The sequence below is a fragment of the Rhodococcus spelaei genome (assembly GCF_006704125.1).
Lineage (GTDB): Bacteria > Actinomycetota > Actinomycetes > Mycobacteriales > Mycobacteriaceae > Rhodococcus_G > Rhodococcus_G spelaei.
In genome coordinates this window covers 515,670-559,822 of record NZ_VIGH01000001.1, presented here as the reverse complement: position 1 = coordinate 559,822, position 44,153 = coordinate 515,670, and the positions used below count along the sequence as shown (strand labels likewise).

At 69.2% G+C, this 44,153-nt stretch carries 39 protein-coding genes (1 of these 39 only partly in view); 10 read left to right on the top strand and 29 right to left on the bottom strand.

Annotation, left to right across the window (positions count from 1 at the left end; genetic code table 11):
* The 3 genes from FK531_RS22195 to FK531_RS02510 all read left to right on the top strand — a co-directional run.
* Window positions 1-1,039: Ig-like domain-containing protein (locus FK531_RS22195; RefSeq protein WP_181762785.1), on the top strand; the 1,039-nt coding region annotated here is incomplete at its 5' end.
* A 135-nt stretch (window positions 1,040-1,174) separates the two neighbouring features.
* Complete coding sequence (locus tag FK531_RS02515; RefSeq protein WP_142095038.1) at window positions 1,175-2,521, top strand: MFS transporter; 1,347 nt, start codon at window positions 1,175-1,177, stop codon at window positions 2,519-2,521.
* A gap of 1 nt (window position 2,522) precedes the next feature.
* Window positions 2,523-3,989 (top strand): pyridoxal phosphate-dependent decarboxylase family protein, encoded by a 1,467-nt coding sequence (locus FK531_RS02510; protein WP_142095037.1) that lies wholly within the window; start codon window positions 2,523-2,525, stop codon window positions 3,987-3,989.
* A gap of 181 nt (window positions 3,990-4,170) precedes the next feature.
* Here FK531_RS02510 and FK531_RS02505 read toward each other — a convergent pair whose 3' ends face one another.
* From FK531_RS02505 to FK531_RS02495, 3 genes are all read right to left on the bottom strand, one after another.
* On the bottom strand, window positions 4,171-4,635 hold the full coding sequence (locus FK531_RS02505; RefSeq protein ID WP_142095036.1) for a Fur family transcriptional regulator: 465 nt from the start codon (window positions 4,633-4,635) through the stop codon (window positions 4,171-4,173).
* Window positions 4,636-4,753: 118 nt separating this feature from the next.
* Window positions 4,754-6,217, bottom strand: a complete 1,464-nt coding sequence (locus tag FK531_RS02500; protein WP_142095035.1) for a catalase — start codon at window positions 6,215-6,217, stop codon at window positions 4,754-4,756.
* 241 nt (window positions 6,218-6,458) lie between these two features.
* A complete protein-coding gene (locus FK531_RS02495; protein WP_142095034.1) occupies window positions 6,459-7,406 on the bottom strand; it encodes a GlxA family transcriptional regulator in 948 nt (315 codons plus the stop codon).
* A gap of 70 nt (window positions 7,407-7,476) precedes the next feature.
* Here FK531_RS02495 and FK531_RS02490 point away from each other — a divergent pair, with 70 nt between their 5' ends.
* Window positions 7,477-8,283 (top strand): MBL fold metallo-hydrolase, encoded by an 807-nt coding sequence (locus FK531_RS02490; RefSeq protein ID WP_142095033.1) that lies wholly within the window; start codon window positions 7,477-7,479, stop codon window positions 8,281-8,283.
* 47 nt (window positions 8,284-8,330) lie between these two features.
* Here the strand turns inward: FK531_RS02490 and FK531_RS02485 are convergent, their stop codons facing one another.
* The 17 genes from FK531_RS02485 to FK531_RS02405 form a co-directional block, all read right to left on the bottom strand.
* Complete coding sequence (locus FK531_RS02485) at window positions 8,331-9,863, bottom strand: flavin-containing monooxygenase (RefSeq protein WP_142095032.1); 1,533 nt, start codon at window positions 9,861-9,863, stop codon at window positions 8,331-8,333.
* A 32-nt stretch (window positions 9,864-9,895) separates the two neighbouring features.
* Entirely contained in the window at window positions 9,896-11,080 is a 1,185-nt protein-coding gene (locus tag FK531_RS02480) for an MCE family protein (RefSeq protein ID WP_142095031.1), read from the bottom strand.
* Window positions 11,077-12,210: an MCE family protein gene (locus FK531_RS02475; protein ID WP_142095030.1), complete on the bottom strand. Its 1,134-nt coding sequence runs from the start codon at window positions 12,208-12,210 to the stop codon at window positions 11,077-11,079. Before FK531_RS02475 ends, FK531_RS02480 begins: the two co-directional genes overlap by 4 nt.
* Window positions 12,210-13,469, bottom strand: a complete 1,260-nt coding sequence (locus FK531_RS02470) for an MCE family protein (RefSeq protein WP_142095029.1) — start codon at window positions 13,467-13,469, stop codon at window positions 12,210-12,212. The genes FK531_RS02475 and FK531_RS02470 overlap by 1 nt, the downstream gene beginning before the upstream one ends.
* The gene (locus FK531_RS02465) at window positions 13,466-14,467 is read right to left on the bottom strand and encodes an MCE family protein (RefSeq protein WP_246097777.1); all 1,002 of its coding nucleotides are present in this window, start codon (window positions 14,465-14,467) and stop codon (window positions 13,466-13,468) included. The genes FK531_RS02470 and FK531_RS02465 overlap by 4 nt, the downstream gene beginning before the upstream one ends.
* The gene (locus tag FK531_RS02460; protein ID WP_246097775.1) at window positions 14,464-15,504 is read right to left on the bottom strand and encodes an MCE family protein; all 1,041 of its coding nucleotides are present in this window, start codon (window positions 15,502-15,504) and stop codon (window positions 14,464-14,466) included. Before FK531_RS02460 ends, FK531_RS02465 begins: the two co-directional genes overlap by 4 nt.
* On the bottom strand, window positions 15,501-16,682 hold the full coding sequence (locus tag FK531_RS02455; RefSeq protein WP_142095027.1) for an MCE family protein: 1,182 nt from the start codon (window positions 16,680-16,682) through the stop codon (window positions 15,501-15,503). Before FK531_RS02455 ends, FK531_RS02460 begins: the two co-directional genes overlap by 4 nt.
* Before the next feature lie 10 nt (window positions 16,683-16,692).
* Window positions 16,693-17,532, bottom strand: coding sequence for an MlaE family ABC transporter permease (locus FK531_RS02450; protein WP_142095026.1), 840 nt, complete (start codon window positions 17,530-17,532; stop codon window positions 16,693-16,695).
* A 10-nt stretch (window positions 17,533-17,542) separates the two neighbouring features.
* Window positions 17,543-18,256, bottom strand: a complete 714-nt coding sequence (locus tag FK531_RS02445) for an MlaE family ABC transporter permease (protein ID WP_435531010.1) — start codon at window positions 18,254-18,256, stop codon at window positions 17,543-17,545.
* A gap of 57 nt (window positions 18,257-18,313) precedes the next feature.
* Complete coding sequence (locus FK531_RS02440; protein WP_142095024.1) at window positions 18,314-19,234, bottom strand: hydroxymethylglutaryl-CoA lyase; 921 nt, start codon at window positions 19,232-19,234, stop codon at window positions 18,314-18,316.
* Between the two features lies 1 nt (window position 19,235).
* Window positions 19,236-20,450, bottom strand: a complete 1,215-nt coding sequence (locus FK531_RS02435) for a CaiB/BaiF CoA transferase family protein (RefSeq protein WP_142095023.1) — start codon at window positions 20,448-20,450, stop codon at window positions 19,236-19,238.
* A gap of 132 nt (window positions 20,451-20,582) precedes the next feature.
* Window positions 20,583-22,064 carry an aldehyde dehydrogenase family protein gene (locus FK531_RS02430; RefSeq protein ID WP_142095022.1) on the bottom strand — a complete coding sequence of 494 codons (1,482 nt, stop codon included), beginning with the start codon at window positions 22,062-22,064 and terminating at the stop codon, window positions 20,583-20,585.
* 10 nt (window positions 22,065-22,074) lie between these two features.
* Entirely contained in the window at window positions 22,075-23,397 is a 1,323-nt protein-coding gene (hmgA, locus tag FK531_RS02425; protein WP_142095021.1) for a homogentisate 1,2-dioxygenase, read from the bottom strand.
* A complete protein-coding gene (locus FK531_RS02420; RefSeq protein WP_142095020.1) occupies window positions 23,394-24,449 on the bottom strand; it encodes a lipocalin-like domain-containing protein in 1,056 nt (351 codons plus the stop codon). The genes hmgA and FK531_RS02420 overlap by 4 nt, the downstream gene beginning before the upstream one ends.
* Before the next feature lie 85 nt (window positions 24,450-24,534).
* Complete coding sequence (locus FK531_RS02415) at window positions 24,535-25,713, bottom strand: oxygenase MpaB family protein (protein ID WP_354003499.1); 1,179 nt, start codon at window positions 25,711-25,713, stop codon at window positions 24,535-24,537.
* Window positions 25,714-25,830: 117 nt separating this feature from the next.
* Entirely contained in the window at window positions 25,831-26,988 is a 1,158-nt protein-coding gene (locus FK531_RS02410; RefSeq protein WP_142095018.1) for an alpha/beta hydrolase, read from the bottom strand.
* The gene (locus tag FK531_RS02405) at window positions 26,985-28,823 is read right to left on the bottom strand and encodes a multicopper oxidase family protein (protein WP_142095338.1); all 1,839 of its coding nucleotides are present in this window, start codon (window positions 28,821-28,823) and stop codon (window positions 26,985-26,987) included. Before FK531_RS02405 ends, FK531_RS02410 begins: the two co-directional genes overlap by 4 nt.
* Window positions 28,824-28,938: 115 nt before the next feature.
* Between FK531_RS02405 and FK531_RS22190 the strand changes: the two genes are divergently transcribed.
* The 4 genes from FK531_RS22190 to FK531_RS02385 all read left to right on the top strand — a co-directional run bounded on the left by FK531_RS22190 (window position 28,939) and on the right by FK531_RS02385 (window position 31,843).
* Window positions 28,939-29,796 (top strand): lipase family protein, encoded by an 858-nt coding sequence (locus tag FK531_RS22190; RefSeq protein ID WP_181762784.1) that lies wholly within the window; start codon window positions 28,939-28,941, stop codon window positions 29,794-29,796.
* A gap of 10 nt (window positions 29,797-29,806) precedes the next feature.
* Window positions 29,807-30,373, top strand: coding sequence for a TetR/AcrR family transcriptional regulator (locus tag FK531_RS02395; protein WP_181762783.1), 567 nt, complete (start codon window positions 29,807-29,809; stop codon window positions 30,371-30,373).
* A gap of 151 nt (window positions 30,374-30,524) precedes the next feature.
* Window positions 30,525-31,436: a hypothetical protein gene (locus tag FK531_RS02390; protein WP_142095017.1), complete on the top strand. Its 912-nt coding sequence runs from the start codon at window positions 30,525-30,527 to the stop codon at window positions 31,434-31,436.
* A gap of 29 nt (window positions 31,437-31,465) precedes the next feature.
* Window positions 31,466-31,843 carry a DUF309 domain-containing protein gene (locus FK531_RS02385; protein WP_142095016.1) on the top strand — a complete coding sequence of 126 codons (378 nt, stop codon included), beginning with the start codon at window positions 31,466-31,468 and terminating at the stop codon, window positions 31,841-31,843.
* A gap of 86 nt (window positions 31,844-31,929) precedes the next feature.
* Here the strand turns inward: FK531_RS02385 and FK531_RS02380 are convergent, their stop codons facing one another.
* Window positions 31,930-32,967, bottom strand: a complete 1,038-nt coding sequence (locus tag FK531_RS02380) for an aspartate-semialdehyde dehydrogenase (RefSeq protein WP_142095015.1) — start codon at window positions 32,965-32,967, stop codon at window positions 31,930-31,932.
* A 2-nt stretch (window positions 32,968-32,969) separates the two neighbouring features.
* A complete protein-coding gene (locus tag FK531_RS02375; RefSeq protein ID WP_142095014.1) occupies window positions 32,970-34,238 on the bottom strand; it encodes an aspartate kinase in 1,269 nt (422 codons plus the stop codon).
* Between the two features lie 162 nt (window positions 34,239-34,400).
* Here FK531_RS02375 and FK531_RS02370 point away from each other — a divergent pair, with 162 nt between their 5' ends.
* Both FK531_RS02370 and FK531_RS02365 read left to right on the top strand, forming a co-directional pair.
* The gene (locus FK531_RS02370; protein ID WP_142095013.1) at window positions 34,401-35,618 is read left to right on the top strand and encodes a low temperature requirement protein A; all 1,218 of its coding nucleotides are present in this window, start codon (window positions 34,401-34,403) and stop codon (window positions 35,616-35,618) included.
* A 33-nt stretch (window positions 35,619-35,651) separates the two neighbouring features.
* Window positions 35,652-37,199, top strand: a complete 1,548-nt coding sequence (locus FK531_RS02365) for a bifunctional 3'-5' exonuclease/DNA polymerase (protein WP_142095012.1) — start codon at window positions 35,652-35,654, stop codon at window positions 37,197-37,199.
* Here FK531_RS02365 and FK531_RS02360 read toward each other — a convergent pair.
* From FK531_RS02360 to FK531_RS02330, 7 genes are all read right to left on the bottom strand, one after another.
* Entirely contained in the window at window positions 37,184-38,167 is a 984-nt protein-coding gene (locus FK531_RS02360; protein WP_142095011.1) for a helix-turn-helix domain-containing protein, read from the bottom strand. The two genes, FK531_RS02365 and FK531_RS02360, sit on opposite strands and share 16 nt — an antisense overlap.
* Before the next feature lie 90 nt (window positions 38,168-38,257).
* Window positions 38,258-38,929 carry a protein kinase family protein gene (locus FK531_RS02355; RefSeq protein WP_142095010.1) on the bottom strand — a complete coding sequence of 224 codons (672 nt, stop codon included), beginning with the start codon at window positions 38,927-38,929 and terminating at the stop codon, window positions 38,258-38,260.
* 298 nt (window positions 38,930-39,227) lie between these two features.
* Window positions 39,228-39,887: a GAP family protein gene (locus tag FK531_RS02350; RefSeq protein ID WP_142095009.1), complete on the bottom strand. Its 660-nt coding sequence runs from the start codon at window positions 39,885-39,887 to the stop codon at window positions 39,228-39,230.
* A 110-nt stretch (window positions 39,888-39,997) separates the two neighbouring features.
* Window positions 39,998-41,335: a DUF1254 domain-containing protein gene (locus FK531_RS02345; RefSeq protein ID WP_142095008.1), complete on the bottom strand. Its 1,338-nt coding sequence runs from the start codon at window positions 41,333-41,335 to the stop codon at window positions 39,998-40,000.
* A gap of 120 nt (window positions 41,336-41,455) precedes the next feature.
* Window positions 41,456-43,123 (bottom strand): SulP family inorganic anion transporter, encoded by a 1,668-nt coding sequence (locus tag FK531_RS02340; protein WP_142095007.1) that lies wholly within the window; start codon window positions 43,121-43,123, stop codon window positions 41,456-41,458.
* Complete coding sequence (locus FK531_RS02335; protein ID WP_142095006.1) at window positions 43,123-44,028, bottom strand: HAD family hydrolase; 906 nt, start codon at window positions 44,026-44,028, stop codon at window positions 43,123-43,125. The genes FK531_RS02340 and FK531_RS02335 overlap by 1 nt, the downstream gene beginning before the upstream one ends.
* Before the next feature lie 2 nt (window positions 44,029-44,030).
* On the bottom strand, window positions 44,031-44,153 hold the end of the coding sequence (locus FK531_RS02330; RefSeq protein ID WP_142095005.1) for an arylsulfatase. 2,241 nt of this gene lie beyond the right edge of the window; 123 of the gene's 2,364 nt are visible here — the last part of the coding sequence; the start codon falls outside the window, past its right edge; it ends in the stop codon at window positions 44,031-44,033.

Here is a 44,153-nt window from a genome sequence, read left to right as displayed (position 1 = left end):
CCGCAACGGCGCCCACGCCATCACCGCCGTCTACAGCGGCGACGCCGGCAACAAGCCGTCCACCTCGGCCGCGGCCAACGTCCAGGTCACCACCGACCCGGTCATCGTGGACACCACCACCACCCTCAACGTCCCGGCCACCGCCAAGACCGGCACCGCCGTCGACCTCACCGCCACCGTCGCCCCCGCCGGCGCCACCGGCACCGTCCAGTTCAAGGACGGCACCAACAACATCGGCGCCGCGGCACCGGTCAACAACGGCACCGCCACCCTGAACTACACCTTCAGCACCAACGGCGCCCACGCCATCACCGCCGTCTACAGCGGCGACGCCGGCAACAAGCCGTCCACCTCGGCCGCGGCCAACGTCCAGGTCACCACCGACCCGGTCATCGTGGACACCACCACCACCCTGAACGTGCCGGGCGAGGCGACCACCGGTGAGGCCGTTGATCTCTGGGCGCTCGTGACCGGCCCGGACAACGCTCCCGCTGTCGGCGGCACCGTCCAGTTCAAGGACGGCACGACCAACATCGGCGGCGCGATCGCGCTCGACAACAACGGTGGCGCCAAGCTGGTTCAGAACTTCACCAGTGCGGGCACCCACTCGATCTCCGCGGTCTACACCGGCGCGGACGGTTTCAACGCCTCGACCGGCGCGGCGAAGACCGTCACGGTCAAGGATCCGACTCCGGTCGAGGTCAACACGGTGACCACCCTGAACGCGCCGGCAACGGCCACCAAGGGTGACCCGGTGAACCTGACCGCGACCGTCAAGACCCAGAGCGGCGACCCGGTCACCACCGGCACCGTCCGCTTCATGGACGGCACCACCCCCATCGGTGAGGCCGTGAACGTGGTCAACGGCCAGGCCGCCCTGCCGCACGCGTTCGGTCAGACCGGCGCCCGCCAGATCACCGCGGTCTACACCGGCTCCACCGGCTTCAAGGAGTCGACGTCCGCGGCCTCGACCGTGACGGTTTCCGCGGCCACCACCGGCCCCGGTGGCGGATCGCTCTCCAACCTTTTCGGCTCGTAATTCCCGCCTGACGAACGCCCCTCACCGATCCTGGTGGGGGGCGTTCGTCGTCCTACGGTTTCACGTGAATCGGCCCGCGAATTTCCTTCGCACACAACCCTGCCGGAGATGCTCTCGATGTCCTATGTTGGCCGGATGACAATGGCTCCCCCGCGACTGAGCAGATCGACCGTGGCCGGATACTCGCTCGGCTCGGTCGGCACCGGCGGGTTCGCCACCCTCCCCGGACTGGTACTCGCGTACTACCTCACCGACACCCTGGCCGTACCGGCTGCGGTGGCTAGCATCGTGGTCTTCGCACCGAAGGCCCTCGACGTCCTCGTCAACCCGATGATCGGGTCCCGCAGTGACGCCGACGCTGCCCGCACGGGTACCCGCAGGCGGTTCCTGCTGCTGGGCGCGCTGACCCTGCCGGTGTTCTTCGCGTTGACGTTCGCGGTGCCGGCGGGCCTGTCAGCGACGGCCGGATGTCTGTGGGTCGGTGCGGCTTTCATCCTGTCCGCGATCGCGTTCAGCCTGTTCCAGGTCCCCTACATCGCCTTGCCCGCCGAGCTCACCCAGGACTACCACGAGCGATCCCGCCTGATGTCGTGGCGGGTCGCCCTGCTCGGAATCGCGATCCTGCTGTTCGGTGCGGGCGGACCGGCCCTGCGCGACCTCGGCGGGGGTGGCAGACCCGGCTACCTGACGATGGGGGTGGTCGCCGGCCTGTTGCTCGGCCTCGGCATGCTGGCCGCTTGGTCGATCGCGCCCCGCGGACGGGCCATCGCCACCGCGGATTCGTCTGCCACGCACGGTTTCTCCGACGCGCTTGCGGCCGCGCGCTCGAGCGAACCGTTCCGGATCCTGCTGACCACGTTCGCGTTGCAGGCACTCGGGGTCGGGGCCATGCTCGGCGCTGCGCAGTACGTCGCCACCTACGTCCTCGACTCCGAGGGTACGGTGTCGATCCTGTTCGCGGCTCTTGTCGGCCCCGCGGTCGCGGTGATGCCGCTGTGGATCCGGCTGGTGCGGGCGTGGGGCAAGCAGCGGGCGTTCCTATTGGCGTCCGGGCTGTTCCTCGCCGCCGACATCGCACTGCTCGGCCTGCTCGCCAACCACGGGCCCTGGGTGTACGGCGCCGTCGCGGTGGCCGGAATCGGTTACGCCGGAATGCAGATGCTCCCGATGTCGATGCTTCCCGACGTGATCACCGACCACGAGGAACGCGGCGACGGGGCGGTCCGCGCGGGTGCGTTCAGCGGCGTATGGACCGCCGCCGAGACGATCGGCATGGCCCTCGGGCCGGCCCTGGTCCTGCTGATCCTGGCCGTCACCGGCTTCGTCTCGTCGAGCGGCGACGAGGTCGCCGAGCAGTCGAGCGCCGCCCTGACCGGGATCGTGCTGGCGTTCACCGCCGCCCCGGCGGTGCTGGTCGCCGTGAGCATCCTGACGCTTCGCCGGTACCGACTGGCAGCCGAAGAACGAAACAGAGGACGCTAGAATGGATTTCGAACGCACTCCCGCCGACATCCTCGCCCAGTTGGACGAGTTGCGGGCGGCCGACGCGCCGACCGCCGGTGGACACCTTCTCTCCTACGTGTACGACCCCGGCGTCGCCGAACTGGACGATCTGGCCAGCGCCGCCGCCCGAAAGGCACAGCCGCTCAACGGTCTCGACCCGACCACCTTTCCCTCGGTGGCCGCGCTCGAGCGGGACCTGGTCGGCCTGGCCCGTTCCGTCCTCGCCGACGGAGTGGACGGCGTCGTCGGCTCCGTGACCAGCGGCGGCACCGAGAGTTGCCTGTTGGCCGTCAAGTCCGCGCGCGACAGTTGGCGGGCCGCGACGGGACGTGAGGACCGACCCACGCTGGTGATCGGGTCCACCGCGCACGCCGCATTCATCAAGGCCGCGCACTACCTGGACCTGCATCTGCGGGTGCTGCCGGTCGACCCCGACACCTGCCGGCTCCGGCCGGAGGACGTCGCCGCCGCACTCGACGAGACTGTCGCTCTGGTCGTCGCGTCCACGCCCTCGTACCCGCACGGCGCACTCGACCCGGTTTCCGAGATCGCGGAAGTGTGTGCGGCGCAGGGTGTTCCGGTACACGTGGACGGTTGCATCGGCGCCTGGGTGCTGCCGTGGTGGCCGGGTGCCGCCGAGCGACCCGACTGGGACCTCCGGGTGCCGGGTGTGGCGAGCCTGTCGGTGGACCTGCACAAGTACGGCTACGCCCCGAAGGGGGTGTCGGTGCTGTTGTACCGCGGCCGCGATCGGCACCGGCGGCAGTGGTTCGCGACCAGCGCCTGGCCCGGCTACGCGGTGGTCAACCCGACCATCCTCGGCTCACGGACCGTGATGCCGATCGCCGCGGGCTGGGCCGTCTCGCAGGCGTTGGGCCGCAGCGGGTTCGAGGAGCTGACCGGGCAGATCGCCCGCGCGGCGCAGCAGCTCCGCAAGGTGGTCGACGCGACGGAGGGTCTGCGGGTGGTCGGCGACCCGGTCGGTCCGTTGCTCGCGGTGGCCACCGATCCGGACGTCCCCGAGCAGTGCCGGGTGGACCCGCACCGCTGGGCGGACGCGGCGAAGGACCTGGGCTGGGTGCTGCAGCCGCAGCCGGGCCGGCGACAGTCCGACGGCACCGAGCTGCCGCGGACCACCCACCTGACCGTCACCCCGGTCACCGAGTCGGTGGTCGGTGAACTCGGCGACGCGCTGGTCACCGCCGCCGACACCGTGCGCGGCGTACCAGGCGCGCAGGCGCCCGCGGACTTCGTCGCAGCCGCGCGGCAGATCCGACCCGAGGACCTCACCAGCGAGAACTGCGCCGCTGTGCTCGGGATGGTCGGGCTCGAACCCGGCGGTGGGCTCGACGGTCCGATGGCCGAACTGCTCGCCCTGATCGAGGCGCTGCCCGAGCCGGTCGCCGAGCGGCTGCTGATCGAGTTCCTCGCCCGGTTCATGGAATAGGCACCTTCGGCGCCTGTGCGCGCTGCGTACCCCAGTTGGGGTACACGGCGCGCACGGGCGCCGGAGGCGCGGCAGGAGGATGATGGCGTTAGACACAACTACGGGGAGGCAGTCATGGACACCGTCGTTCTGTTCCTGCTGGCGTGCGCGGTCTACTGGTGGTCCAACTGGTGACGCGGACTCACCGGTGGTCGGCGAGCGGCGGGCGCGTGCCCTGGGTTGCCCGGCACTGCGGGCAGAGTCCCCAGAACAGGACCTCGGCCTCGTCGACGGTGAAGCCGTGCGCGTCGGAGGGCTGGAGGCAGGGGGCCTCGCCGACGACGCAGTCGACGTCGACGACGGTGCCGCATTCACGACACACCAGGTGGTGGTGGTTGTCCCCGGTCCTGGTCTCGTACCGGGCCGGAGAGCCCGCAGGTTCGATCCGCCGCAGAAGGCCGGCGCTCACGCAGGCCTTGAGCACGTCGTAGACGGCCTGCGTGGACACCGAACCGAGTTCGGTGCGTACTTCGGCGGCGACCCGGTCTGCATCCGAATGCGGGTGAGCGGCAACGGCATCCAGTACGGCGACACGCGGAGCAGTGACCCGAAGCCCGGCCGCACGCAACTGCGCGCGGGCCTCCGGGGACTCACCGACGTCTCGCATGATCCAAGTATGCGCCCATTCTGGAACAAGTCAAGAAAACGCCCCCGATTCCGGGCAGCGTCACACCGAGCCGAAGAGCCGCCCACGCATCGCGCGGGCGACTCTTCCCGCTGCTACCTCAGCCGTCGAGGGCGGCGAGTGCCTTCGCGACGCCCTCACCGTAGGCCTGGTCGCACTTGGTGCAGTTCTCGATGTGCCGTTTGATGATCTGCTCGTCGACACCGTGGATGTTGCGCGCGGTGTTCTCGAACAGTGCCTGCTTCTGGTCCGCGCTCATGTTGTTGAAGAGCACGCGCGGCTGCGAGTAGTAGTCGTCGTCGTCCGCGCGGTAGTCGAAGTGATCGGCCACCGCCCCGACCGCCTGCGCCGGGTTGCGGTACTGCGGCTGCTCCTGCCACTTGCCGTACGAGTTCGGCTCGTAGTGCAGCGAGCTGCCGTGGTTACCGTCCACGCGCATCGCGCCGTCCCGGTGGAAGTTGCTCACCGGGCACCTCGGCGCGTTGACCGGGATCTGGAAATTGTTGACGCCCAACCGGTACCGCTGTGCGTCACCGTAGGAGAACAATCGGCCCTGGAGCATCCGGTCCGGCGAGAAGCTGATGCCGGGCACCACGTGCGCGGGGTTGAAAGCGGCCTGCTCGACCTCGGCGAAGTAGTTGTCGGGGTTGCGGTTGAGCTCCCATTCGCCGACCTCGATCAGCGGGTAGTCGCCCTTCGGCCACACCTTGGTCAGGTCGAACGGGTGGTACGGCACCTTCTGGGCATCGGCCTCCGGCATGATCTGCACGCACAGCTTCCACTTCGGGAACTCGCCGCGCTCGATCGCGTCGTAGAGATCGCGCTGGTGGCTCTCGCGGTCGCTGCCGACCAACTCGGCGGCCTCGGCGTCGGTCAGGTTCTCGATGCCCTGCTGCACACGGTGGTGGAACTTGACCCAGAACCGCTCGCCAGCGGCGTTGATGAAACTGAAGGTGTGCGAACCGAACCCGTGCATGTGCCGGTACGAGGCGGGGAGGCCGCGGTCGCTCATCACGATCGTCACCTGGTGCAGGGCCTCGGGCAGCGAGGACCAGAAGTCCCAGTTGTTGTTGGCGCTGCGCATGTTGGTGCGCGGGTCCCGCTTGACGGCGTGGTTGAGGTCGGGGAACTTGAGCGGATCCCGGAAGAAGAAGACCGGCGTGTTGTTGCCGACCAGGTCCCAGTTGCCTTCCTCGGTGTAGAACTTCACCGCGAAGCCGCGGATGTCCCGCTCGGCGTCGGCGGCGCCACGCTCGCCGGCGACGGTGGAGAAGCGGGCGAACAGCTCGGTCTTCTTGCCGACCTCGGAGAAGATCTTCGCGGACGTGTACTCGGTGATGTCGTTCGTGACGGTGAAGGTGCCGTAGGCGCCGGATCCCTTGGCGTGCATGCGTCGCTCGGGGATCACCTCGCGGTCGAAGTGTGCGAGCTTCTCGAGGAACCAGACGTCCTGCAGCAGCTGCGGCCCGCGGGGGCCTGCGGTGGCGACATTCTGGTTGTCGGGCACCGGCGCACCGACCGCGGTGGTCAGCTTGGCATCGGTGTTCTGCGGGTCAGAGCTCATGCGTGTGGATCCCTTCCCTACTCGCCGCGCCTGCCGGCGTCGGCACTCGTTTGGCATCGGACCTCGGTCGGACCTGCGTCCGACGGCGGCGTGACCGGACGGGCGCCGCGGCACCCGTCGGGGGCTGGAACTCGGTCACGCTTACCACTGCAACACCTTTTCTGGAATTAGTCAAGAAAAGCTGGGTGAGGTCCTCACGAACAGCTTCCACCCTTGCCGCGCCGTTCGCCCGGCGAACGCGTCAGCGAGTCGCAAACAGTTCACGATGTGCCGACGGGCTGGTGCCCAGCACCCGACCGAAGTGCAGTCGCAGCGAGGCCGGCGATCCGAAACCGGATTCGCCGGCCACCGAATCCACACTGAGATCGGTGGTTTCGAGCAGTACCCGGGCGCGGTCCAGCCGCTGACCGATCAGCCACTGCTGCGGGCTGACCCCCGTCCGCTCTCGGAACTGTCGGGTGAAGGTGCGCCGAGTCGTCAGCACCTCCCGCGACCAGTGGTCGAGGTCGACCGGCTCGGACAGGTTCAACCGCGCCCACGCCATCGCCCGCTCGATGACATCCTCGCCGTCACGCTCGCGAACCGGCAGGGGGATGAACTGCGCCTGCGACCCACTCCGGTGCGGGGCCAGCACCAGCCGGCGGGCCAACTCGGTGGCCGCGGCAGCGCCGAGATCCGAGCGGACCAGGTGCAGGCAGCAGTCGAGCGCCGCCGCGGTGCCGGCCGACGTCACGACGTCGCCGAGATCGGACCACAACACGTCGGAGCGGACCCGCACCCGCGGGTACCGCCGCGCCAACTCCCCCGCCGCGTGCCAGTGCGTCGCGGCCTCGCGGCCGTCGAGGATGCCGGACTCGACGATCGGGAAGGCACCCAGGCACAGCCCGACGATGCGGGCCCCGCGCTCGTGTGCGGCCCGGATCGCGTCGAGCAGCGGTCGGGACGGCGCGCGGTCGGGTACCCAGCTCGGCATCACCACGGTGCCGGCCTCGGCGGCGGCGTCGAGAGAATGCGCCACCGCGATGTCGTATCCGCCGCTGCTGGGCAGCGTGCCCGGTTCCTCGGCGCAGATCGTCACCCGGTAGCGCGCACGCCCGCCCGGCTCACCTTGTCCGAAGACCAACGACGGCACCGACAGGTGGAACGGGCTGATGCCGGGGAACGCGATCACCGCAACGGATCTGTCCATGGCCCGATCCTAACGGAAAGTGTCCTTCGGGCCACTGGTCGTTTCCTTCGCCGCGCCCGATGCTGGGTACATGACATCGACGACGCAGCATCCGGAGAACGCCAATTCCCCTGCCGGCCATGGGGTTCGGGCCGTCCTGGTCGGCGGGCCCACACTCCACCTCGAGATCGGCGGACTGAGCATCCTCACCGACCCGACCTTCGACGAACCCGGCAGCTACCCGGGTCCGGTCACCCTCACCAAGCTGGCGCCCGCCGCCCTGACCCCGGACGCACTCGGTCACATCGACCTGGTGCTGCTCTCGCACGACCAGCACGCCGACAACCTCGACGACGCTGGACGGCGCCTGCTCGCCCGCGTCGAGACCGTCCTGTCCACGCCCGAGGCCGCGGGCCGACTCCCCGGCGTCGTCGGGCTCGACCCGTGGCAGCGCACCACGGTCACCGGATCGGACGGAAGGACCGTGGACGTGACCGCCGTGCCCGCCCTGCACGGACCGGCCGGCTGCGAGCCGTTCAGCGGGACCGTCACCGGATTTGTGGTGAGCGGCAACGGGATTCTCACCGTCTACGTCTCCGGCGACAACGCGTCGGTCGAGCTGACCCGGGAGATCGGCGACCGGCTCGGCCCGATCGACGTGGCGGTGCTGTTCGCGGGCGCCGCCGACGTCGGGCGTTTCGACACTCCGGTGACACTGTCGTCGGCCGACGCCGTCGAGGTCGCTCGGATCCTCGACGGTGCGGTGGTGATTCCCGTCCACACCGACGGGTGGGCCCACTTCACCGAGGGCGCCGACCGCCTCGCCGAGGCCTTCGACGCGGCAGGCCTGCGTGACCGGGTCCGGATTCCGGTTCCGGGCAGGGGCTTCGACCTCTGACGTTGCGCCGTCCACACCGTCGCCACTCGCAAGCCCGCGTCGACGGGCTACGACCACGCGGCCTCTGCCGCGTCGTCGGCAGCCCCGATGCCGACCGACTGGTAGTTCTCCGCGTCGAATCGCTTGGTGCGGGCTCGGAACCGGAACGTGAACGTTGGCCACATGACCGAGTTGCGGCCGTTGCTGTCGAGATACCAACTGGCGCAACCTCCGGTGTTCCACACGGTGCGCCGAAGCAGTCCGGAGATCGATGTGTTGTACCGCGCCTGGACCTCCGGGCGCACCTCCAGTCCCACGGCGTCCCCCGACGCGAGGTGGGCGAGCGCCCCGTCGATGTAGGCGGCCTGCGACTCGAGCATGTACACGATCGAGCTGTGGCCGAGGTTGGTGTTCGGCCCGTACATCATGAACAGGTTGGGAAATCCGGCGATGGTGGTGCCCAGGTACGCGGCGGGGCTGCCGGACCAGTGGGCGGCGAGTGTCCGGCCGTCGCGTCCCCGAAGTTGGCTCGCCACAGGCGGCTCAGTGGGACTGAACCCGGTCGCGAAGATGATCACGTCGACCACCCGCTCGGCCCCGGACCCGTCGACCACTCCCCGTTCGGTCACGCGTGTCAGACCGGAGTCCACCACCTCGACATCCGGGCGCGCGAGGGTGCGCAGCCAGTCGTTGGACAGCAGTACTCGCTTGCAGGTGATGCGGTACCCGGGCGTCAGCTTCCGGCGCAGGTCGCGGCCGGGCACCTGGCGGCGCAGATGCGCCCGCGCCATCAGTTCGGACGCCTTGAGCACCTGCGGTGCCTTGGTCATCCCGACCACGTACGTTTCGCGGTACGCGTACACGGATGCGCGAACCGCCTTCTGGGTCAGTGGAATCCGACGATACAGCCACTTCTCCACCCGGGTGAGGGTGCGGTCCGGACGCGGAATCACCCAGGCGGGGGTGCGTTGGAACACGGTCACTCGCTCGGCGGCGTCGACGATCTCGGGTACGAACTGCACCGCGGAGGCCCCGGTTCCGACCACCGCGACCCGCTTGCCGCGCAGGTCGCAGTCGTGGTCCCAGGTCGCCGAGTGGAACATCGTGCCGCCGAAGTCCCCGATACCGGGCACGTCCGGTAGCCGGGGCGTGGACAACGCGCCGGTCGCGGCGACCAGTACCTGCGCGGTCAACTCCCCCAACGAGGTCCGTACCCGCCATCGGGCGGTCGCCTCGTCCCAGTCCGCCGACACCAGTTCGCATCCGGTGACGAGACGGTCCCGAATGCCGTTCTCGGCCGCCGTCTTCCGCAGGTAGGCGTGGATCTCCGGCTGCCGGGCGAAGGTGTGACTCCAGTCCGGGCTCGGCGCGAACGAGAAGGAGTAGAGCGAGGTGGGAACATCGCATGCACATCCGGGATACGTGTTGTCCCGCCAGGTCCCCCCGACGTCAGCCGCCCGCTCGATGACGAGGACGTCGGCTGACCTGTCCGCGCGCAACAGTCGCGCGGCGATCGCCAGTCCGGCGAACCCCGCACCGACCACGAGCGTGCGGACGTGGGTGGGAAGGATCGACGGCGTCGCCGCGCGCTCCGTGTTCATTCGGGTGTCCTCCAGATGTGGTGTCGGTGGCGTCAGTTTCCCTCGGGTCGGTACCCCTCTGGGTCTCGACACAGCTGCACGGTGGGCGCACGACGCCCCGGGTTCTCGATGCACGGCAGGTTGCGAGCCCCCCGCACGGCAGACGGATTGTTCTGTGCCAGCTTGCAATACAAGTTGGCCGGAGTCACCGGGACGTCGAGCGCGGTGGGTGAACGCCGCTGGTCCGCCGGCAGGAATCCGGTGGTGCAGGGTGGCGGATCGTTGAGCTCGAGATTGAAATAGGTGTTCTGGGCGGGGCGGTCGGCGTTCGGCAGTCCCGCGGACTGGGTGATGACCATGATCTGCGGGTACAACACCAGGATCTGTTCGAGCGACATGTGGTAGACCGCGGCGACGTCGGCCACGGTGGTGGCGCTCGGCAGCAGTGCCGCCAGCGCCGGATCCAGGTCGGTGAGCAGTGTCGATCCGGTCGCGCTCGCCGACGGCCCGTCCCGCAACAGGTTCCGTATCCGCTCGTCGCTGCGCCGCACCTGATCGGTGAAGCCGGCCAGGTCGCGGGTCCACGACCCGATCGACCCCGCCGCGACCCGCTGGGTGTCGAGCAGCGGTGCGGCCTGGTCGATCAGTGTGGTCAGCGGCCCGAGGTTCGTCCGCGCGGCGCCGAGGACCGCCGCAGACGAGTCGACCAGCCGTCGGAGATCCGGCGCCGCGCCGTCGAGCGCGGTGTACGACTCGTCGATCACCGTGCGCAGATCGTCGCCGGCGACACCGGCCAGGGTGGCGTCGAGACGGTCGACGATCGGGCCGATCGGCGCGGGAATCCGGGTCCGGCCCACCGGGATCACCTCCCCCTCGCGCAGGTACGGCGCCGCATTCGCCCGCGGCTCGAACTCGACGAACTGCTCGCCGATCGCGGACTGGCTCTGCACCGAGACCGTCGAGTCCTCGGGCACGTCGACCGAACTGTCGAGCGACAACGTCGCTCGGGCCCCACTCGCCGTCATCCGCAGCGCCGTGACGGTACCGATGGTGGCGCCGCGGTAGGCGACGTTCGCGTTGACGTACAGCCCCGCACCGTCGGCCAGCTCCACGTCCACCTGATAGCGGCCGACGCCGAACATCGCGGGGATCCGCGCGTATCCGAATCCCGTGACCACCAGCCCGACGACCGTCAGCACCGCGAAGATCGCCAGTTGCCTGCGCACCTGCCGGGTCATCGCGCACCGCCGCCGAGCAGTCCGGTCAGCGACTGCGGGACCGCGACCGGCGTGGTCGGTGCGCCGCCGCGGGGCGTCAGCCCGAGCATCGATTCCAGGCGCGTCAGGGTGCCCGCGGCCGGCGTGCCGATCAGCAGCCCCTTGTCGAGGGTGGAGAGCGTCATGTCGATCGTGATCTCGCCGTTCGCGTAGTCACCGCGCACGGCGCCCTGGTAGGTGTCGATCGGAAACGGGAAGGTGAGGAGGTACCGCATCGACTCGGTCAGCGCCGAACCCGAGTCGGCCAGCGACTTCAGGACGGGCTCGAGGTCGTGCAGGTTCGCGGTGAAGTCGGCGCCGGCGTCCCGCACCAGCCGCGTGGCGACGTCCCCGAAGTTCCCGAGCGCGATCAGGGCCCGGCTCAGATCCTCGCGTTGCCCGTTCAACTGTCGGAGCGCCGGCTCGATTCGATCGATGCTGGTGCGCAGCTCGTCCCGGTGCGCCGCCACCTCGCCCGAGAGCCGGCTGAGCCCGTCCATGGCCGCGACGATCTGATCCTTCTGCCCGTCGAGGCCGGCGAGTGCGGTGTCGAGCTGGCCGAGCAGGTCGCGAACCGACGACTCGCGTCCGGACAGTGCGGCGCCGAGTTCGCGGGTGATGTCGTTGACCTGTGCCAGCCCGCCACCGTTGAGGACGAGCGAGAGCGATGCCAGCGTCTGCTCCGTCGTCGGGAAGGCACCGGCGCGGGCGAGCGGTATGACGTCCCCGTCCGACAGCGCGCCGGTCGGCGACTCGGTCACCGGCGCGGACAGTTCGACGTGCGGGGAACCGAGCAGGCTGGTCTGCCCGATCTTGGCGACCGCATTCGCAGGCAGGTGCACGTCCCCGTCGAGTGACACCAGCACGAGTGCGTGCCCTCCCGACCGCTCCACACTGACGACCCGACCGACGGTCACGTCGTCGACCCGGACCCGCGAATTGCCCTCCAGCGTCGCGGCATCGGGCATCTCGATCTCGACGGTGTAGGCGCCCGGGCCACGCCCTGCCGTGCCCGGCAGCGCGACCGAGTTGAGCCCCTCCCACTGGCAGCCGCTGACCGCGGTGCCGACCACCACCACGGTCAGCACCGACAGTCCGAGTCGCGGCCGCATCAGTGCCCGCCCGGCAGTAGCAGTCCCGGCAACCCGAGTCCGGGCGGCGTCAGCGCCGGTGGAGCCGGCGGCGCGGGCGGAGCGGGCGGAGCGGGCGGCACGGCAGGCGGAACCAGGCCGGGTTCGCTGTACACCAGTTGGTTCGGCAGCGCACCGACGCCGTGTACCGGGTTCACCGCGACCGGCGGGTAGTCGACGGTCAGCAGCTTCAGCAACGGCCCCAGATCGTCGACACACATGCGCGCTCCCTCCTCGGCACCCACCTGGGCACTGCCCGCGATCGCCGCACAGATGAAGTTGACCGGATTTCCGAAGTTGCTCAACGCGATCGCCGAGGTAGCCGCGTTCTGTGCCGGTTGATAGATGTTCTGCAGGTTCGCCAGCGCGGTCGGCGAGACGTGCAGGATCTGCTCGAGGCCATCGCGGTGGGCCGCCAGCACCGCCGCCGTGTCGGACAACGCGGTGAGCGAGTCCCGCAACCCGTCGTGGTTCTCCCGGACGAATCGTTCGACCTCCCCGACCGCGGAGTCGAGGTCCGACAGTGCGCCGTCGAGGCGGGTCGTGTTGTCCGCCAGCACCGACCCGATCGACGCCATCCGGCCGTTGAACGCGACGATCTGCTCCCCGCTCGCCGACAGGGCGGTCACGAACTGCTGCAGGCCGCGGACGGTGGCGAACAGGTCGGTCCGCCCGTCGGAGAGTGTCGACATCACGGTGGACAGGTCCCGCAACGTGTCGTGCAGGGTCTTCCCGTTGCCGCGCAACGCCGATGCTGCCGAGTTCAGTACTCCTGCCAGCGGTCCCTGCTCGCCGCCGTCCGGGCCGAGCGACTGTGCCACCCTGGACAACTGGTCCTTGATCTCGTCCCATTCCACCGGCACCGCCGTGCGGTCGAGCGGAATGTGGTCGCCGTCCGCCAGCGCGGCCCCGTCCGTGTACGCGGGGGCCAACTGCACGAACCGCGCCGACACCAGGGACTGCGACACGATCACCGCCTTCGCGTCCGCGGGCACGGACAGGCCGCCGTCCACGGTGAACCGCACGACGCTGTGGTCGCCGGACGGCTCGATGGACCGGATCTTCCCGACCTTGACGCCCATGACCCGGACCTCGTCGCCCTCGTACAGCCCCCGCGTTGACCGGAAATCCGCTGTGACGGTGATCTTTCCCAATGTCGGCACCAGCGTGTAGGACACAACGGCCAGCACCCCGACGACCGCGAGCACTGCCGCCAGTTTCAGTGCGAGCTTTCTGGTCATCGGAGCCCCCTCGAGGCCAGGGCCGCATTGACGAACGGCTGCATGATCTCGGCCGGGATCAGGTTCTGGATGTAGGAGTTGAAGAACGGACCGCTGGCCACCGCCTCACCGAGTTGCGTGACGTACGGCCCGAGCTGGTCGATCGCTTTCCCGATGGCATCCGAATTCTGTTGTAGCACCGACAGAACCGAGGTGACCTTGCCCAGGGTGGGGGTCAGCGTGGCCTCGTTGTCGTGGACCAGCGCGATGAGCGCCTTCGAGACCGCCGAGACGTGCCCGGACAGTTCGGCGATGGCCTGTCGCCGGGCCACCAGATCGCCGAGCAACTCGTTGCCGTCGAGGATCAACGTGTTGATCTGTCCGCTGCGTTCGGCCAACAGCCCGGTGACCTGCTCCGCGTTGGACAGCAACGCCCGCAGGTCGTCGTCCCTGCTGCTCACCGACCGCGAGAGCCGGGACACCCCGTCCAGCGCCGCCCGCAGATCGTCCGGTGTGTTCCGCAGTACCCCGGCCACGGAGCGCAGCGAGTCGCCGAGTTGGTCGGTGTCGATGTCGCGGACCTTCGTCGTCAGGTCGCCCAACGCGTCGGTCAGCTGGTACGGCGAACTGGTGTGCTCTACCCCGATGGTGCGATCGGGCAGCGGCGCGTCGCCGGCAGGCCTGATCCGCAGTCCCTTCGTCCCCAGCACCGTTTCGGTGGCGATGTCCGCGGTGCTGCGGTCGCCGAGCCGGACGGCGTCGTCGAGGCCGAAGGTCACCACCACGGTCGGTCCCTCGATGTCGAGTGATCGCACCGTGCCCACCTTGACGCCCGCGACCTCGACGCGGCTGCCTTCGGTCAGTCCGGCGGTCTCGGTGAACACCGCCCGATAGCTCTCGCGCGCCCCGACGAACGGCAGCGACTGGAACTGGAGGGTGGCCGCGACGACGGCCGCCACCAGCACCGTGCCGACCACCCCGATCGGCATCGGATTCATGTCCCGGAATCGTCTGGTCATCGTGCCGCGCACCTTCCGGTGGTCTGGTTGGTCAGCGGCACGATGACGGGCTTCCCGTCGGCGCCGTTGAGCTCCAGGTTCATTGCGCAGAGGTAGTAGTTGAAGAAGTTCCCGTAGGCGCCGAGGCGGGAGAGCGCGGCGTACGTCTGCGGCAGCCGCTTCGTGACACTGTCGATGGTGCCGCGCCCGGCGTCGAGTTGGCTTGCGGTGCGGCCCAACTCCGAAATCGTCCCCTGCAGCGGAACGCGGCTCTCCGTCAACAGGTCGGCGACCGCACCACTGGCGGAATCGATTCGGGCGACCGCCTCCGCCAGGGGTGCGCCGTGGTCGGCCAGCCCCGACACCAGCTGCTGCAACTGGTCGACACTCGACGAGAACTGCGCACGCTGGCCTGCGACCGTTCCCACCGCCGCATTCAGATTCGTGATCACCTCGCCGACCAACTGGTCGCGGTCGGCGATCGACGCGGTCAGCGACGCCGCCCTGGCGAGGATCGACTCCACGGTGCCGCCCTGCCCCTGCAGCACCGCGATCAGTTCCGCGGTCACGTTGTCGATCGCACCGGGTTGCATCGTCCGCAACAGCGGTTTGAAACTGCCGATCAGCAGGTCGAGGTCCAACGCCGGTTCGGTGCGCTCGACCGGGATGGTCGACCCGGGTTCGAGGCGGTCGAGCGGGCCTGCGCCGTCGACCAATTCGAGGTAGCGGCCCCCAGTGAGATTCGCGTAGCGGACGACGGCCCGTGTTCCGGCGGTGAGCGGGTACGCGGTGTCCACGTCCATGCTCACCAGCGCCTGGTCGTTGTCCACCACGTCGACGGCGGTCACCCGTCCACTCTTGACACCTGCCACCCGCACGAAATCACCTGTCGCCAAACCGGACACGTCGGCGAAGCGTGCGCGGTAGCTGGTGGTCTCGCCGAACCGCAGTTGGCCGAAGACGACGAAGAGGCAGCCGAGCACCGTCAGCATCACGACGACGAAGGCCCCGAACTTCCACAGCGTCGGACCGATGCCGCGGCTGGGTCCGCGGCTCACCGGGCTGCCCCCGACGGCGCACCGGTGAGGAGCCGGAGCAGCGTGGTCGGGTTGAGTACCGGGCCGGTGTTCCCGGCGCGGTACGGGTTCGATCCCGTGTCCGCCACCAGGTACGGCGCCGGGACCTGGTCCATGGAGAGCTTCGGCAGACCGCCGCACCGTGGCCCGCCGCTCGCCTGCACGCGGGGCAGGTCCTGCTGGTAGGTGTAGGCCGGGTCGCCGAGTATCAACGCCGACTTCAGCAACATCGTGCGGCCGTTGCCACCCGAGACCGGCTCGGCGAGTTTGCGGGTCTCGTCGGCCCCTTGCAGGAAGCAGGTCAGGCCCGGCGCGTACTCCGACAGCAGCGCGGTGGTCGGGCGCATCAGGTTCAGCACGGTCGTGATCTCGGGAGCGCGGGCGCCGAGGACCCTGCTGCCGACGGTTCCGAGCCCGGTGACCTCGAGCAGCAGCCGGTCGAGATCGGCGCGCCGATCGACGACGGTGTCACCGGTGACGGCGAGGTTGTCGATCACCGCCAGCAGGTCCGGGGCCACGTCGGCGTAGAGTCCGGCGGCCGACGCCGCGCCTCGGATGTCCGATTCCAGCTGTGGCCGTATCGCATTGACCGAGGAGAGCACACGGTCGGCGTCCTCGAGCGACTGCCCGAGCGCGGCGCCGCGACCGTCGAGTGCAGTCGCGACTGCACCGAGCACCGCGTTGAGCTTCTCCGGCTCCACCGCCTTCAGTACGGACGACAGGTTCTCGAACACCGAGTTCAACTCCACCGACACGTGATCGGCAGGAATCACCGTGCCCGCGGCGAGGCCCGACGCTTCCTGCGCCGCCCCCTTCCCTGCATCCAGCAACGTGACGTACTTGGTGCCGAAGACGGTGCTGGAACTGATCTGCGCACCGACATCGGCGGGAATGTCCTGCGCGGCAACACGGTCCAGATTCAGTTCGAGGACCGCGCCGCCGCCCTCCTGCCGGACCGCGCGGACCCGGCCGACCTGGACACCGTGCATCTTCACCGCCGCACCGGACTGCATGGACAGCCCGGATCGTCCGGAATCGACGAACACCGGCACGGTCCCGGCGAGCCCGCCGCGGTAGGACACCAGCGCCACCGTCACCGCGGCGATCAACGCGGCGACCAGGCCGAGTGCCGCGACACGGGGTGGGAGCCAGGCGAGCACGGCAGCCGCCTCAGCCCGCGAGGTGCAGTTGCCGGGCGCTGCCGTAGAGCGCGAGCGAGATCAGCAGTGTCACGGTGACCACCCCGACCAGAGAGGACCGCACCGCCCGCCCGGTTGCACTACCGACCCCGGCCGGACCGCCCGCCGCGTTGTAGCCGTAGTAGGTGTGAATCAGCATGACCACCAACGCCATCGCCATTGCCTGCACGAACGACCACAGCACGTCCGACGGGATCAGGAAGGTGCGGAAGTAGTGGTCGTACACACCGGCCGACTGTCCGAAGATGTACACCGTGGCCACCCGGCTGGCGAAGAACGCGGCCGCCACCGCCAGCGCGTACAGCGGGACGATCGCGATCATGCCCGCGACGACCCGCGTGGTCACCAGGTACGGCATCGACGGCACCGACATCACCTCCAGCGCATCGATCTCCTCGCTGATTCGCATGGCGCCCAGCTGGGCGGTGGTCCCGGCACCGATCGTCGCGGCCAGGCCCACTCCGGCCGTCACCGGCGCGACGACCCGGACGTTGACGTACGCCGAGAGGAACCCGGTGAGGGACTCGATGCCGATGTCGCCGAGCGAGCTGAAGCCCTGCACCGCAACGGTTGCCCCGGCGAACAGGGTCAGGAAGCCCATGATCACCACCGTGCCTCCGATGACCGCGAGCGCGCCGGTGCCCATCGAGATCTCGGCGACCAGTCGCAGGGTCTCCTTGCGGTAGCGCCCGACCGCGCGACCGACGTGCGCGACGGCCTCGAGGTAGAACTTGGTGCGCCGTCCGAGGCCGTCCCACCAGTTCAGCGTCCGCCGTAGGTTGCGCCGGGTCTCGACGAATCTGGTTGTCACACGCACTCCCTCACTTTCCCGACCAGGCGATACCGACCACGGTGACCAATACGTTGACGACGAACAGGGCCATGAAGGAGAACACCACCGTCTCGTTGACGGCCGTGCCGACACTCTTCGGGCCACCCGTGACCGACAGTCCCCGGTAGCAGGCGACCAGCGCGGCGATGACGCCGAACAGCCCGGCCTTGATTTCGGAGATCACCAGTTCCGTCGGTCCGACCAGGAGGGTCAGCCCGGAGACGAACGCGCCGGGGGTGACGTCCTGGAAGAACACCGAGAAGAAGAACCCCCCGACCAGGCCGATCGCGCAGACCAGACCGTTGAGGAGGACGGCCACGACGGTCAGCGCCAGCACCCGGGGCGCGACCAGGCGGTGGACCGGGTCGATGCCGAGCACCTCGAGGGCGCCGATCTCCTCCCTGATGGTGCGCGCCCCCAGGTCCGCGGTGATCGCGGTCGCGCCCGCGCCTGCCACCACGAGCACGGTGACCAACGGGCCGATCTGGGTCACCGCACCGAGGCCGGCGCCCGCGCCGGACAGGTCTGCGGCGCCCACCTCGCCGAGCAGCGAGTTCAGGGTGAACACCACCAGCACGGTGAACGGCAACGCCATCAACACCGTCGGCATCATCGACACTCGCGCCACGAACCAGGCCTGTGTCACGAACTCCCGCCACTGGAAGGGCCAGCGGAAGAATGACAGCGCCGTGTCCAGGGTCAGTGCGTAGAACTCGCCGAGTGACCGGGTCGCGTCCCGCGCGACGGTCGCCGGTGTCACCTACCCGCTCCGCTTCCGGTCGCCCGCACGAAGCAGGTTGCTGGGGACCCGGTGCCCGACCACGTCCTGCGCGACGGCCGCCGCGTCGATCGCGAGCCCGAGGTCGATACCGGTCTCGACACCCATGTCGTGCAACAGGTACACCAGTTCCTCGGTGGCGATGTTGCCACTGGCCCCTGGTGCGAACGGGCAACCGCCGAGTCCGCCGGTCGACGCGTCGAGCCGGACCACACCCGCCCCGACCGCGGCGACAGCGCACGCCAGCCCCGCGCCGCGGGTGTTGTGAAAGTGCGCGCCCAATTCCACTGGCCCGACGCGTTCGCGAACCGCACCGATCAGCCGCTGCACCCGCACTGGGGTGGCGGTACCGATGGTGTCCGCGATCGCGAGCTCGTCAGCACCGAGTTCGACTGCGCGCTCGACGATTCGGAGCACCCGTTCGGTCGGCGTCGGCCCGTCGAAGGGACAATCCCAGGCGGTGGCGACGATGACCTCGACGCGCCCGCCGACGTCGTGCACCGTCGCGGCGACCTCCGCGATCTTCTCCGTCGCCTCGTCGGTGCCGATCTTCACGTTCGCGCGACTGTGCCCGTCGCTCGCGGACACCACGTACTCGAGATCGGTGATCCCCGCGGCGACGGCACGTCGGGCACCACCCGGGCTGGCGACCAGCGCGGAGAATCGCACGCCCGGCCATCGGGGCAGCAACGCCGCGACCTCCTCGGCGTCGGCCATGCTCGGCACCGCGCGCGGCGAGACGAAGGCGGTCGCCTCGACGCGTCGAACACCGGTCGCGACCACGGCGTCGAGCAGCCGCTCCTTGGCCGCGGTGGTGATCGGCTTCTCGATCTGCAACCCGTCCCGCAGTCCGACCTCCCGAACATGCACCCAGGCCGGAAAATTCACCGTCAGGTCGGCCATCTCAGATCACCCCGTCGGCGTGCAGCCGGTCCAACTCGGCGACATCGCGACCGAGCAGATCGCCGTACACCTGCGCGTTGTGAGCGCCGGGGGTCGGCGCACCGGCGGACCGCACCGACCCCGGGGTGGCACTGAGCTTGGGCACCACCCCCGGCCCCCGCACGGGTGCGCCGAACCGCTCGTCGTAGTGCTCGACGATCATCTCCCGCGCCAGCAACTGCGGATCCGTGACGACCTCGGCGACGGTGTTCACCGGTCCGGCCACCACTCCCACCTCGGTGAGCCGATCCACCAGCGTCGAACTGTCCTGACCGGACACCCATTTCGCGATCAGCTCGTCAAGTTCATCCTGGTTCCGGCCGCGGGCACGATGGTCGGCGAAACGCGGGTCGTCCGCGAGTTCCGGCTGCCCCATCACCGCGCACAGCCGGGCAAAGACGGTGTCCTGGTTGGCGGCGATCACCACCCAACTGCCGTCGGAGGCGGCGTACAGGTTCGACGGGGCAATGCCCTCGAGCCGAGTTCCGGACGGCCCGCGCACGATGCCGCCGCGGTCGTAGTCGGGAATGGTGGACTCCTGCACCGCGAGACAGGCCTCGTTGAGCGCGACGTCCACCACCTGGCCGCGTCCGCTGGCGGTGCGGGCGAGCAGTGCCGCCAGCACCCCCTGCACCGCGAACATTCCGGCGAGGGAGTCGCCGAGCGACAGCGCGATCCGCGGCGGCGGCTGGTCGGGGTATCCGTTGAGGTGCCGCAGCCCGCTGACCGCCTCGGCCACCGAGGCGTACCCGGCGCGGCCGGCGAGCGGACCGGTCTGGCCGTACCCGGAGACCCGGGCCAACACGATCCCCGGATTGCGCTGCGAGAGAACGTCGTAACCCAGTCCCCACCGCTCCAGGGTGCCCGGCCGGAAGTTCTCGACCACCACGTCGGACCTCTCGACCAGATCGAGGAACACCTCCCGGCCCCGCGGCACCCGCAGGTCGAGGGTGATGCACCGCTTGTTCCGGGCGTGCACCGTCCAGAAGAAGCGGTGGCCGTCCTGCTCGGCCTGACCCCAGGTGCGCAGCGGGTCGGGCCGGTCCGGGGCCTCGATCTTGATGACGTCCGCGCCCATGTCGCCCAGCAGCCGACCGGCATACGGGCCCGCGATCAAGGACCCCAGCTCCAGCACCCGAAATCCCGACAGCGCGCCCGTCGGCGATGCTTCGTCCATTACCCGGCTCCCTCGTCCGTGCCTGTGGTGTTCTCACTCCTACCGTGACGAGCCTGCCCCCGAAAGCAATCCGACGGCCGGACCTCGGCCCGGCGCGCCTTCCCCGAGCCGTGTCGGCAGGCAGGCCCGCGTTCACAGACCCAGATGAACGGTCTTCTCCTCCGTGAACGCCTCGACCCCCGCCTGCCCGAGCTCACGGCCGATGCCGCTGGCCCCGCGCCCACCCCACGGCAGGCTCGGATCCGGTACGCCCCAACCGTTCACCCACACCGTGCCAACCCGCAGCCGCGCGATCACCCGGTGTGCCCGTGAAAGGTCCGAGGTGTAGAGCATCGCGTTGAGCCCGTACTTGGTGTCGTTGGCGATCGCGACGGCCTCCTCCTCGGTGCGGAAGCTGATCACCGTGGCCACCGGACCGAAGATCTCCTCCCGCGCGATCGTGAGGTCGTTGTGGCCGCGGAAGACCGTCGGCTCGACGAAGTAGCCCGGCCGGTCCACCCGATTTCCACCGACGATCAGGTCCGCGCCCTCGCTCCGGCCCGCCTCGATGTACCCGAGAATCCGGTCGAGCTGCTTGCGGTTCACGATGGTGCCCATGGTGCTCGACGCCTCGAACGGGTCACCGACGACGGCGCTGCGGGCGGCCGCCACCAGCCCGTCGACCACCGAGTCGACCACGGACTCGTGCGCGATGACCCGAGTACCCGCCGCGCACACCTGGCCCTGGTGGTAGAAGTTCCCCATCGCGATCCACGGCATCGCCGCCTCGAGGTCCGCGTCGTCGAAGATGATCTGCGGGGCCTTGCCGCCCAGTTCGAGGGTGACCTTGCGGAAGTTGTCGCCCGCCAGGGACTGGATCTGCCGGCCCACCGCCAGGCTGCCGGTGAACGACACCTTGTCGATCCCCGGATGCTCGGCCAGCGCCGCCCCCGCCACCGGACCCAGACCCGGCACCACGTTCACCACGCCCTCCGGCAGACCCGCCTCGACCAGGAGTTCGGCCAGCCGCAGCGTCGACAGCGAGGCGTCCTCAGCCGGCTTGACGACGGCGGTGCAACCGGCGGCCAACGCGGGGGCCAACTTCCAGGCCGCGATCATCGCCGGGTTGTTCCACGGCGTGATCGCGCCGAGCACCCCGAGCGGCTGACGGAGGGTGAAACCGAAACGAGGCTGCGGGCCGAAGTCCGGCATCAGCGCGGTCCGGCCGGTGAGCTTGTCAGCCCAGCCGGCGAAGTGCCGGAACGCGGCCGCCGCAGCCGGAATGTCGCCCACCACAGAGTCCTGGTAGAGCTTGCCCATCTCGACGGCCTCGAGCGCGGCGAGTGTCGGCGCATCGGCCTCGATCAGGTCGGCGACCCTGGTCAGGATTCGCCCGCGGTCGACGCCGCTGAGCCGCGACCACTCCCCCGACTCGAACTGCTCGCGGGCGGCGAGCACCGCGGCGTCGACGTCCGCGCGCTGCGCGGCGGCGATGTCGAGCACGTGGGTCTCGGTGGCCGGGTTCGCCGAGGCGTAGGTGGCCCCGCCCTCCGCGCCGACCCGGGCGCCACCGATCCGTAGCAGCGGTTCGGGCAGGTCGAAATCGACTCCGGTGACCGAGGTAACGGTTGTCATGGCGAGGCTCCTAGCTCTGCGGTTCGTCGGTAACGGGCGAGGCGAAGTTGCGGGTCAATCCGGCCCACGAGCTGTCGTAATCGGGCTGGCGGTGGGTCGCGGCGTGCGCGAAGGCCGTGGTGGTCAACGGAAGACGGGTCTCGAACATGAACGGCAGCGAACCGTCGAAGCGCTGAGGTTCGAGCTCCGCCGCGCTGGCCCGCTCGAACGTCTCGCGGTCGGGTCCGTGCGCACCCCACATGTTGTGCAGGCTGGCCCCGCCCGGCACGAAGCCCTCGGCCTTCGAGTCGTGTACGCCCTCGACCAGGCCCATGAACTCGGTCATCACGTTCCGGTGGAAATGTGGTGGGCGGAAGGTGTGTTCGGCCACCACCCACCGCGGCGGGAAGGCCACGAAATCGACGTTCGCCTGCCCCGGCGTGTTCGAGAGCGAGGTCAGCACCGTGAAGATCGACGGGTCCGGATGATCCCAGCCGAGGGTGCCCATCACGTTGAACTCGGCCAGGTCGTACTTGTAGGCGCCGTGGGTGCCGTGCCAGGCCACCACGTCCAGCGGCGAGTGGTCGTAGTCGGCGGCCCACAGCTGGCCGCCGAACTTCTGCACCACCTGCACCGTCGCCTCGCGATCCTCGTAGGCCGCCACCGGGTAGCGGAAGTCTCGGGCATGCGCGAGCCCGTTGGCGCCGATCGGCCCCAGTTCCGGGAGGGTGAAAGCGGCGCCGTAGTTCTCGCACACATAGCCACGCGCGCTCGCCTCCTCGATCTCCACCCGGAAACGCACCGCACGGCCGATCACCGCGATCTCCCCTGGCGCCACGCGCAGCCGGCCGTACTCGGTGTGCAGCACCAGCGCGCCCTGTTGCGGAACCAACAGCAGCTCGCCGTCGGCATCCACGAAGTAGCGGTCCACCATCGACCCGGTCGCCAGGTACAGGTGGATACCGATACCCGTGCGCGCCAACACATCCCCGTTGGCCGCGATCGTGTACAGGCTGTCCAGGAAGTCCTGTCTGCCCGCCGGGTGCGGCAACGGGTCCCAGCGCAGACGGTTCGGGTCGACGATGCCTCCGGTCACCGGTGCCGACCGCAGGGTGCCGTTGTCGATCCGGGCGAACGCCGGATGCTGGGCGGACGGCCGGATCCGGTACGTCCAACTGCGCCGGTTACTGCCCCGCGGCTCGGTGAACGCGGTCGCCGAGTGCTGCTCCGCGTACAGACCGTGCGGCGCCCGCTGTGGCGAGTTCTGGCCCCACGGCAACGCGCCGGGCACCGCCTCCGAGTGATGCTCGTTGCCGAAGCCGCGCAGGTACTCGAACGGGTCCGGCCCCCTCACTTGAGCGCCACCATCTCGTGCAATGTGGTCCCGGTGCGTTCGACGGTGTTGCCGCCCAGGTCGACCGACAGCTCGAAGGTGGAGTGGAATCGGAAGTACCCGGGCCGCCCGAGCAGCCGGTTCACCAGCGGCTTGACCAGCCGACTGCGCACCACCGGCACGTCGGCGAGGAAGTCGTGACCGTGCACGATCCGGTCGACGGTCAGCCGCAGGTCCAGCTGATCGGGCACCTGCAGCCGAATCCAGCTGGGGTACTCACGATTGGCCGACCCGTCGAAGACACGCGGTCCCTCGGTCAGCTCCACCTCACCGGTGCTGAGCACCACCTGATCGCCACGGGCCAACATCAGCGGACGCGACTCGTGGGCGCCGAACTTCTGTTGGGTGAGCACGGTGGCGTAGATCAGCGTGAGGTCGTCCACGTACAGCCGACCCCAGTACCAGCGGTCGATGATCCGCTTCATGTCGCCGACGCCCCAGTTGTGGTCGGCGTACCCGCGCCCGTTCGCCTGCAGGGTGATGCCGCCGATGCGCACCGTCCCGGTCACCGTCGCCCGCGGCGCCCCCACCGCCCACGCGAAGAAGGCGTCGTCCCCGTACGACGTCTGGCCGCGGCCAGGCATCCAGCTCGGCACCTCGTTGCGGAACACCAGGTCGAAGGCGATGTCGTCCTCGGCGATGTGCACGTGGTGGATCGGCAGCCCCCCGTCCGGGAACTCCGCGTACGCGTAGTTCTCACCGACCTTCACATCGCATTGCTCCGTGGAGGCGGACGCCTCCGACGGCTGGTAGACCTTGACGATTTCGCGGCGCGTCCCGTCCGGCGAGTAGACGTGCAGTTCGACACCGGGCTTGCGGGTCACCAGTTCCCGCGTCTGCAGGAACCCGACCACGATGTAGCCGTTGTCCAGGTGCGCGTCGAAGTACCAATGCTCGAACGCGAACTTGCTCGGCGACGGGTGCGCGGCATTGTCGCTCGGCGTCACCGTGGTGATCGAGCCGTCCTTGCGGCCCGGGCCGTTCCAGGCCTCGACGATGTCGAGAGTGGTCATAGCTGCCTCCGATTCGTGGTGGGAAGTCCCGTATGCGTCACCGCCGCAGTGCACCCGTGCGTCACCGCCGCAGTGCACCCGAGCGTCACCGCCGCAGTGCACCCTTGGCCTGGAAGTCCGCCTCCCGGCCGTCCATCTGCGCCCGATACCAGTTCTCCCGGTGCCACACCGCAATTCGCTCCAGGCGACCCGACACTCCCGGAACGAATCGCCGGGCCAGCTCCATCACGGTCACCAGCGGGAAGCGTAGGACCGGGATGAGCACCCAGGGAAAGGCCCGCGGCAGGTCGTACTTCCGACGGGTCTTGGGGCCCATGAAGATCGCCGCGTATGCAGAGTAGATCCGGAAGTTGTACTCCTCCCGGAGCCGCTGCAGGCCGCGGTGGCCGTCACGGGGCGCGAAGCTCGCCGGGAACGACTCGATCAGCTCCGCGCCGTGCTTGCCGGAGTCGTAGGAGCGCGAGGCGATCACCATCGCCAGCGCGCGCAGGGTGTCGCGGACGGTCTCCGGGTACCAGCCGACCCGCACCCCCAGCAGGTGCCCCATGTACCGCTGGAAGTGCAGCAACGCCCGCATCTCCTTGGGCGTTGTCTGATAGCCCAGCGTCCACAAGGCCAGCGCTGGCGCCACGCTGCCGCCGATCAGCGTGAGCATCATGTACCCCTGGCTGATCGGCAGACCCCAGCGCTCGCTGTCCCATTCCGGATGCTCGGCGACGCGACGGCGCACCGACACGTGCATCACCCGGACCCGCATCGCGGTGGCACGCCCCTTCGATCCGGGGGTCAGCAACGCGTGCGGCTCGGACAGGTCGATCCAGAAGCGACTGGTCTCGAGGAACCGGCGCAGCGCGTTGTCGCCGGCATAGCCGCCGGACAGCGACAGCGGCGTGGCCACGGCGGCCTCGGTGTACATCTCCAGGGTGGTACTCCCCGCGACGGTGAAAAGCATGGTGCCCCAGCGCCGCCAGATCGCCGCGCCCTGCTCGACCAGCTCGGGCCGCACCCAGTCCGGCACGTCCTCGAACTCGGCGAACAGCTCCGTCATCGACGGTGGTGCGTCGGGCACCGCGTGCACTCCCTCGGTGAGTGCGCGGTCGAGCATCGCGCGCCCGGCGACGGGCCCGATATCTCCCTCGAAGACCTCGTCGATGAAGCGTTCGGCTACCGGGTCGCCGCCGTACAGGTCGTTGCAGAAGGCGGTCGCCTGCTCGTCGGTGGGGAACAGTTCGCCACCGGTCAACCGACGGCTCAGTTTCTGCATTCTCCGGGTTCGAGGTGAGTTCAGTGAGTCCCAGTAGCGAAAAGCGGTGGGGCACTTGTCCTGCGCGGGAGAAATATCCCGAGGCCCTTCCGTCGACCGCACCTGACTGGTCATCTCTCAGATTCCTTCCGCTAGTGACTGCGCGACCAACCAGTCGCATAGTCGGGTCACCACCGAGTCGAGTCCGTCCGCCTGGTCGACCAGGTAGTGGTTGAGCCCTGCCATCTCGATCAGTTCCGCACTGCCACCGGGCAGCGCCGCGTGCAGGTCCCGCGAGTCGGAGGGGAACGCGGCCTGATCTGCCATCAGCGACATCACCATCGCCGGCGTCTTGACCGTGGTGAGGTCCCTGAGTGCGTCCGCGTTGGTGTGATCGAAACTCCATGTGCTGAGCCAGCTTCGGACCGTGACGAACCGGGCCAGCCCACCTGCTGCGGTGTTGGCGGACCGGGGGTCGCCGTACATGCTGCCCAGCGCCCGGTCGCTGGGATCGACGGTGAGGTCGATGAAGCGGGGGTCGGCCGTGGTGCGGTGCACCACGAACCCGCGATCGGAGGCCCCGGTCCGGGTGAGCTCGTCGACCTGCGCCAGGGCCCACGCGTCGATCCGCCGCATCCGCGCGAGCTGGGCGTCCCGGTAGTCGCGCAGCCAGTCGGCGTCCAGCGGTACCGCGCGTCCCGGCGCAAACAGGTCCAGGTCCGGGTCGGTGGCGAACGGGTCCAGTTCGTCGGTCACCGCGCCGTCGATCCAGTTCCGCAGCACCCGCGCCCGCCCGGGGTGCGCGCCCACCAGCATCAGCGCGTCGGCGGGAATCAGTTCCGCGGCGGCGAGGTCCACCGGGTCTCCGGCGGGGGTCGCGGTGACGGTCGGGCGCAGCGCCTGGGCCTGGTAGAACGAGGCCAGCGAGCCGCCGCCGCTGAAGCCGAGCAACACCACCTTGTCGAAACCGAGTTCCTCACGCATCCACCGGACACCGGCACCGAGGTCGAGTGCCGCTCGCTCCATGATCAACGCCGGTTCGTTGTTCGCGTACCGGGTGTTCAGTCCCATCGCGGGCAGGCCTGCCCCGGCGAGGGCCCGCAGCAGGAAATGGGTGAGGAAGTTCGACGCCGGGTGCGCCATGACGACGCCGACTTGCCTCGAAAATCCCGGTTTGGCAACGAGGTTCGCATGCAGGGTCGGATAGTGCCGGCTCAGGCCGGAGTGCATCTCGATCCGGCCGTCGGTGGCGGGCTGGTACGGGATCCGCTGGAAGTGGTCGAGGGTCTCGGTCATCGGACGGTCCGGAACTTGAGCATCATGTCGTGGTCCTCGTGGTCGAGTATGTGGCAGTGCCAGACGTAGCCCTGCAGTGGTGGCGCGGCGATGGTCCCGCCGTGGTCCATACCCAGATGGACGTCGTGGACACCGGATTCGCGACCGATCGCCGGGGTCGCTGCGCGGCCGGTGGTCGCCGGACCAAAGGTCGCGTCCGGGTCGAAGCCCAGTTCGTCCGCGGTGGGGAACCGCACGACGATCCGGGTGATGGAGTTCGGGTTCACGATCACCGTCTCCTTGAAGCCGACCTCCCAGGGTTCCGGCGGGATCAGCGGCGAGATCGTGAACGGGTCGGCGGACGGCGTCCACCGGGTGCCGATCGGAGGCTGCGGGTTGTGCAGGGCGTACCGCAGCGTCTCGATCACCTGGCGGCCCAGCACCCGGAAGGTCACCAGGTGGATGTGTACCGGGTGCGGGTCATTGGTGGCGTTGACGATGTTCCACTGCTCGACGGTGCCCTGTCGGGGCATCTCGATGTCCGTCGAGGAGTAGGTCAGGTTGTTCAACGACATGATCGACGGCGGTAGCCGGAGTTCGGTGGGCTGGGTGAGGGTGACGTTGCGGACGACCTCCGGGGCCGGCACCGGTGGCAGCGCAGCGGGCTGGCGTCGGCCGCCGCGCAGGGTCTGCGGCACCGCCCCGGTGAAGCCCCGGGCCCGACCAACCCGGAACCGGCAGAGCAGCGGCATGAGCACGCCCCCGATCTGTGCGGCCTGCCCGGGTGCCGCCTCGTCGTTGCGAAGCTCCACCGTCGCGTCGGCGTCCAGCACGCCGAAGTCCACCAGGATGTCCACCCGTTCGGCCGGGGCGAGGCGGACGTGCGTGGTGGGTACCGGCGCGTCGAGCAGACCGCCCTCGGTGCCGATCACCCAGAACCGCATCCGGTTCCCGAAGTACAGGTTCCACACGCTGTACGAGGCGGCGTTGAGCAGTCGCAAGCGGTAGAGCCCGCGGGCCACCTCGAGTTCCGGCCAGATCTTGCCGTTCACCACCCCGACATCGCCGACCGCTCCGCCTTCCCAACGGCCCTGCGGCACAAGCGGTGTCGAACGGATACTCTGCCTGCCGTCGGCGGTGAACAGCTTCTCCTGCATGACCAGCGGCACTTCGTACTGGCCGGCGGGCAGGCCGAGCGGATTGTCGTCGCGGCCGGTGTCGAACTCGTCGCGCAGGGTGTACAGCCCGGCCAACCCGGCGTACACGTTGAGTCGGGTCACGCCCATGGCGTGGTCGTGGTACCACAGGCAGCCGGCCTCCCGGCGGTTCGGGAAGTGGTGGACGAATCCCTCACCGGGGCGCGAGATCAACTCGGGATGACCGTCGAATTCCGGAGCCGTCACGCCGCCGTGCAGATGCATCGAGGTGGGCACCTCGGTGCGGTCCCGCTCGCTGAGTCCGTGCAGCGAGGTGTCGAAATCTGCGGCGAACGGGTGCGTGGCGATGTCGTTGTGGAACGCGACAGTGGTCGGCTCACCGGCGTGTGCCTCGATCGTCGGCCCGAGGTAGTCCATCCCGCCGTAACCGAGCGACGGTGACGGATCGAGGTCCGTGTGGAACCGGTGCAGGCCGCTTGCGGCGCGTACCTCGAAGTCGGACCCGGTGAGGCTGGGCAGTGGCGGAAGCGGGTCCCGGAAGGGCTCGACCGTCGGCGACTGGAAGACCAGTGGCCGAGTGGGATCGCCCTGCCGGATCCGGCCCGTCGCGACGCTCGCGGAGCCGGCTGACACCGTGCCCACGCCCGCCGTCAGTGCCAGGCCCCGGACGAAGGCCCGGCGGGAGATCGATGCCGACATCTTCACGTAACGCTCCTGTGGCTGCTCGAACAGATCACTTCTCGGAGGTTGCGACGCTGACCATACCCTACCGTATGGTATGGAGAAGGGGATTTCGCGATCGCTCGGAGGACTCGTGATCACTGCAGGTAGAAGGCGTTTCCTGACGATCCTCGCGGCAACCGCGCTGGCCGTGTCGGCCCCGACGGGGACTGGCAGCGCCGCCGCGGACACCACCGAAATGCCGACTGCCGGAGCCGCCTGCGGCGACCATCGGGATCGCGCGGTGCTGCTGGTCCACGACCTGGCCGCGAACGCCGACCAGTGGCGCGACCTGGCCGACGACCTCGACGTCCGTGGGCTGTGCAGCTACCGCTTCACCTACGGGGTCACCGACCCACGACTGCCGGTCGCCGGGCTGGCCGCGCTCGAGGACAGCGCGGACGAACTGGCGGCGGCGGTCGACGCGGTGGCGGCCGGGGGCGTCGTCGACATCGACCTCGTCGCGGCCGGCGCCGGGGCCCTCGTCGCCCAGCGGTACCTCCAGAACCACCCGCGCGAGCACCGGGTTCGCTCCGTTACCGCAGTCGGATCGATGTGGGACGGCACCAGCATCGCCGAACTCGGTGCGGCCGAGGATCTTTCCCGTCGGCTCGGGACGTACGACACGATCCTCGCCCTGGAGCGACCGCTGATCGACCCGCTGTGCGCCGGCTGCCGCCAACTGGTCCGCGGATCGGACTTCCTGACCGAACTGCACCGGGCACCCTTCCCGACACCGGGGGTTACCTACACCAACGTCCTGTCCGCCTCGGACGGGCTCGTCGTCCCCTTCACCTCGGTCGCCACGGCCGGGATGACCACGATCGTGATCCAGGACGTCGATACATCCAACCGCAGCAATCACTTTCAGCTCGCGGCCGATCCCCTCATCCGGCAGCTCACCGTCGCGGCGCTGCTGCGCGCCCGCGGCGTCGGCGCTGCCGGCTCGTAGGATCACTGGCATGGCCTCCACACCGGCGCCAAAGCGCTCCCCCCGACTGTCCGTAGACCAGTGGACGCAGGCGGCACTGGATCTTCTTGTCAGCGAGGGTGTTTCCGCGGTCAAGATCTCGCGTCTGTGTGACCAGCTGCAGGTGACCAAGGGCAGCTTCTACTGGCACTTCGCCGACCTGGCAGAGCTGATGACCGCCGTCGCCGAGCGCTGGTGCGGGCAGCAGAACGACGCGGCCCGCGGTCTGGACCTGGTCGAGTCGATTCCCGCGCAGCAGCGCCTCGAGCAGATGTCCGCGATCCTCATCGAACACCGGTCGTGGTCGGTGGAACGGGCGATCAGGGACTGGGCCCGCACCGAGCCGCGGGTGGCCGAGGCGGTCCGTGCCCTCGACCGACGCATCATGCAGCTCGTCCAGGACGCGTTGACCGACGTCGGGTTCGACGCGGAACAGGCCCGGCTACGCGCCGGCACGCTGGTCTACGCCGGTATCGGGTTCGTGCACGGTCGCGACAGCCTGCCCACGCCGACCCCCGAGGAGATGCACGCGATCATCGCGCTGCTCACCCAGCCGTAAGCCCGCGCCTCCCGACCCGCCGAGAGTGCACCTGCTGTCGCTTCCTCTCGGGCGATGCCCCGACAAGTGCACGCTCGGCGGCTGCGCGAACGAAGACTCACCTCGGCCGGATGATGGTGGACCGGCCGATGTCGAGTTGACTGTCCTCGTGATGAAGCAGTCGAAGCTCTCGGTGGCCCTGGCCAAGGAGGCTCTCGAGGTCCAGAGGCAGACCGCCCGCGGCTGGCTGAAGCGGACGGCACCGGGTCGGACGGTGGCGCGGGTGATCAAGTCGATCATCGACATCGAACTGGGTGACCGCTCGATGACCCTCGCCGCCCAGGAGTTCACCTCCGTGCTGCCGGTGATCATCGTGGTGGGCACCATCGGAAATCTTCGCCCGGCCTCGGACACCCTCATCGACCAGTTCGGGTTCGATCCGACGTCGCTCGACCTCGCCGCGACCCTCGGGGCCGTCGACGCCAACAAGCCGAGCTTCGCCACGTTCGGGATCATCGGCCTGCTCATGGTCATCGTCAGCGGCACGTCGTTCGCCCGTGCCCTCGGCCGCGTCTACGGCAAGGTGTGGAACATCCCGACCCTGTCCATCCGAGGCGGCTGGCGCTGGATCGCGGTGCTGATCGCGGTTGCCAGCTCGTTCGGACTCATCGCACGAGTGCAGAGCCTGTCCGGGGTGGACTGGGTCGGCCCGCCACTGGCGTTCGGCGTCGAGCTCGTCATCTGGTTCGCGTTGTGGTCGGCCGTGCCGTATCTGCTCACCGAGGGCAGGCTGCGCGGGCGCGTGCTGTGGGCCACGGCCGGGCTCACCGCGATCGGGTTGGCGCTGCTACGCATCGCCGGTCATGTCTACCTGCCCCTCGCAGCGGCCTCCGGCCAGCAGAAGTTCGGTGCGCTCGGGCTCGTGTTCACCACCATCACCTGGATGTTCGTGATGTCCGGTGTCGTCGTCGGCTCGGCCGCGATCGTCAAGGCGCTCGCGCTGGACGAGGGGGTGCTCGGGCGCCTTCTCCGCGGTCCCGTGGTGACGACGGAACCCGAACCGGCGCACGAGAGCGCGAGGTGAGTTGCACCGCCATCCACTAGATTCGAGTCATGGCCGATGCACCCGGGGGCCCGCAGCTCGATCTCGGCGCCACCGTCACCGAATCACAGCGCCTGCTCGATCACGGCGCAATGGAGGAAGCCGGGGTCCTGCTCGCGAGCACGGCCCGCGACGCACCCGCCGAGGAACTCGAACTGTGGCAGGGCCTCGCGCTGCTGATCGAGGGACTCACCCAGGCGGCACGCGGCGAGACCGCTGCCGCGACGTTCGCACTGCGGCGTGGCCGGGACCTGATCGGCCCCTACGAGGATCGGCCGCCGCACGCGCTGGACGTCTCGGGACTGCTCGGCTGGTCGACCCACCTGGTCGACGAGCTCGCTGCCCCCGACCGTCCCGCCCCGCCGGTCCCCCGCCTCCGCCTCCCCTGACCCGCCACCCCAAAAGGGTGAAGGGAACCTTCACCCGGTCAGACCGATTGAAGGTTCCCTTCACCCTGAATGCGAGCGGCGGAGAGTCAGCCGACGAGCAGCTCCGCGATCTGAATGGTGTTGAGCGCGGCACCCTTTCGCAGGTTGTCGCCGCAGACGAACAGCGCCAGTCCGCGACCGCCGGGCACGCCCGGGTCCTGCCGGATCCGACCGACCAGCGACGGGTCCGAGCCGGCCGCGGCCAGCGGGGTCGGCACGTCCACCAGCTCGACGCCCGGGGCGTCGGCGAGCAGTTCCTTCGCGCGCTCGACGGACAGCGGGTTGCCGAACTCGGCGTTGATCGAGAGCGAGTGTCCGGTGAACACGGGCACGCGCACGCAGGTGCCGCTGACCAGCAGGTCGGGCAGGCCCAGGATCTTGCGGGACTCGTTGCGCAGCTTCTGGTCCTCGTCGGTCTCGCCGCTGCCGTCCTCCACCAGCGCACCGGCCAGGGGGATGACGTCGAACGCGATCGGCGCGACGTACTTGTTCGGCTCGGGGAACGCGACCGCGCGACCGTTGTGGACGAGCTTCTCGGCGTCGTCGATGACGGCGCGGGCCTGCGTCGCGAGCTCCTCGACGCCGGCCAGTCCGCTGCCGGACACGGCCTGGTAGCTGCTGACGATCAGCCGCTGCAGGCCCGCCTCGTCGTGCAGCACCTTGAGCACCGGCATCGCGGCCATCGTCGTGCAGTTCGGGTTGGCGATGATGCCCTTCGGCGGGTTCTTCGCCTCCTCCGGGTTCACCTCGCTGACCACCAGCGGGACCTCGGGGTCCTTGCGCCAGGCGGACGAGTTGTCGATCACGGTGGCGCCGGCCGCGGCGAACCGCGGGGCCTGCGCGCGCGAGAGGGTGGCACCGGCCGAGAACAGCGCGATGTCGATGCCCTTCAGGTCCTCGTCGGACACGGCGGCGGCGTCCTCGACGACGATCTGCTCGCCGCGGAACGGCAAGGTGGTGCCTGCCGAGCGGGCGGACGCGAAGAACCGCACCGTGTCGGCCGGGAAGTTCCGCTCCTCGAGCAGGGTGCGCATGACGGCGCCGACCTGTCCGGTCGCGCCTACCACTGCAATTGTCAGAGCCATGACTAGCGTCCCGTTCCCGCGTGGACGACGGCCTCTTCGTCGCCGCCCAGATCGAATGCCTTGTGGATTGCGCGCACCGCGTCGTCGAGGTCGGCGTCCGCGACGAGCACCGAGATGCGGATCTCCGAGGTGGAGATCAGGTCGATGTTGATACCCGCCTCGGCGAGTGCCTCGCAGAAGGTGGCGGTGACGCCGGGGTGGCTCTTCATGCCCGCGCCGACGAGGGAGACCTTGCCGATGCTGTCGTCGAAGAGCACCTCCGAGAAACCGATCTCGGCCTGCAGCGCGGTCAGCTTCTCGACTGCGGCGGTGAGGTCCGTCTTCGGCAGGGTGAAGGTGATGTCGGTCTTGCCGGTGTCGACCTTCGAGATGTTCTGCAGCACCATGTCGATGTTGATCTCGGCCTCGGCGACGGCGCGGAAGACCTGGGCCGCGTATCCCGGGGTGTCGGGCAACCCGACGACGGTGACCTTGGCCTCGCTGCGGTCGTGCGCGACGCCGGTGAGGATGGCTTCTTCCACGGGAATGTCCTCCATCGATCCGGACACCATGGTGCCGGGCTTGGTGGTGTACGAGGAACGAACGTGCACGGGCACGTTGTAACGGCGGGCGTACTCGACGCAGCGCAGCATGAGCACCTTCGCCCCGCAGGCCGCCATCTCGAGCATCTCCTCGAAGGAGACGGTGTCCAGCTTCTGCGCGTCGGAGACGATCCGCGGGTCGGCGCTGAAGATGCCGTCGACGTCGGTGTAGATCTCGCAGACGTCGGCCTTGAGGGCGGCCGCGAGCGCGACGGCGGTGGTGTCGGAGCCGCCGCGGCCGAGGGTGGTGACGTCCTTGCTGTCCTGGCTGACGCCCTGGAAGCCGGCGACCAGCACGATCGAGCCGCGGTCGAGGGCGTCACGCACACGACCCGGGGTGACGTCGATGATCTTGGCGTTGCCGTGCGCGCTGGTGGTGATGACGCCGGCCTGCGAACCGGTGAAGGAGCGGGCCTCCTCACCGAGGCTGTGGATGGCCATCGCGACCAGCGAGTTCGAGATGCGCTCACCCGAGGTGAGCAGCATGTCCATCTCGCGCGCCGGCGGCCCCGCCGGGCAGACCTGCTGGGCGAGGTCGAGCAGCTCGTCGGTGGTGTCGCCCATCGCCGAGACCACGACCACCACGTCGTTGCCGGCGCGTTTCGTCTCCACGATCCTTTCGGCGACGCGTCGGATGCGCTCGGCGGATGCCACCGAGGATCCGCCGTACTTCTGCACGACGAGCGCCACGCCAAAACCTCCGGATCGGGGAACGGTAAGTAAGTCCGGTTGTCCAGCTTACCGACGCCTTCGCGCACACTCGCAGCCAGCCGGTACCACGTGTGGTCGGTCCTCCCGCCCGGGGCCTCCCGATAGTCGGCGGACGAACGCAACCGGTGGCAGCATGAGCGGGTGATCACCCCGAAACGCCTCCGTGTGCAGGCAGTTCAGGAGCGGGCGGCGGTGTCGCCGCTCGAACTGTTCTTCGACCTCGTATTCGTGTTCGCGTTGACCCGCGTCACCGACCTGATGGCGGACGATCCCACCGGCACCAACCTGCTGCGCGGGGTCCTGGTGATGGCGGTGGTGTGGTGGAGCTGGGTCGGCTACGCGTGGCTCTGGAACCTGGTGCGGGCGGACGAGGGCGTCTCCCGGGTGGTGGTGTTCGCGGCGATGGGGGCGGTGTTCGTCACCGCGCTGACCATTCCGGAGGCGTTCGACGACCTGCCGGGCGGCCTGGACGGACCGGTGGTGTTCGCGCTCGGCTACTTCGTGGTCCGGCTCCTCCACATGCTGATGTTCTGGATCGTCAGCGCCGACGATCCGCAGTTGCGCAAGCAGCTCCTGCGATTCGCGCCGAGCATGCTCGCCGGCACCGCATGCCTGCTCGTGGCCTCCCAGCTGACGGGCACCGCGCAGACCGTGATGTGGATTCTGGCCCTGGTGGGCGACTACCTCGGCACGCTCGTCGGCGGGACCGACTGGCGACTGCGGTCGGTGAGCCATTTCGCCGAACGGCACGGTCTGATCATCATCGTCGCGCTCGGGGAGTCGATCGTCTCGATCGGCATCGGTGTGGCGGCGCTGCCGATCTCCTGGGCGATCATCGTGGCCTCACTCCTGGGCCTCGGCGTGTCCGCACTGCTGTGGTGGGCCTACTTCGACGTCACCTCGCTGGCCGTCGAGAACGCCCTCGAAGCCGCGTCCGGCGCCAGACAGATCGCCGTCGCCCGCAACTGCTACTCCTTCGGGCACCTGCCGATGGTGGTCGGGATCGTGATGCTCTCGCTCGGCCTCAAGAAGATCCTGGCCTACGTCGGGGACGGCAACCATCATCGACTCACCGACCCGCTGTCCGGCTGGCCGTTGGTCGCGCTGCTCGGCGGTGCGGCCCTGTACCTGCTGGCGCTGGTCTTCTTCAAGGCGTACGCGACACGGTCCGTGACCGTGCCGCGCGTGGTCGCGGCCGCGGTCCTTGCCGCACTGGTCCCGGCGCTCTGGCACGCGCCCGCGCTGGTGACCCTCGGCGCGCTGGTCGCGGTCCTGGCCGCGATGATCGGCTACGAGATGTGGCGGTTCTCCGACCCGCGCGAGCAGATCCGGCACGGCGAACACGAGCAGTCGCCGTAGAACGCTGTCGGACCCGCGAGGCACACTGACACCGTGAGGATCGTGGTGGCGCCGGGCCCGGAGCGCGCCGTCACGATCCGGACCGACGACGCGGGCGTGGCGCTGGGGTCCCCTCAGCACTTTCCCGACCTGCCCGCCGCGGTCCGCGCGCTCGAGCCCGAGCATCCGCGGTGGGTCTGGCCGGACACGGCCGCCGTCTACCCCGCCGTACTGCGCGCGGGCCTGCGGGTGCAGCGGTGTCACGACCTGGCGTTGACGGCGGCACTGTTGCGCACCCGCGCCGGCGAACCGCCAATCGACGCACCCGCGCCCGTCGACGACCGCCCGGGACTGTTCGACACCACCCCGGCCACCGATCCGTCGACCGTCCTCGCCGAGCACGCCGACCAGCTCGGCCGGATCGGACCGGACGGGCGCCTCACGCTGCTGGTGGCTGCGGAGTCCGCGGGCGCGTTGGCGGCGGCCGAGATGGGCCACGTCGGGATGCCGTTCTCGGCGGCCGCCCACCACCGCCTGCTCGAGTCCGCCCTCGGTCCGCGCGCGACCGGGGACACTGTGCCGCAACGACTTCGCGAGGTGGCCGACGAGGTCAGCGCGGCCTTCGGCCGGCCGGTCAACCCGGCGTCGCACGTGGAGCTCGTGGCGGCGTTCGCCCGCGACGGAATCGAGCTGACCTCGACCCGCGCCTGGCTGATCCGGGATGTCGAGCACCCGGCGATCGAGCCGTTGCTGCGCTACCGCGACCTGGCGAAGCTGCATGCCGCCAACGGCTGGAGCTGGCTCGACACCTGGGTCCGGGGCGACCGGTTCCGGCCCGTCTACGTTCCGGGTGGCGTGGTGTCCGGACGCTGGGCGAGTCGCGGCGGCGGCGCACTGCAGATCCCGAAACCATTGCGCACCAGCGTGATCGCTGATCCCGGCCACACCCTGGTGATCGCCGACGCGGGACAGCTCGAGCCACGGATCCTCGCGGCGATGTCGGGCGACCGCCTCATGGTCGCGGCGGCGGGCGCGGACGACCTCTACGCGCCGGTCGCGACGGAGGTGTTCGACGGCGACCGGGCCAAGGCGAAGGTCGCGATCCTCGGCGTGCTCTACGGTGCGACGGCGGGCGAGGCCCGGGCACTGCTCACGTTGCTGCGCAGGCGATTCCCCACCGCCGTGCAGTTCGTGGAGAACGCCGCCCGCGCGGGCGAACGCGGCGAGGTGGTGCACTCGTGGCTCGGCCGGGCGTGCCCGCCGCCGGACGAGCGGTGGTGGTCGACGGGCGACGCGCACGGCCCGTCCGATGGGGACGCTCGCGCTCGCGGCCGGTTCACGCGCAACTTCGTCGTGCAGGCGACCGCGGCGGAGTGGGCACTGTGCCTACTGGCCGACCTGCGCCGCAGGCTCGCCGACGAGGAGGGAGCCGAGTTGGTGTTCTTCCAACATGACGAGGTGGTGGTGCACTGTCGCGATGCCCGGTCGGCGACGCGGCACGTATTGGATGCCACCGCGGCGGCAACCCGACTGCTGTTCGGCGACACCGATGTTCGGTTCCCGATGGATATCGCGGCCCGGGACTGCTACGCCGACCCCTGACCCCGCACCACCGGCTGCCGCCGGATCGTCCGGGGTGACGAGCCGGTGAGGTCCCGGACCGCCCGGCTGAACTGACTGAGTCCGACGAACCCGCAGCGGACCGCGACCTGGCTGACGGTCAGGGCGGCGTGCGCGGGATCGGTGAGCAGCTCGACGCCCCACTGGACACGCCGTCGGCGGATCAGGTCGTAGACCGAATGCTCCTCCGCCTCGAACAGTTTCTGCAGGTACCGGGGACTGACGTTGATACTCGCCGCCACGTCGGCGATGGTCAGCGCGGGATCGGTGAAGTGACTGTCGACGAATTCCCTTGCCCGCGCCCGATTCTGGGTACCGGTCTCGTCGTGCACCGGCGACCGGTCCGTCGCCTGCCGGATCACCGCGAGGCAGAGGTCGACGATGGCGTGCTCGATCAGGGTGGTCTCCGCGGCACCCGGCTTGCACAGGTCCGATGCGACGAACTGGGTGAGCACCACCGCGAGCGCTTCGCACAGCGGGGACGCCGCAACGGTCGCACCGACCAGCGCCCGGGAGTCCACGGACCGCGAGGTCAGCAGGACGTGCGGCAGGTAGATGAACACGTAGTCACCGCGACGGGACAGCCCGACCTCGAACGGCGCGGCGAAGTCCGCGAACGTGACCTCGCCCGCGGAGGCCCTGGCACCCGCACGGTTCTGTTCCACCCGCACCTCGCCGGACCGCACGTAGACCATCGACAGGTAGGCGCTGTGCTCGTCGGCCAGCATGCTCGACGTCCGGATCACCGAAACAGCGGACGAGCGAAGCCGATTGACACGAATCGAACCGAAGTCGGCCGAACTCATCTCCGCACGAAAGCGCTCCGGCCGACTGGCGACCATCTCGGCGGCGACGGAGAGCAGTTCGAGCCCCTCCGGCCCGCTCACCCGCACCCCGCCGTGGAACCGTTGCGTGAGCGACGACGCCTGCGGCAACGACCTCCCCGTCATGTCCACCCCAGTCACCCCGACTCAGGAATCCCCAACTCGGGGAAGACTACCGCCGCGGCTCGCCTCGCGTGCGGGTCTGCTGCGCCACGCTTACCAGGCGGACGCAGTCGCCGACACCGGGGTGAGCCCCACTCCGCCGGTGACGAGGCCACGCAGCGCCGCACCGAGGCCGCGCACATCCGCCGCCCGGTCCGCGCCGGGAAGGGTGCCGGGGAAGGCCAGGTACACGTCGCCGCGCTCACCGATGCGCAGTCGCCCGGGGTTCTCCAGGTCGAGGATCGAGTCCATCTCGTGCGCGCGGCGCATGGTGTTCACCAGGGGTCGGATCGACTGGGAGGCCGCGGCGCGCGAGGGGCGGGTGGAGGCGACCTCGCCGAGCGATCGGCTGGGCAGCCACTCCGAGACCACGGCACCACCGGAATCGGTGTCGACCATGTCCAGGATCCGGGTCATCGCCGGCGACCTGACTCCGCACATCCAGACGGTGCGGGCGAACACGTCGTCCGTGTCGACCCGATCGACCACCGAACCGTGGCCGGCGGCCCCGACGATGGTCAACCCCACCTCACGGCCGGACACCAGGTCCACCGCGTGCCAGAACTCGACCGACGGCGCTGTCCCGCAGCAGACGAGCAACCGATAGCGCTGGGAGGCGAACGTGCTGCCCGGCATGTGTCCGGCGAGCGAGAGGCCCGCGGGAAGCCGCACGAGTCCGGGCGAGGACGCCGCCACGGGAGGCAGCCGTTCGGTGTCAGCGCGCATACACCGACGTCCGGCCGCGCGAAGCTGTGTGCACCCATGGCATGTGAGCATCCTCACACAGGATTCTCATGGCGCAACCTTTGCGTTTACGCCGATTTCCACTGCGGCACAATGCGATGCCACGAGAGTGGCGGCACCGGTCAAACTAACACGCAGGTGAACGCGGAATGCCGGGTCAGATTCGATACTTCGGCGAAGCGCGTTTCGTCGAATCCTCGTGCGCGAATTGTGCAGTCCGATCATCTGGCCTCACTCATGGCGACCTCACTCACGGCGACCTCACTCATGACGGCCTCGCTCATGACATCAGGGCAAGCGCACCCCGGATCGTGAACAGTGCGCCGAAGCCGAGGAACACGGCGACGCCGAGCTCCTTGTTGCGGCGAACCATCCACGACTTCGCGCTGTCGAGGCCGCGACGCGCCCGATCCCCGAGGATCACGTATGCGCCGATCGGGATCAGGAAATCCACCATGGCGGCGAGCAGCAGCAGCGCGGTGCCGACGAGCGCCTGAGCCCAGGTCGAGTCGGAGCTGGAGATGATGCTCATACCGGACAGCATGATGAACAGATTCGGGTTGAGGTTCGCCAGCAGGAGCCCGATGACGAACGCGCGGCGCGGAGAGGCCTCCTCGAGTTCGACCATCCACTTCGGCTTCTCCGCGACGAGCTTCTTGCGCTGCAGCAGTTGCGCCAGACCGACGGCGAGGAAGAGCAGACCGACCGTCAGTCCGATCCAGTGCGAGACCGTCTGCGAGGTCGCCGAGGGATCGCCCGCGCCGCCGGCCAGTGCCGCGAGGCCGATCATCGTGTACACGAACAGGAAGGCCCCGGCGAAGGCCAGCGCGTTGCGGATCGGGTTGTTCGACTGCAGCAGCAGCACGCACCCCGCAATGGCCGCCGGCGTGATGATCAGCCCGATCATCTCCGGAATCAGCAGCAGCACAAGCTCACCCACGACGCACCCCTCACCTCGTGCCCGTATTCACCGGGCCTGCGTCGAAGGTTAGGGCCGTCCGGCGGGGTACGCCTCACCCGCGACGCATGAGTCCGAGTTGCGCCGAGTCGTCAGCCCACTCGGACAATCGGCGGGATCTCGTAGGTCCCGTCGAGCACCTCCGGTCGTGGGCTGTACATCCGCAGCAGCGGTCGGAACGCGGCCGCCGGCGTGGGCAGCCAGTTCGCCCGTGCCATCGACTCTTTCGGCTCCGCTGCACTGAGCGTGATGGTCAGCGAGCCGTCCTCCGCGTATTCCAGCCCGTGGGTGCGGTCGCCGATCGAGTACCGGTCGATCGCGTTGTCGACGAGATAGTAGTCCGGGACGTCGTACATGGTGATCGACCAGAACGCGTCTACCGGCGGGGTCTGAGCGAACGTCAGCGTGTACGTGTGCTCGCCGCTCAACTCGTTGCCGTCACCGTCGAGGTAGACCGGCGCGTAGGCAGCCTCGTAGCCGTGATTGCCCCAGAGTCCACCCATCGCGGCAGCTGCCCGCAGCCCGATTGCCTTGGCACGGTCCGGGATCTTCCATTCAGGCGAGTTGACGGTCCCGATCTCGAAGTAGTCGTCGTTGTAGTCGAAGATGTGAAGCGGCTGATGCCAGCCGTTGACGATCGTGTCGCCGGCCCCCGACTTCAGCGCGGCGACCAGTCCCGCGTGGCCGGACCTCTCCCCCTCCGCGAGCGCATCGACCAGGTCTGCATCCGCCGACCGGTACGGCGACGGATACCAGTCGAGCAGGCCGAGCGGCTCGAAGGCCTGGTGCAGCGGAAGGTCCTGCGCCGCAGGTGGGTACGCCTGCAGATACGTCCGCAACTTTTCCCAGAAGATCAGTTGCTCGGGCACTTTCGAATCCGGGGCGGGCAACCCGGCCACCGACTGGTCCTCGACTGTCGGCAGCAGCGTCAACTGCTCCTGCAGCGCGCGCACCCGCGGCAGGTCGTCCACACCGTCGCAAGCCCACCTGCCCACGATCGATCCGACCATGGTGGGAAACGAGATCCGGGTGACTCCGTCGGGCGCGTCCCCGGTCCAGGCCGGCGGGGTCAGCAGGTAGCGACCACTCGACGTGCCGGTGGCCCGCTTGCCGACGTACGCGAAATTATCGGTCCAGGCGTCGACGAACTGCAGCACGTAGTAGGCGCCGTTGGTGTCCGGGACCTCCAGCAGCACAGGCCCGCCACTCAGGTCGATCTGCGCCAACGAGTAGACGGTGTCGTTGTTGATGGAGACGAAGGTGTCCTGCGGACCGGCGAGCGCGTCCGCGTGGCCGAACCGGTTGAACGGTGTCGCAGCGTTCGCCCCGACCCCGGTGGTGACGTAGCGTTGCACCTGATCCAGGTTGAACACCAAGGGAAATCCGTAGACGTACGCCCGTGCGGCCAGATCCTTCAGTTCGGCACCCATTGCGGCCTCCGTTCGACACGGCCCGCGCGACGGCACCGTGTGCTGGCGACTTGTTTCATTCGAGTGTGGACCCCTCGCCGCCGCTTCGCACGAAATAGCGGCTCCGCCGCAGTGGTGCGGTTACGGAGTCTTGGGGCTCCGCAAGCGCACCACTGCGCGAAGCGCGTTCTCGACGGTGTCGAAAATGCGCCCCGATTCCTCGATTTGGCGGCCTCCCTCGGTCTTGAGCGCGGTCGCGAGTTCGCGCGCCGGCAGCTCCGCGTAGTAGGCCGTGACGCCGCGGGCGGACAACTCCAGGTCGAGATCCCGGACGTGGTGCATCACCGTGGTCGTGACCTTCCAGGCCCGCGAACAGTCCAGAACGACGGCCTTCGCGCCGACGGCCTCGACCCGCTCCCGGATTGCCGTGAGATTGGCCAGCACGTTCGCCGTGTACAGGGCCGAATTGATCCGCAGCACCAGCGGATCGGCCGGCGTCGTCGGCGCCTCCTCCTCGCCGCCGATCCACCGGCCGTCCGCGCCCGGGGTCAACTGCACCACGTGCGGGCGGTTCAGTTCCCGCAGCACGAGGTACAGGGTGAACAGGACGCCGACCGCCACCGCGGGCAGCAGTCCGGCGGTGAGACCGATGACCGCCGTCGCCAGGGCGATCCAGAACTCGGCGCGGTTGAGCCGCCAGAACCTCGCAAACACCTTCAGATCCACGAGCCCGAGGGTGGCGACGACCACCATCGCGCCGAGGGTGGCCTGCGGCAGGTCGCTGAGGACCGGGGCCAGGAACAGGGCCACCAGAACCGCCAGCACCGCTGTCACCAGTCCGCTGGCCTGGGTGCGGGCTCCGGCGCGCAACGCCACCGCGGTCTGCGAGAAGCCGCCCGCCGGCGGCAGGGTGTGGAAGAACGCGCCCGCCACCGAGGCCACGCCGTTCGCCAGCATCTCCTGGTTGCTGTCGATCTGCGGCTCACCCTGCCTGCGCACCCCGCGCGCGACCGACACCGTCTCCAGGAATGCCATTGCCGCAATGGCGAGCGCACCGGGGATCAACGCTCCCACGTCGTGCAGGGAGGGAACTCCGGGTAGCGGAATCCCCTGTGGCACCTCGGCGATCAGCTCCACACCGCGGTCCCGCAGTCCGGTGAACGCGATCAGCGCGATGCCGACCGCCACGACCACCAGTGGTCCGGGTACCCGGGGAACTAACTTGGACATAGCGTAGAGCGCGGCAATCGACCCTGCCGCCAACAGCACCGTCGCGACGTTCGCGTCCCCGATCTGCCGCACCGTCGACCACAACACCCGGAAGAATCCGGACGCGTCCGGGTCGGACGGCACCCCGAGCAGCTTCGGCAGCTGGCCGACGGCAACCGTCAGCCCGACGCCGGCCTTGATCCCGGACAACGTTGCCTCACTGATGTTCTCGACGATCGCACCGAGCTTGAGCGCCCGCGCGAGCAGCAGGATCACTCCGACCAGCAGGGTCAACGTCATCAGTGACGATTGCGCGTCGTCGGATCCGGCAGCGATCCCGGCACCGATCATCGTCGACGCAGTGAGGATCGCGATCGTCGACGTGGTGCTGACGCTGGTCGCCCGCGATCCACCGAGCATCGCGTACACCACCATCGGCACCATGCAGGTGTACAGACCGATCTGAACGGGCATGTCGGCGATGGTCGCGTAGGCCATCGCCTGCGGGATGACCACGGCGCCGGCGCTGAGGCCGGCGACGACGTCGGCGCGGAGCCAGGACTTCTGGTATCCGACGAGTGTCGGTGCGACAAATGCCATTACGTCTCCGAGTCCGGGAAGACCGCCGCCCAGTCGTCACGCATGCTCACCGTCGTCCACCCCTTGTCCGCAGCTGCCTTCAGCGCCTCCTCGGCACCGGCGTCGTACGCGAACTCGCGGTCCCCGTCGTCGTGGTGCACCAAGAGTTGCAGACCGTCGTCGCGGCAGAACTCCAGCATCGGCACGTCACCGTTCGAGTTACCGCCTACCAGCAGCGGCTTGCGCCCGATCCGGCTCCAGATCCTCACCGGCTTCTCCGGACCGTCGTCGAAGAAGCCCATTTCCGGCGCGTAGCTGACGTTGCCGTCGGCGTAGCGCAACCCGAGGCTGCTGCCGATGACCCGCTCGCGCGGTATCGCGTACAGGTCCTCACCGGCCCCCCGCATGAAGTCGCGGTCGCCACCGGAGGCGATGTACGTGGTGAAGTCGTGCGCCTCGAGGTAACGCAGCAACTCGACCATCGGCGCGAACACGCACCGCGCGAACGGGATACCCAGCGAGGGGTGCGTCCCGGAGTCGAGGAACGCCTTGGCCGAGGCGGTGTACGCCTCGACCTCCTGCCCCGCGGAGGCCCGCACGGTGCCCGCCATGAGCGTCTTCATGTCCGTGTCGTCGCCCGCATAGTGCTTGTCGACGGCATCGGACAGCCAGCCGAAGTCCCTGTCCACCACCGCCTTGAACGGCTGCTGCGATGCCAACGACGGATCGGCATCCGCCATCTTTGCCCACAGTGCGAAGACGAACTGCATCTGGATCTGGACCGGTTTCTCGGTCCAGAGGGTGCCGTCGTTGTCGAACACCGCGACTCGTTCGGCGACCGGGATGCCGTCCCGGTCGACCCGCTCGACGAAGTCGACAATCGCCGAGCGGGTCGCGGTATCGGTCCACAGATCGAGTTGGTCCATGGCTACTGCTTCAGCATCGCGACGTTCACCAGGTGCTCCGGATCCGCCAGGTGGCTGTGATCGTCGTCCCCGAGATCGATGACCACCCGGTCGATGGTTCCGGTGAACGCGTTGCCGGTCGCCTG

Coding starts and splice junctions, on each gene's coding strand:
- FK531_RS02515 (WP_142095038.1), top strand. CDS start 1,175: ATGACAATGGCTCCCCCGCGACTGAGCAGATCGACCGTGGCCGGATAC.
- FK531_RS02510 (WP_142095037.1), top strand. CDS start 2,523: ATGGATTTCGAACGCACTCCCGCCGACATCCTCGCCCAGTTGGACGAG.
- FK531_RS02505 (WP_142095036.1), bottom strand. CDS start 4,635: ATGCGAGACGTCGGTGAGTCCCCGGAGGCCCGCGCGCAGTTGCGTGCG.
- FK531_RS02500 (WP_142095035.1), bottom strand. CDS start 6,217: ATGAGCTCTGACCCGCAGAACACCGATGCCAAGCTGACCACCGCGGTC.
- FK531_RS02495 (WP_142095034.1), bottom strand. CDS start 7,406: ATGGACAGATCCGTTGCGGTGATCGCGTTCCCCGGCATCAGCCCGTTC.
- FK531_RS02490 (WP_142095033.1), top strand. CDS start 7,477: ATGACATCGACGACGCAGCATCCGGAGAACGCCAATTCCCCTGCCGGC.
- FK531_RS02485 (WP_142095032.1), bottom strand. CDS start 9,863: ATGAACACGGAGCGCGCGGCGACGCCGTCGATCCTTCCCACCCACGTC.
- FK531_RS02480 (WP_142095031.1), bottom strand. CDS start 11,080: ATGACCCGGCAGGTGCGCAGGCAACTGGCGATCTTCGCGGTGCTGACG.
- FK531_RS02475 (WP_142095030.1), bottom strand. CDS start 12,210: ATGCGGCCGCGACTCGGACTGTCGGTGCTGACCGTGGTGGTGGTCGGC.
- FK531_RS02470 (WP_142095029.1), bottom strand. CDS start 13,469: ATGACCAGAAAGCTCGCACTGAAACTGGCGGCAGTGCTCGCGGTCGTC.
- FK531_RS02465 (WP_246097777.1), bottom strand. CDS start 14,467: ATGACCAGACGATTCCGGGACATGAATCCGATGCCGATCGGGGTGGTC.
- FK531_RS02440 (WP_142095024.1), bottom strand. CDS start 19,234: ATGGCCGACCTGACGGTGAATTTTCCGGCCTGGGTGCATGTTCGGGAG.
- FK531_RS02435 (WP_142095023.1), bottom strand. CDS start 20,450: ATGGACGAAGCATCGCCGACGGGCGCGCTGTCGGGATTTCGGGTGCTG.
- FK531_RS02430 (WP_142095022.1), bottom strand. CDS start 22,064: ATGACAACCGTTACCTCGGTCACCGGAGTCGATTTCGACCTGCCCGAA.
- FK531_RS02420 (WP_142095020.1), bottom strand. CDS start 24,449: ATGACCACTCTCGACATCGTCGAGGCCTGGAACGGCCCGGGCCGCAAG.
- FK531_RS02415 (WP_354003499.1), bottom strand. CDS start 25,713: ATGCAGAAACTGAGCCGTCGGTTGACCGGTGGCGAACTGTTCCCCACC.
- FK531_RS02410 (WP_142095018.1), bottom strand. CDS start 26,988: ATGACCGAGACCCTCGACCACTTCCAGCGGATCCCGTACCAGCCCGCC.
- FK531_RS02405 (WP_142095338.1), bottom strand. CDS start 28,823: ATGTCGGCATCGATCTCCCGCCGGGCCTTCGTCCGGGGCCTGGCACTG.
- FK531_RS02395 (WP_181762783.1), top strand. CDS start 29,807: ATGGCCTCCACACCGGCGCCAAAGCGCTCCCCCCGACTGTCCGTAGAC.
- FK531_RS02390 (WP_142095017.1), top strand. CDS start 30,525: ATGAAGCAGTCGAAGCTCTCGGTGGCCCTGGCCAAGGAGGCTCTCGAG.
- FK531_RS02385 (WP_142095016.1), top strand. CDS start 31,466: ATGGCCGATGCACCCGGGGGCCCGCAGCTCGATCTCGGCGCCACCGTC.
- FK531_RS02380 (WP_142095015.1), bottom strand. CDS start 32,967: ATGGCTCTGACAATTGCAGTGGTAGGCGCGACCGGACAGGTCGGCGCC.
- FK531_RS02360 (WP_142095011.1), bottom strand. CDS start 38,167: ATGACGGGGAGGTCGTTGCCGCAGGCGTCGTCGCTCACGCAACGGTTC.
- FK531_RS02355 (WP_142095010.1), bottom strand. CDS start 38,929: ATGCGCGCTGACACCGAACGGCTGCCTCCCGTGGCGGCGTCCTCGCCC.
- FK531_RS02345 (WP_142095008.1), bottom strand. CDS start 41,335: ATGGGTGCCGAACTGAAGGATCTGGCCGCACGGGCGTACGTCTACGGA.
- FK531_RS02340 (WP_142095007.1), bottom strand. CDS start 43,123: ATGGCATTTGTCGCACCGACACTCGTCGGATACCAGAAGTCCTGGCTC.
- FK531_RS02335 (WP_142095006.1), bottom strand. CDS start 44,028: ATGGACCAACTCGATCTGTGGACCGATACCGCGACCCGCTCGGCGATT.